Consider the following 45361-nt stretch of genomic DNA (forward strand, 5'->3'; position numbering starts at 1 on the left):
ACATACCAGTAGGTAATGGATTCGCTTACCTAAGCCTGGTTACAGACGCATATTCTCGCAAAATTGTAGGATGGCATCTGCATAAGAGCCTTCATGCTATTGGAAGCATCAAAGCACTTAAAATGGCCTTGGAACAAAAAGGTGAAGCCCTACCCTACCAGCTGATCCACCACTCAGATCGTGGCATCCAGTACTGTTGTAATGATTATATCAAGCTCCTCAATGACAACAAAATTTTAGTTTCTATGACCAATTTCCCTGATCCGCTAGAAAATGCTCTTGCTGAACGTATGCACCGAACACTCAAAGAGGAGTTCAAGTTAGAGCGAGGCTTTCCAACTTTTGATTTAGCGCTACAAGCAGTGGCCAGGACAATCTATGTCTATAACCATAAATATCCGCATGGTAGCTTGGGATATCTAACGCCAAATCAAGTGCATAAAGGTAGAAAACCAGGTAAGAAAAAATGGAGGAAGTACAGTAGAAAGGCTAATCAAGCTCTGATGGATGCCATGGTGGCTTGACTTACAAACTAAGACAGAACAGAGTAAACATTTTTCCCTCAATCCATCACCCTCCACCTGGAAAAAGGGTGTGGGTGAGGGAAAAATGGGCAACAAAAGCAGGTTTTTGAAATAATGTTAAACCAGAAAAGACAAGTTCTCAATAATGTACAATTATTCAATTACCTTTAAATCCCTCCTTTTTGTAGACCTATTTTAGCTCTATTCATTTAACCTGACTAGATTCAAATCAAAATTTCAAAGAGAAAACAGTTATTTTTTTAAGCTAATGAAAAAGTGAGGTCAGGTTGTAAATTTCTCCTATTTCTGCACTAGACAATGCTCTATTGAATATTGCTACCCCCCCAATATGGCCGATAAAATGATTGGTCATTTCGCCACGAACAGAATTGCTGCCTACCGTAAAATCAGCTCCATCTTTACCGCCATCAAAAATACCTTCTGGATAAGGGAACGGATTGCTGTAAGGCGCGCTGTCCAATGTACCATCTAGGTATACTCGGATAAACTGCCCGTCATAGCTCATGGCAATCATATGCCATTGATCATTCGCCACTTCTGTTCCCCCTGAAGCATAGCTGATCCAGGCTTTCTCTCCTGGTGACTTACCGCCCAGGGCAGAGATATGTCCATGCACTCTATTTTTGCAAGGTACACGTTTCATCGTGTGAGATTGGGTCATGCTGTGGGCATTCATAAAGAGATAGTACTGTCTTTTGTGGCGGCTTTCATCCCAAACACCGGCGATAGCCTGCCAGGGCTTTTCACTTTGTCGTTTTACCCAGGCAACTACCGTCACCTGCGCATCAGGTCCAAAAATATCGAGCTTACCCAGTTGTTCCCTAGGCACATGCAGCCAGCCACCTTCTTCTACTTTAAGAAAAGAGGGGCCAAAAATACCTCTTCCCTTTACAAATTTCACCTTTTTATTTCCTGCTATCAGTGTGACAGGCTCGGCTCCATATGCTTCTAAAACTGCCTTATCTTCTTTGGGTTGGAAATCCCAGAAACTAACCAGCCCTTCCTGTTCATAGATCCATCTGCTGGCAGAATCCTGAGTCAGTTGAGCATGACAGGATGTCCATAAGAACAAAAAAAGCCAAACCTCATGCATCAATATCTGAAAAACGAACTTCATTTATTTAAGACCAAGCGCCTGTTTTTTCTCTTCAGGAACTGTACCTTCAGCTACACCAGTGGTATAGGGAATAGGCTTCATCATATCCTGATCCATTTGCTCAGGAAGGATGAAAACATTACCCTCTTGGTCAGAGAAATACAGCACAGATTTAGAAGGCTGTCTACCGTGTCCGTCGGCCCAAATAGCGTAAAAGTCAGGATGCGCATTTACCGGACGGCGGGCATAGGTATGGTTTCTTTCGCTGCTAGAGGTTAATTGTTTGACCATCTTCCAGCTTTTTCCCTGATCAGTACTGGTCCACATGGCAATTTCCCCTCCAGGATTATAAGGCTGAGGGCCAGTTTCGGTAGGAGCAATGATACGCCAGGTTCCATCTTCCTCTAAATAAAGAGAACCCATGTCATAGTTATTGTCTGAAGTGGTGATGTCGTGGATAAGCCACTCATTGTCGTTCCAGTGGGCTATTTTCCAGGTTCGTGGATCATTGGCAGGACCTGCCTCATAGCCTTTACTGGTCAGGTACAGGATGACAGGATTCCCCTTTTCATCGTAGCGGATATCTTTGAGATAAACATTCAGATCTTCATTGTAATAATCATGAATGAGGGCGGGGTTTTCAATTTCTGTGAGTGGTAACTGCAAGGTCTGTCCGTCAACGGTTTGCCAGCTTTTGCCAAAATCCGGTGTTTCTACATAATAAAGATTTGTTCTGTAATTCAGACCGTTTTTTTCTTCCGTATCCGGGTGAAAATTAAAAGCACTACCTGCCACTTTTCCATTGGTAGCGCTGATCTGGTAATGGCCTTTTTTAATGGCTGCGATCCGCTGCCACTCTGACCAGCTTTTGCCGTCTTCGCTGGTCATAAAGCAAAGTGTCCTGTCCGCAGGAAAATTATACTTCGTAAAAAAGTTGATAAACCCCTGCTCGGGAAGATACCAGGCCTGCATGTAGGAGAAGTTGGTCATAGGTATTACCTCCTCCTCTTCTTCCTTTGTAACCTGTATCAGCTCAAATGAGTCAATATTGTATGGTTCCTTGCTACGGCTGATATAGGATGGTCGGGAAGTACCATGTGAGGTAGAAAAGATCCAGATGTAGCCTTCATCATCTATGGAAATTACAGGATTATCGTGGGCATCGGTAGTGTGCTTGTCCAGCAGCAAGGTTGGCTTGGGTACCATGCCAGTCTCATGATCAAAATAGGAGACCATATGGAGCAGAGTAGAATTGGTGCTGTCAGTGCCTCCGTAACAAAAAAAAGTTTTATTGACCTCTGGACGGTACACCGCAAAAGGTTTATGCTTAGCCGGATAGGTACCCAACCCTCCACTGTATTTGTAAACATACTCATTGTCTATTTTCTGGTTGTAGTACCAGATGCCATGATAACCATCTACCTTCTGGTTAATGAGTTCTCCTTCAGCAAATTGATTATCCGGATGTACCTGTTTCACATCTGCCTCTGTGCCCTGCTCGCTGGAAGAAGAGCAGGCCAGGGTTAGCAGAGAACATACAATGAAAATGGAAAAAATTTGTCGTTGCATAAACTTAGTTATTTTGATCCCACCATACTGGAATCGTGAAAATGGTTATATCATTGATGTTACTGGGAGTATTCGGATTTCTGCTCACTTCGTCCAGTGGATAAGGTAGGCGCAGAGCAGTGCCTTCGGGGTGGCGCATTTCCGGAATGCCTGTACGCCTCCAGTCGTTGTATGCCTCCATTGCTTGCAGTAGCCAGAAGGAAATATATTTCTGCTTGATAATGTGCTCCAATGTCAGGTCATCAATTCCTGGAAGTACACTTCCCTGCTCCATGTAGGCAGTTGCTTCAGCTTCAGCAATACCTGTGCGTAACAGAGCCTCTTCTACAGCTTCCTCGTAGGAATTATAGGCTTCTTCTGTGTTACCCTGCCGGAGATTGGCTTCGGCCTCAATGAATTTAAGTTCATCATAAGTTACCAAAGGCAGGGGTGCATCATCTGACAAAATAGTCTCCAGAGAAGGAGATGAATACAGTACGTGGGCTACATCAGACTGATTGTTGCCTACTGGCGCCCCTACAATCTCATCGTTGATCTTGAGCAACCAGTAATCCGCTCGTGGATCTGTAAAACCTTCTTCGGTGAACTCATCCAGTATGTCTACAAAAGTAGTACTGGCAGCATAGATATTTTGTCCTTTTTGAAAGTTAGCATAGGGATTTGCATTGGCTGTACCCGTTTGGTACTGATTGAAAATAAAGCTTTCCTCCGGACCGGTAAATGAATTAGCAATTGCCTGTAGTGCATTCTGAGCAGATTGCTGAGGGTTCACATTACTTAACCTATTGTAGAACCTGGCTTTGAGCGCATAAGCCGCTTTAATCCACTTGTCGGTATCTCCTTGATAAATCAGGTCCAGATTACCAGGATTGGCGATAGCTTCTTTGTTTAAATCAGCAATCGCCTCATCCAATAAATTTTGCAGATCAGTATAGATAGCTTCCTGGCTATCAAAAGCAGGTGTACGGTTAAGGCTTCCCTGTAATGCTTCCGAATGAGGCATGTCCCCATAAAGGTCTGTTGCACTGCCCAACGTGTAGGCGTACAGCACTTTGGCAATACCAACATAAGTGTAGTTTCCTTCCTCATCGCCTCCCTCTGACCCTTTCTGTATAATAATGCTGAGGTCAGAAAGTCCGTCGTAGGTACTGTTCCAATGATTGTTACTCACATTCATAGGCTCAATGGGGTTCAGCCTAACGTTGGTAGCATGCTCTACAAACACTGCAATGGCACGGGCAGCATCTCCACCAGCAATCGCACTTACCGTATTAATTGTAGCCTGCGGTAAAAGAAGGGAAACAGGCACATCGGTAGGTGAATTAGGATTGGTATCTATCTCATCCATAATGTCTTCAGAACAGCTGAACTGCATAAAGATGAGCAGTAGTAAGCTCAGGTTAATTTTGTATAGTTTACGTTTCATCATCATTGAAAATTTAGGGTTAGAACTTGAGTCGGACACCTGCTCCATAGCTTTTGAGCTGAGGGTAAGAGCCGTACTCTTCACCCTGAGAGTTACCTCCTCCATTACCTACACCTGTTTCCGGATCAAAATTGGGGAGGTTGGCCCAGAGCAGAAAGTTACGCCCAGTCAGAAATACGCTGGCGGAAGAAATGAATGTTCCACCTAAGAGGCTTTGCGGTAGATCATAAGTAAGGCTTACCTCCCTGAGTTTGACAAAAGAAGCATCATACACATTGGACTCTACGATGGGGTCTTCATTTCTGCGAAAGAATTCAAACCCTCTTTGAATTACTATATTGTTATCACCTTCTACCACTAGGTTGCCCGCTTCGTCATAAAACCCTTGTTTACCGGGAAAAACGTAATCTTCTTCACGATTTTCAGTGACTGCCAGCACACCGTAAAGTTTTCCCAAACGATTGACACCTGAAGAAATCACACCTCCTTTACGCCAATCAAGCTGTGCCATCAGGCTAAACCCTTTGTATGTAAAGGTGTTGACAAAACCTATTTCAAAATCAGGCTGTACACTTCCTAGCGGTACTTCTTCGGTAGAGCGCAGGGGCATGCCGTATCGTGGGTTTGGGTTTCCATTGGGCAGCAATTCTCTGCCATCTACTACTACCTGACCAGTAGCTGGGTCACGCGCATAGCCTAATGCTGACAGGAATGGATATTCTCTGCCTTCTTCCGCTACTATGTTAGGTCTGAAACCTCCCAATTCCAGCCGCTCTATTCCTTCTGCCAGGCTTACAACTGTATTATTGTAGCTGGTAAAATTAGTGGTAACTTCCCACTGGAAGGCATCTCCATACACTGGTTGTCCTGTCAAGATCAGTTCATGACCTTTAATGCTCATTTCTCCGGCATTACGCAATTCGGTTGCAAAACCAGTAGAGCGGGCTATGGGAACACGATAAATTTGCCCATCGGATCTGGTATCAAAATAGGTGTAGTCAATTCCCAGGCGGGCATTGAAAAACCTCAGGTCAAGGCCTAGTTCTACTGTACGGGTATTCTCCGGTTCCAGAACCTGGCTGTTGAGGTTATTACTGAGAGTAAAAGCATTGATACCATTGAAAGGAAACAGAAAACCTCCTGCACCACCCTGCACATAAACATTTTGGGTTGAGTATATAGGTCCTGCCTGTCCTACTTCCGCAATGCTGGCCCGTACTTTCCCAAAGGTCAGGTAGTTTTCATTATGTGTGATAAGTTCGGTGAATGCCAGGCCCAGCCCCAAAGAAGGATAGAAGAATGAACGATTGCCTCTTGGCATGTTGGAAACAATGTCATTTCTTCCCGTAGCATTCAAAAAGAAGGTGTTATTCCAGGAAGCTGCAACATTTCCATAGAAGCCTACTACTCTTCTGCGGCCTATGTATTCGTCAGTGGTTTGGGTACTGGTGTTTGACACATGATCAAACCCACCGATAATGATGTCATTCCCCTGGTTATTGATTGCCCTTGAACGTACATCATAAATTTCATTACCCAGCAGTATGTCCAGTTGAAAGCTTTCTGCAAAAGTTTTTGAGTACTGTAAATTCAAATTGGAGTTGATCTGCTGGCTAGTATTCAAACGATCGTAGATTCTTCCGCCGCTGGGAGGATCAGTACGGCCGCCGGTGTCGCCAGAGCCGAGGGCAAGAACGGTTTTATTACTTTCCGTATAGGTATCCAGGCCAAGCCTGTAGTTGAGACTTAATCCTTCAGCTATTTTATAGTTGGTATTGATGTTTCCAAAAAAGCGATTGGTTTTGTTATCGGTATAGTTGTTTTGCAGCGACCAGTAAATGTTGTCATGCTGGCCCCGGAAGTTGATCTGACTGTATGGGTTACCAGGTTCGGAAATAGGTTTGGCGGCCAGGTTATAGGATATAGGAGCAAAGAAAGCAGCATAGAACAGGCTGGAGTTCCCTCCACCTTGTACCGCTTCATCTATCCGTAGGTTGGAGTAGTTTAGAGATGTTCCTACCGTAAGCCTTTCTCCCAGTTTGTAGTCACCAGCAAGCTTGAAATTCAGGCGCTGCATTTCTGTACCGGGTACAATGCCCTGCTGATCTGTGAAACCTACTCCAACTGCATAGTTACCCCCTTCAAAGCTATTAGCGATGTTAAAATTACCATTATAAGTACCACCAGTCTTAAAGAACTCTTCCGGTGTGTTATAGGCAGCAGCGGCTTCTTCTTCTCCAAGCTGGTTAATATAGTTACCCATAGTATCTATGCGTGGCCCCCAGGAAAATGATGAAAAGGCATTGAACATTCCATTTTCTCCCTGCATGTAGGTTTGCTGTATGTCAGGCATCACAGAAATTCTGTCAAAGCTGTAGTTGGAGTCAAAGCTAATTTGAGGTTTGCCCCCTGCACCTTTCCCACGCTTGGTAGTGATCACGATCACTCCATTGGAAGCTCTCAGACCATAGAGAGCAGCGGCAGTAGGGCCTTTTAAAACGTTGATAGAAGCAATATCACTGGGATTAATATCTACTGCACGATCGCCACCGTCTATGGGCAATCCATCCACTACATACAAGGGCTCATTGTCCCCCACAAAAGAGCGACTACCACGAATGGTTACCTGAGGCCTGGCTCCCGGAGCCCCGGTAGAAGGGCGAACTATGACTCCGGCAACTTTACCCTGCAAGCTACTGATCATGTTAGGATTACCTACTTTGGCAATAGCCTCTCCATCCACTTCCTGTACCGCATAACTAAGGGCTTTTTTCTCGCGTTCAATACCAAAAGCTGTGACAACCACTTCCTGCAGTGAAGCGATGTCAGGCATCATATCAACGTTAATAATTTCACGTCCGTTGATTTCTACCTCTTCAGAGACAAAGCCGATTGAAGAAAAAACCAGGGTAGTTACATCGTCTTCTACCGTTAACCGATAGTTACCGTCTATGCTAGTTACCGTACCTGTAGTAGTACCTTTGGCCAATACGTTGACCCCAGGCAGAGGGTCTCCGCTCTCCCCATCAGTGACAGTTCCCCTGATAACTTGTTGTAACACTTTTTCAGGAATAATGGCAGTATTCCCTTTGAGGGAATTGATGTTACCTTGAAAGGTATTACTCCCTGTCTGGTTAAATCCTGGCTTGGTTTGCCTGATTTGCTTGGGTAAGTTGTCCCGGAATAGAATAACCTGATCGGCATAGATTCGGTAATGTATATCTTTGCCATTAAATATCTTTTTCAGTACTGCACTTAAAGGTTCCTCTAAAGCAATAAAACTCACCTGCGCTTGTACATCAATCTGGTCATTGCTGAAGACAAATACATAACCAGTCAGGCTTTGTAGGTCTTCCAGTACCTGAGCAATACTTTTGTTATCTACCTGCAGACTGATCTTTTTCTCTGCCTGATCAGGCTGTATGCTGGCCTGTAGCATTTGTCCCATAGCTGCATGCATACTCAACATGATACATACACTTAGCAACATACTACTGTATATTTTGGGATAAAGGAAGTGTGTGAACAATACTTTTGTCCACTTTGCCAAATTTTTCATAAATTGACAGCGTTTACATTAAACATTGATTAAAGTGCCGGTGAGAAAGTGATTGTCCGCCAAGACCTGCTTTCTCTTCCGGCAAAAGTCTAAGACCGGATCATTGATATCCGGTTTTATTTTTAATCTGTCTTTTGACAGCCCTCTCCATACAAAATGACTCTTTTCCCATCCTCTCTAAAACCAAAAGCGTTAGTCATGGCAAGTGTATTAAGAATCTCGCGATAGGAATCCTTGCTAAATGTACCGGTCATGCTACAGACTTGCAGTTGTTCATTTTCAAACTCCACTTCAATATCAAAGTAATGTTCCAGTACTCCGGCAATTTCCTGAAGGGTACTTGCCTGAAAAACAATTTTATTTTCCATCCAGGCTAGGCTTTGTTCTACTTCAGTCGTTTCTTTTGAAATACTCTTGTCTGTTTTAGAATAGGAGAGTTTTTCGTTAGGTTGTATCAATGCAGCCTGTTCCTGCTCACCAGGATACAGAAAGGCTACTTTACCAGTGCTGACTGTTGTCTCCATTTTGCTGTCTTTTGCATAAGCTTTTACATTAAAAGAAGTACCCAGCACCCTGATCTTACCTTCGGGTAGTTCTATAATAAAAGGTTTCAAGGTATCACGTGCTACATCAAAAAAGGCTTCTCCATTCAGGATTACTCTGCGTTCATCACCATTAAATGATTGGGGAAATTTCAGACTACTTTCAGTGTTGAGGTAGATGACGGTTCCATCAGGCAACCTAAGCTGTTGCTGTCCACCTATCTGGGTTTGTACCAGTTGCCACTGCTTACTTTCATTAAAGAATGGTGTATATATCCATAGCAGGTAACCTGACAAAAGGAGAAGAGATATCATGGCTGCTGCTAGATATGCTCTCTTAGACAAAGAGAAAATTGGAGGTTCGCTTATCCGTGCATCTATACGGGCATACACCTGATCTGGCTTAGGCAGACGTTCAACTCCTCCTAAGTCCCAGGCTTGCTTTAGTTCCAGATACTCATGTTGGTTGGCATCAGACGCTCTGATCCATTCTTTTAATTGCTGCTCTTCTTCGGGATCAGTGTGTCCTGACAGATGCCTGATGATGAGTCTTTGATAGTCCATGGTTGTTGTATTTCAGTCTAAAGACAAGCGAAAACAACAAAACCCCTATGCCTACAAATTTTTTTTTACAATGCTGTTAGAGATCTCAAATAAAGGAGAGTAAAAAAGTAAGTGGCAGCAGCTTTACGAGATTTGAAAGGTAAAATTGCATATCAGCGTGTTGCTGATAGTTTTGGATACTTTTTCTCAAAATGAGGGTTGCTTTAAGCAACTGATTCTCAACCGTTTTATTGGATATCTGAAGTAATTCAGCCACCTGTTGATATTTCATGCCATCCAGGCGCACCATCTGAAATATAAGTCTGCAGCGAGGAGGCAATCCATCAATTGTCTTTTCAATGATAGTCTCAAATTCCTGCTGCATATATTGATATTCCGGTTGAGCATCCTGCTTACCTGCTATTTGAGGCAACTCTATGTCATTGTTGAGAATAAAACGTTTATTTCTTTGATTAATCAAGTTAAGCGATTGCCGTTTGGTTGCTATGAAAAGGTAATTATCAAGCTGAATTACCTTGGACATTTGCTTTCTGTTTTTCCAGATTCTGACAAACACTTCAGATACCACTTCTTCTGCTATCTGTTCAGATTTAACGAAGTAGATAGCCCAATGAAATATTTTTTGATAATAGTTATCATAAAAAGTCCGGAAGGCTTTCTTATCATTCCCTTTAGCAACTTTGCTAAGCAATACTTTTATTTCGGCATGGTCCGCCACTGCTCTTTAAGATTAGTCAGTTTGTCACTCATAATTTCAAATCAATATTCAACAATTCAAAATTATTTTCTTGATTAAGTCACAAAAAAGCAAAAATTAGATTTATTATTAGCAAAAATTATGAATTCTTAAATAGAAAATAATTATTATTTTTCTAACAAATTTTTAAACTTTATTTATAATTGTATAATCACTAAGCAACTTCAAAAGGGTGCTTGAAGTTAAATACCTGTTATCTAAAAATTAATTAGGTGATTATTAATGAAGTATTCCGGTTATTTATCTCATCTTTAATTTTATAATCGCTTATATGTAAAGAGGTTTAGAGCAGTCATATTAGTTGGTTTTCCCATGAACATAATGTTATTAGTAGGTGCACAAAACGGTACTTTAATAAAGCCAATATTAATAGAAAATTAGTGTTAATGGGTTCGAGAGCTTGTTACTTCTAGCTCTTCAATGAAATTAAAAATAGTTTTAGCTGAAGTAAAGTAGAAAGATAATGACTCAAAGTACACTAACTTATCATAAGCAATTAGGTAACCTATTCGGTGACCAAGACATTTTTTAATTCTCAAATAATTGACTTTCAATTGTTTATAATTACTGTTTAGGAGCCTAACCCTCTGCGAGGCTCCTGAAACTAAAGGACATTTTAAAGCAAACCCCTTTAAATCATATGGTTTAGAGTTTTTTTTCTTTCTCAGGATACCAAATAGAACCAAACCAATACAAATCATTCGGTGACCTTTTTTGGTTTTTTCATCCTGTAAATTGTACTCCTTTAATACGTTTTGGTATATATCAAAACAGAGCAAATTTAAGCAATTTGATCATCTGATCATGAGGCTGTGTTCTTTGGAATAAGCTTATTTCATTCCATCGCCTATGAAAACTTAATAAAAACCACCTTTTTTTATTCTCAATTTTTTGACTCTCAAATAGAGTATGCTCTGGGGCATCAACTGAAGAACCCTACTCTTTTGAAGACTAAAAGGAATAAAAGTTAAAAGAGGAATTTATACAGTTTATCAAGACAATATCTTAGAACTTTAGGCTTACGAGTATTCAATCAGCTCGAGATGATCCACAGATTGCATGCCCCCTTTAACATAAATTGAAACTCTTACATTGAAGACATGAGTAATCAGTGAAAGAAGTTATACTCACCGAGGAACAGGGCCTGAACTAAGGGCGACTGGCCATATCCAAGTCTTTGACCAGCGCAGAGCCTGCGGGGTGTGGGAAGGGAGGAGACTCCCCGGTCAAAAACTCTATCAGAATATTACGCGTCATGTGTGCAAGCCCCGTGGCGTTGGAATTCGATTCCACCACATCTTGACCCAAGCGCTTCCCCATCTCCACCGGCGTGGGGCGATAAGTGTGCGTAAAGAATGCACCATCCGGCGCTCGCATCTCGTGTAATAAGGCCGTGCAGCGTTCCACAATTCGCAGTCGAAGCTCGTCATCAAACTCCTCCCCGTGCTGATGGATGATATTCAGCAGGTTGGCTGTATTATAGACGATGATCGAGTTGTCATAGTCCTCGTTGAAGAGAATACGCAGGGTAGTTTCTTTCACCTTCTCCGCTTGCGGCAGCTTGATTCCTGCAAGGTGAAGGAATGAAAAAACCTTTAGGGTACCAGACAAACGATACCCCCAGTTCTCTTTTCCTTCGTAACCAAAAAATCCGTCCGGCTGCTGCATTTCGCTGACCAACTGTTCAACAGTCTTGGACAGGACCTTACGCCGTTCTGCGGGAAGCTCCCGAAAGAATGGCCATTGGTGCCGCAAACGCGCCCCTACTTCCCACGTATTGTCTCCCCATGGCAAGGCCCGCATCCAGGCATTCAATGCCTCGGGAGACTCAAGATGAGCAAAAGCCTGTGCCGCCTCTTCATTGTGTTTCATATTATCCATCGGCGGTGGATAGAGCAGCTCACCACCCAAATCGCTAATCGTACTCAGCGCCATAGACGTCACACGCGAAAGCGTAAGATGCGTGTATTGATCACGATGCTGAGGGTCACGAAACAAACCGCTTTCTGAATCTTGCCTACCTTGGAGAAAGCCGATCACGTTCGCCTTAAAATCAGGTGTAGTTGCTTCCAGCAAATCGGCCTGCTGCAAGATCGCTACCAGCTTTGAGGTGGACTCTATGTCCGGTGCGAAACAAGTGTCGGTCGGTGCGGCCTTTTTCGCACTCAGGGAATAGAAGCAGCCACCGCTTTCGGAATCGTAGACCTGCGCCCACCACGCAAAGGACTCATTAAACTCAGCGTCCAGCGAGGCCAAAACTCGGTCTTCAGCCTTTTTGACCTTGACGGAATGCTGCCCAATAAGAGAGGTTGTGACTAGTGTAAATAATAAGATCAAGGATAACTTATTAGAAAAAATTTTTCTCATTTTATATAAAGTTTTGTAGTACACCCCTTTTATTCCGATGGCACTCAAGCCGAATGTACAGCACTACGCGCTAATAATATTACTGATATCTATTTCATACATCTGGCGTTTGCCTCCCTGATGCGTTGAGTCAAAGTAAACTTTGGTGCCCTGTTGGTTGCAGCGTGGGTGAAGGTCGCAGCGCCATTCGCCGCTAAACTTCTCTGGCTCATGAAAGCGCCCCAATATCACTTTCTTTTGGCTGGGCACATGATAGAGGTAGAGATCCTGCTTCCGCTGCTCACCCGGATAGGTATCATTCAGAATCCACTCATGGTTCGTATTGGGAACATAAGTGTTATGGCCGTTACGGGTCATGTACTCTTCGCCAACAATCTGGTACTGCTTACTCTTATCCTGAAAAACATAGAAAGCAGCCTGATCATTATCTTCCGGCTTAGCCCAGGCACAAAGTGCATCATCTCCCTTCCAGATAAAGTGCGAAAAATGTCCTGAATCGTTCAATGCGTATAAATCACTGCCATCAGTATTAACAGTGATAGCCCGGGTGATATATAACTCATCGGGCCCATCCAATGCTTTGCCTGTGGCCTGGCGATATTCTTTAGGAGTTGGGTAGGGACGCGACCGATTCAGAAAAATCATTCTGTTACCCGAGGGGTTTACCAGCAGATGGTTTATCCAGTGGTAGTTATCTGCCACCGAACCCAACGGACGTTCCAGTTTCGCCAGATCGGCATAGGATACAATCAGCTGGTGCTCGCCGCTTTTCAAATCCATACGGTAGATTCCGGTATCTTCCGGTGCCCGCTCGGGTACCGAAGTATCAGTGGTAGCATAGCCGTATCCTGGCCGAAAAAACTGCAGGCGGGCAAAGTCTATCCCAAAACCTGTACGTCCATCCGGACTTAAGGTATAGACTGGCTTGGGTAAAATACGCCTTTGACCAGTTTTGATATTCTGAATGGTGCTCACGAAACTATCCTCTAAACGGGCATTCCAGATCACTTCCTCCGAACTACCAGGCAGCCATTGAAGCATACAGCCTTGCTGCCAGCCCCAGGCACTACTCTGCCCGATGGTAGTCCAGCGGTTGTTATCTTCCAGATCAATCAATCCAATCTGTAAAGTATCGGAGGGCTTAGGGGATCGGAAGAATAGCTCTACCTGGTTGCCCAGAGCGTAACGTCCGCTAGTATCAATCTGCCGCTTATCATAGTAGCCAAACCAATGCTGTTGTGAGCCTTCAGTAATCTGCTTGACGGGCAACTCATCACTCAGGTCAATCACATCAACCACTGACAACTGAGCACCTAAAGATAGTCCGGGAATTAGCGAAAGCCCTAGGCCGCTAATACCTGCTTGCTGAATAAATTGTCTGCGATGTATCATAATCTTTTAAATTTTATGGTTATCAATTTCAGCTTCTCACAAAGCCTGTTAAAACTTTTGTCACTGCCCATCTCATGTAATTACTCCTACCACTGATTCTCAAGAACCATCAGCATCGGGCTATCTTTTACCCATTGCGAGGCCGTACTTGGTTGACGTCCGTAGGGGTCCTGAATCACAAATGAGCCAAGCACAAGATCAGGGGAACCATCCTGATTGATGTCACCCTTATCCATCACATTCCATCTTCCCTGGTCATAGCCAGCCAGTGTAAAGCCTTCAAAAACCAGCGTATCCCCAACGGATTTGTTTTCCAACATCATCAGCGCTTCTCCGGCTGAATCCGGGTAGCCCGGAAAAAAAGAGATCACGGCAATATCCAGGTCGCCATCACCATCATAATCAGCGGGCAAGCCTTCATAAGCCCCATGTACCGGATAGAAGTAAGCCTCCTCAAATGCCAGACTATCCAATCTCTTGAAAATACGGATACCGTGGTAGGGCTTTAGAATAGCTTCATAGTCAGCATTGTCACCGGCCACATGGATAATTTCTTTTTTGCCATCCTGATCAATGTCCAGGTATTCAAAGGTCACACTTCCATAGGTGGGTGGAAATTGCAAAAGCTTCTTTGGACTAAACTTACCCTCACCTTGATTAAGCAGCGCATAGATGCTTTCATCCCCCTGGGTGAACATGGCCAGTATGTCTGTCAGCCCATCATCATTTACATCTTCGGTAAGCACTCGGGAGGGCCCCGCTTTTTGCATCAGTAAATGACGCTCATACTGATCATCGCCGGTATTTTCAAACCACTCCAAACGTCCGGCCCAATTGCCAAACTGGGCAACTACGATATCTTCATCCTGGTCATTCTCAAAATCAGCAAATGCAATATCCACCGGTCGTTGCAAACCTTCAATGACTGTGGTGAGCGAAGTATACTGATCCGAATCACTGTCATTTTCTTTGGAAAACCTCACCACACTCCCGCTTGGAGCATCGGAGGAAGGAAAGGATCCCATGAGAAGGACCCATAAGTCTCCCTCTTTTTCTCTGATACGCGCAGGGGGAGAACGAACACCCAGCGACTGTACTGGCTTGAGGTCTGAGGTAAAAATATTGATCGTGCTGTAATCCTGTTTAACATCTCCGTGATAAATCAAACCTGAACTGGCTTCGTATTGAATCATCGTAGCCATAGGCGGTGAGATACGAGCCTGGGGGGATCTGGCAGTAAAAATATCTTTTACTTCCAGGTCAACAGCTGGGTTAATAAGCTTTTCCGGTGCCTCATGAATAATATAATCCTTAATTTTTTCCCAATCTGCCGTATCAATAAGAGGTTCTTCAGGATATACATTGGCTTCCAATACCAGGCGTCTGCCTTCTCCTTTTTCCAGCAAAGTCTCGCGGCTTTCGTGCTCATAAATACCACTGAATGCACCCATTCTGGGCAGCACTTCGTTTTTCCAGATATGCCTGGGAAGCAATTCAGGAGGAGCGTAGGCATGACAGGACTGGCAATATGCCTGGCTCAATGCTTTACCCTCTGAAAAATAAGCTGTGCTATCAATTCTGGTAGCTTGAGAAGAGTCAGTATGGTTAGTACAAGACAGAAAAAGTACAGTGCTTATTCCCCAAACAAGCATGTATCTAATCGATGACCAACTTCTAAATCCAATCATTTGTCTATCTAAATAAATTGTACTGCTCCTACGATGCTCTCTATCAATCAAAAAGTACTACCTGCCGTATTGCATCCCCCTCTGCCAAACGTTCAAAGCCTTCATTGATATCTTCTAAGCCGATCCGGTGGGTGATTAATTTATCAATCTGTAAGCGATTGGTCCGGTATAAATCCAAATAGTTGGGAATGTCGCGTTGCGCTACACAGCTTCCTAAATAGGAGCCTTTCAGGCTTTTCTCCATACCGACCATTAAAGTTGGCGATATGCTTAATCTGGCATCAGGATGGGGCAAAGCAGCCGTAACTGTCGTACCGCCTCTCCGGGTGGCCTGAAAAGCAAAATCCAGCGCGGGAATTACCCCGGCAAATTCCACGGATATGTCCACTCCACCCTGGGTTAACTCTCTGAGTTTTTCCAGTGCATCAGGAAGAGATGAGTCAATTACGTGATGAGCACCCAGTTCCAAAGCTTTCTGCCTTTTAGCAGAATTGATATCTGCTCCAATGATCTGACGAGCTCCGGCTGCCTGTGCCCCCATAATTGCGGAAAGCCCCACTCCTCCCAGTCCAACCACTAACACCGAATCGCCCATCTTCACCTGTGCTGTATTCACCACCGCTCCGACCCCGGTCATCACCGCACAACCAAACAAGGCAGCAATATCAAAGGGTATATCTTTTTCAATTTTGACCAATGAATTTACCGAGGCCACCACATATTCAGCAAAACCCGATACTCCCAAATGATGATAATAATATTCTTTATCTTTTTTGATGCGTTTGTGACCTCCCAGCAACACCCCTTCTCCATTTGCCTTGGCCCCCGGATCACAAAGCGCAGCTTTGCCGGTGGCACAGTTCAGACAATGCCCGCAGGAAGGCAAGAAAGAAAATACAACATGATCCCCAACCCTTAAACGATCTACTCCTGCTCCCAATTCTACCACTTCTCCACTGGCCTCATGCCCTAACACCATAGGTAAAGGGCGTGGACGGTTTCCGTCAATCACCGAAAGATCGGAATGACACAGTCCTGCTGCCCGAACTTTGATGAGTACTTCATTAAAAGCCGGTGGTTCCAGTTCCACCTCTTCTATTGATAAAGGCTGAGTAGTATGATAGGGCCTATCTATTTCCATTTGGTGAAGAACTGCTGCTTTCGTTTTCATGCTACTTATTTCTTAAAGTGACTAAATTTATTTTGAGCTACGGCTTCATCGGTTCTTTCTCTGGCGGAGTGCTTCAGTATATCTTTTCCGTATATCAAAAATGTTAGCAAAGTACCTCCTACGAAGGCCCAGGCAGCGCCTTTGATAACCAGGATTCCGGCGATGATTCCCGCAATGCCCAAATCCTTCTGATTTCCGGCTTCTAAAATACCGATACGCACACTCACATATCCCTGAATCAGCAAGGTCAGCGCCAGGGCAATGCCAAGAATGGGTTTGACCAGACTAACTACAGGTAGCAATAGCAAGCCTGTATTGGTACCCCAACGAAAGGAACCAGCCCCTCCGAAGATAGAGTTCATCGCCTCCTTCCCCTGCTTGAATCGCTCCACAATTACTACGTGCATGGCTGCCCACAGGGGACCACACATCACCACATCAGGACCGAAAATGCTCATAAATAGATTTCTGCCACCAAATATCTGATGAGCACGATTCGGGTCATAATCAATACGCTCATCGGTCCGTAGTTGATCTGCTTCTTCAAGTATCGCCTGGCTTTGCAGTACATCACCAAAAAGTACGATGTATGCTGCCAAAACGGTAGGCATAGCCGCCAGGAAGAATGAAAAAGAGGGGAATCCAAGTCCGAAAACTGTGTAATTGCTAAATAAGGTAGAAAAATCAGGATTGGTAATGCCCCATTCCAGATCCGGCCAGGGCGTTTCGTTCAGTAATGGTCCAACGATAACGGCCAGCATGATGATCGGAAAAATGCCCAGTTTGCCAATAACTTTCCATACACTTCCCTTTCTCATCAGCTGCCGGAAGTGATCGGAAAAAATCAAATAAAAAGCTATTCCTACGCAGCTTGTTATAGAAACCGGAAACTGATCAAAACGCCCACCTACTTCCATGACCGAAGTCACTGCCGCAATACCTGCTCCCAGAATGATACCGGACTTAATTGCCGCTGGTATGGCCATGACTACTTTGGCAGCCAGTTTGGTAACACCCAGAAAAATAGACAAGACACCCAGCATCATCTGAAAGGCAATCAGGGCATGTACCCGTTCAACGCCTTCGGGATAAGATTCTACGTAAATGATCAACAATGGAATTGCTGGTGTGATCCAACCCGGTACCACCGGGTCACCCAACAAGTGATGTAACAAGTATAACAGCCCATTTAAAATCACGACAGCAATAGCAACCTCAAAGGGCATACCGAGCAACTCCATCATCAGGGGAATGGCCGCCATATCCACTGCGCACATGAGCAGGCCCTGCAAATAGTCGGGCAACTCAAACCGATAATGCACAAAAGGTAACCTTAGTTTGAAATGTCCCAATGGAATATAGGGAGATTCATGATTGAGTGTACGCGTTTGCCATTTTCTCATTCAAAGAGGTGGTTTATTTTCCTGGAGATCGTCATCAAGGATAACTTACATAAATTAATCTTTTTAAACGACTTGGCACCCTTACTTCCCTTCCTGCTGACTTTCATTTTTTTAAGTTTTATGACCACTATTTTTCCACACTGAATGCATAAATGGAACTGGTTTGATATACCTCACCTGGGGCCAAAATAATGGAGGGAAAATGGTCATGATTTGGTGAATCGGGATAATGCTGGGTTTCCAGACAAAATGCCTCTCTATACTGATAAGGCTTTCCCAATTTTCCTGTATCGCTTCCGTCCAGAAAATTGCCTCCGTAAAAAAGCAATACCGGTTCTTCAGTATATACCGTCATTTTTCTACCACTTTCCGGTTCAAGTATAGAGCCGGCAAAACTCATTTCACCAGGGTAGTCCTTATTCAGTACCCAGTTATGATCATACCCTCCGCCATTTTTCAGATGTTGATTTTCAGCCTGCTTTGGTAGGTCTTGACCAACTTTTTTGGGTTTTCTGAAGTCAAGCACTGTTCCTTCAACCTGAGCAATTTCTCCGGTCGGGATCAGCGTTGAATCTACTACAATAAAACGATCGGCATTGATTTCCAGCATGTGATCGTTGATGGTACCGCTACCTTCTCCGCCCAGGTTGAAAAAGGCATGGTTGGTCAGCATCACCGGGGTTTTCTGATCCGTAACGGCTTCGTACGAAATCAAAAGTTCATTTGCCGGACTCAGGTGGTAGGTCACTTCTACGTTCAGATTACCCGGGTAGCCCATCTCTCCATCTTCCGATAGATAACTCATCACAATGGAGGTATCGTTAGCTGCTTTTACCTCCCAAACTACATTGTGGAAACCACCTTCACCACCGTGCAACTGGTTAGTTTCGTTATTGATGGGCAAGGTATACTCTGTACCGTCCAGCGTAAACTTTCCATCAGCAATTCTATTGGCTACCCGGCCGATAGTTGCTCCGTGAAAAGGTTCATTGGCATTCAGGTAATGATCTATACTTTCAAAGCCCAGCACCACATCCGCATAATCACCCTGCCGGTCAGGAATTCGCAGACTTACTATCCGAGCGCCAAAGTTGGTTACACTCATTTCTGTATTCCCATTCTTCAGGGAAAAGAGGTTCGTTTCCTTACCTTTGACTGTCTGCTGGAAGTCTTCCGCTTTCAATGCTGATTCTTTTTTTTGTTCCGAGCTAGAATGACACCCCTGAGCCAGTAGGAACAAACAGAGAAGGCAGATACAACAACTATATTTCATGAAAATTCTTTTAGATTTTTGATATTTGGTCTTAGTGGTTTTGTAAAATTACTTGGTACTGGTATTCACCTGCTCGGTGAGAATGTCTATTTCCATCTGGTTCCACTTGTAATAAGTGCTATGGTTGTTGCCTGCATCCGACCAGATCAAAACCATCTTTTTACCATCCTCGCTAATCCACTTGGGACTGAGCTTGTAACCATACGTTCGGTTGTCTTCACTATCCGGATAAAAGTAGTCGGAGTAATAGAATTGATTCCAGGGACCCCAGGGATTTTCAGCGTACCAGAAACCGATGCTGGCGGGATACTTACAGTCGGAACACCATCCATCCCAGAATTTTTTCCCCGGATCGCTAACGCCATAGCTTACCATCAGGTATAGGTCCAGTCCTTTGTTGTAAACCACGCTCGGAAACCAGGATGCCCACATCCACTCCTGACCTTCTTTAGCCGCCGGGTATTTTAAATTTACTCCTCTTTGCTTCATGTCGCCGGTCCATTCTGCCTCTTTATCATTCCAGCTTTTAAAGTATTCGTATTTCGATTTATCAAGAATATGATCTTTATGAACCCGAATCATACTTAAGTTTCGGGGTTCATGTTGCTCAGGGGAATACATGTACACATAGTCGTCTTTGGCCGCCTGGTTGTTCTGACCGTTCTGGCAGAAAGCAATCCAGTTAAAAGCGTAAGCATCCCGGTCAATGTGATGGCGAGGGTCCTCTTTATAGAAAAAGAATGCACTTGAGTCTGTGTCCCAATACCGGGCCTGGGTTTCCAGTTGACCATTCCAGCGGTAAAAGTATTTTCCCAAATCCTTGGTATATAGCAAACGGTTGGCGACGGGCCGACGGTACCAGGTATCCGATTCACTCTTCCAGAGCCAGACGTAGATGGTGCTGTCAACCGAAACTGTCCCGTAAGCGTAGAAGGGCGATATTCCCTGGTTGAGCGGATAACCGGGCATTTTCCTGACATCCTCTTTTTCAAAATTCTGATCGCCGGAGATTTGAAGAAACATCGCCCCTTCCATATCGGGGTTACCCTTCAGTTTCTCTTCGGTACCCCACCAGCCATTGCCGTCATCCAGCATGGTGTAGACATTACCATCGGCCGCCCAGGTCTGGCACCAGTTGTCACCGAAGTTTCCCTTTCGTACTAGGGTGGTAGTATCAAAGGACACACCCACCGGTATTTCCTGAGCCAAGGTAGGCAGCATGAAGCCTGTCATAAGCAATATACCGAGTGCATATCCTAAACACCGCCAATACTCACGGTTATTGAAGACAAAAACATACTTGCAAATAAAATTTAGTAGTGCTTTCATAAACTAAGTGGCTGTGCTACAAATTATCGTTAGGGGTAGCTGACATTTCAAAAATCAGTTCCCCACCTTGCATGATTTCTTCATAAGAAATTTTGTAGTCGGTAAGTGGCTGTCCGTTTAACTTTACTGACTGAACGTAAATATTATCTTTCCCATAATTTTCGGCTTTGATCGTGAAAGTATTCTCACCCACCTGGATGCTTGCTTCTTCGTAAGATGGTCGGCCAATATCAAACATTCCGGAAACCGGATTTACCGGATAAAACCCCAGCGAGCTTAGAATAAACCAACCACTCATTTGTCCGAAATCATTGTTGCCGCTGTATCCATTAGGGGTAGTATCGTACATGGTGTTCAGAATTTGATCTACCAGCGCCTGCGTTTTATGGGGCTTTCCCACATAGTTGTACAGATAGGGTATATGTTGGCTGGGTTCGTTACCGTGGGCGTACTGTCCGATGAGTCCACTGACGTCCTTCGTATTTCCTGTTCCAATGATAGTGGGTTCCATAACGAGCAGACTGTCCAGCCGATCTTCAAATTCCTCTTTTCCTCCCATGAGTTGGATGAGTCCCTGAACATCGTGTTGCACATGCCAGGTATACTGCCAGGCATTGGCCTCAGTATAATCACCATTAGAAGTTCCGGCATGTTCCAGATTGAGCGGATGGAAGGGTTCTCTCCAATTACCATCGGTGGTTCTGGCCCGCATCAGTTTGTATCCCGGATCAAAGAGGTTTTTGTAAAAATTTGAGCGATGCATAAAGAAGTCATACTCCTCCTGCTTACCTAATTTTTGAGCAAGCTGGGCCGCGGCCCAATCGTCAAAATTAGCTTCCAGCGTCCTGGATACCGATTCGGACATGACTCTATCGGAAGGCAGATATCCATACCCATCGTACAATGCCCATTTATATTTGGGCCAGTGATATTGGGTAAGGGTACTTTTGATAGCTTCAAAAGCTCGCTCACCATCCGTATATAAGCCCTTCATATAAGCATCTACCACCACTGGTACCGCGTGGTTACCGATCATCTGATGCCTGTCTCTTCCCCACAGTACCCAGGTAGGCAAGTAATCCTTTTCATCGTAATGACGAAGAATAGATTTAGTAAATGACTCTATTTTTTCAGGTATCAAAATGGTGTAGAGCGGGTAGGATGCCCGGTAAATATCCCAGAACGCAAATGTAGAATAAAATTCACCCGACTCCATCGTATGAATTTCATCATCAGCTCCCCGGTATTGCCCATCTACGTCGGCGATGTTGTTGGGGTGAATAAACTGATGATATAAATTGGTATAGAAAAGCTTTTTCTGTGCTTCCGAACCGTCAATTATTATACTGGAAAGGATGGAATTCCACTGCTGCTCCGCTTCTTTTTTTACTGTATCAAACGTTTTGCCTTCCGCTTCGGCGGCTAGATTTTGTAAAGCCCCATCCACACTGACGGAGGAAATACCCACTTTCAGCTCAACTTTCTCACCTTTTTCCATTCCGTGGTAATCCAGCACCAGCTCTCTTTTCTTTTTATCCACAAAAGCTTTTTCCCGGTAGGGTTTAGATAGCTCAATCGCAAAGAATACTTTACGGTCAAGCATTTCATAATTATTCCTTAGATAACCACGTACACTACTGCTGTCTATATGCGTAAATGCTGCTTCCACCACTGGCTCCCGTTGTCTACTGTTGTTATACAGTATCTCATCAATATTGATCAACACATGGTAGTCACCCTCTTCCAGAAAGGTATATCGGTGAAACCCAACCCGGTCCGTAGTGCTTAGTTCAACTTTAATGTCATCTTCTTGCAGTGTGGCGGTATAGTAACCCGGCGAAGCTTTCTCAGAAGCTTTGGAAAAAGGAACAAACTCATTGGTCAGCGCTTCTTCATTTTTGAAGGGAAGGATTAATACTTCTCCCAGGAGCGGATTACCTCCACCGCTGGTGTGCGTATGCGCAAATCCTCGTAAGGTACTGTCAGCGTACTGGTACCCGGAGTGGTAGTCCCAGGTAAAGTTCCCCGTATTGGGACCCAGTTGCACCAAGGCCATCGGACAGGTAGCTCCCGGAAAAATATGCCCGGTACCACTGGTACCCACAAAAGGATTTACATATTGCGTGAAATCCATCTTTTTCTGAGATGATTTCGCTGGTTTTTGGCTATGGGCATTGAGCGATAAGAACGTCAACAGAATAAGCGATAAAATATTAAACCATTTCTTCTTCATACATTTATTATTCATATGCCACCAATGCATTTTACGCAACTATTATTTATTCATTAAAATCAAACCATAATATTAATGGAGGATTCCGATCTCCTTCGTGAAAATTTACCTGTCCAAGCTGAGAAGAGGGCCCCAGCTTTTCGGGTGTTTTGAACTTGGTGCCTATGGCCGGTATTTCATAGAGAAAAGACAGGTCACCCTCCGGAAAGGGCGGCACTACTCCACCTCGTTTATACTTAGGTTCGGCTGGTGTAAGTAGTCTGAAATATAAGCCGGGAGTTTCTGTCAGTATTCTGAATGGCTGTTCAGATGTCTGCAATTCAGCCCAGTAAAAAGCTCCGTGATAGCCCTTAAACTCCGGATAGATCAGCGAATCAAAGCTCTGCCCGGTAATGGTGTTGTTATAATCTTTTTGCCATACACCCATTTCGGCTCCTTTCGTCCGGTTTTTCCACACCCGGTAAGGCCCCTGCCCCATCCAACGAACACTCTCCACTTTCTCTTCGGGGTAATTAAACGAGATGCCTACATTGCTCAGACTATCCAGCTTTACTTGGAGGGGGCTCATTTCCAGACGTAACAGTCCAGACCGGCTTAGTTTCCACTGTATCTTTTGAGGATAGCTTTCATTGTTAACTTCCAGGATAAAATTTCCCTCAGCATTCTTCTCCCACGCAACCGTACTACCTTCCTGCCTGACACCTACTAGCATAGGACCACCACTCAGAGATATACTTTCCCCCGCCTTAGTTACTTTTTGAAGAAATCCACTGCTCCTGTCAAACTGAACACTAAGATCACCTACTTCGGCAAGGATATAATTGTCATTTTCAGTGAAATCAACTTCTGCACTTACCGATGCATTCTCTGAAGGAAGTAGTTTATCGGCTATTTCTCTAGGTTGTTTAATTGGCCAGGTCCAGGTATAGATTTCCTTTCCGAAAGGATCTGTAGCGGTTAAGGAAAATAGATCAGCTTCCGCAAAGTTATCGGGCACATCCATCTGTAAAACTCCGCTTAGACCAGGTTCAATATCCGGTGCATTAATCTGGCCCGAGTCCAGCTCCTGCGTTTCTGAGAATCCATTTACTGAACTTGTCTTCCACGAAAAAGAACACTGATTCAGGTTGGTATACAGATAGTCATTTTCCACCAGTACTCGACCATTAAAATCAGAATGAACTACCAGAGGTTTAATCTGTACCGGCGACCATAGTGCTTTGATGGTGTGATAGCTTCCTTCTTTCTCTCTGTATGGTCCTAAAATCCCATCGGGGGCATTGTCTCCGTCACCATCCATTCTTCCACCCTGATCGGTTCTTACCACGGCCTCATCCGAAAAGACCCACAGAAACCCACCGGCTGCTGAAGGGTTTTGCATGTAATTTTTCCAGAAATCTTCCAGCCCGGCTCCGTGTCCTCCGTCGTATAGTCCGTGCAGAAATTCGGTAGGCATAAAGATATCATCACCGTAGGCCAGCCGGTTAATACCATACTGATAGTCCGGATAATGTCGGGTGTCTACTCCGTTACGTAACAACCACGGATAGATGACCGGCCGTTTCTGTATATCATACTCATGAAACCATTTCTCGTTGGCAAAATCCCAACCGCCTTCATTCCCATGATCCCAAATCACTACGCTGGGATGGTTTTCATCTCTCAGTACCAGTTCCCTGATGAGTTTTGGGCCAACAATCGTATCGTAAGCATCCTGCCAACCTGTGAGTTCATCCAGAACAAACAGTCCAAGGGAATCACATAATTCCAGAAAGCGTTCGTCGGGAGGGTAGTGAGACATACGCACAGCATTCATATTCATCTCTTTCATCAAAGAAATATCCATCAGATGGTTTTTCTCGCTGAGCGCCCTTCCGGTTTCTGGCCAGAATGAATGTCGGTTTACACCCTTAAATACAACTTTGGTGTCGTTGATGTATATACCGTCTTTTTCTCTGAGCTCTACAGTTCTAAAGCCAAATCGCTCTTCCTTTTCATAAATGGTTTCTCCATTCTGTAGCAGTTCAACCTGAGCAGTGTAGAGTGAGGGTGACTCCGGATTCCACGAATTAATATCATTAAAACTTCCGGATATGGTCAGGCTGGTATCTCCTTCGGAGAAAGTAGCTTCCAGTGGTTCTCCTACCGGATTTCCATCGGAAGAACGAATGGTTATGCTGACCGAGCTTTGATCAACTGGCTCATTGAGCTGTATTAATGACCTGAATTCCCCCTGATAATCGGCATCAATTGCTGCGCGTGTGATATGCTGAGCGGGAAGCACTTCCAGGAAGACCGGACGAAAGATACCTCCGAATATCCAGAAATCAGCCTGCCTTTCGGCTTTATTCACCGACGCATTGGCTGAATGTTTGGCTACATCCACTTCCAGTAAATTCTCCTCTCCATAATTGAGAAGTGAGCTAATATCATATTTGAAACGATAAAAAGACCCTTGGTGCATAGCTCCGGCAGACTTTCCGTTGATGGATACTTTGGTATCAGTCATAGCACCATCAAAAACAATATGGATTACCTTTCCCTCCCATTCCTCGGGTACATCAAACTGATGCCGATACAGACCATGTTCCTTTCCCACAGCCACATCATCCTTCAGGTAGTCGCGACCATAGTTATAATTACCAAATCCCTGTAACTCCCAATTGGAAGGAACGGGAATAGTATTCCACTTTCCGCTATTTTGACCATCGGTTACTTTGAACTCCCAGTCTACCGTTCGCTCTGCATCCCGACCTGAAAGGTAAACTCTCTGGTATTGATGATTACTTTGCGCGAAAATGAATAACGGAAACAGAAAAGCTGATATAAAAAAAAGTAGTTTTTTATTCACAATAGATAGGATACACCTCATGAAATCATGTTTAATAACAGTACCGCTTTGCGCTGGCTTAAATAATATCAATAAGCTACTTTCCATGCATAAAGCAATGAATAAAGCAGCTTATTGATCATTGAAATTAATTACTCTCCTGAACCCGGATTTTCCAGGGCCGGATTTGCATCTTGTTCAATTAAAGGTATGGGCATTCTGATGTTATCCAGTGTAACTGTAATGGGAACACCCGGCGATGCATCATTCAGACGACCCGGATCCTCTACTACACCCTCAGGTACAGGGGGCTGTTCATAAAGCGCATTAGATTCTACTCGCTCTTTGAATATATCAAAGAAACGATGAGCGTCTGTCATGCCATTCGCTTCAAAATGCGTTTCCCAGCGAAGCTCATTAAAGATCGCCTCTTCCATCTCTTCAAAAGTTGAGGGTGCAGGATTCAGGTCTCCCAGTTTGGAACGGTTTCGCACCTGGTTAAGCAGGTCAATAGACTCCTGGGTGGGCGCACCCGCCTGTCTGAACAGGGCTTCGGACAGATTGAGCAATACCTCAGCATAACGAATGATAATCACATTGTTATTCGCTCCGGTATTATCGTGGTTGGGATCAATCCATTTCTGAAAGGCAGGACCATCATGCTGGTAATTATCTGCCCAGGGACGCTCATGATCAAACATAACGGTACCTTTGTCTTCTGTTTCTAACGTATCAAAGAAAGAAACCTGTAACCTTTCGTCTTCATTTTCAAAGGAAAGGTAAAAAGGCACTTCCGCTACCATATGTCCCCAGCCTGAGCCGAAAGGAGTGTCCTGTGGATTAGGATTAGAGTAAAAAGCCAGTCTACAGCAGGGGTTTACATCTCTCCAGAACTGAAAAATGACTTCGTTGGAATACTTTCTATCGTTGACGGTTTGCAAGCCGAACAGATTTTCAAAATCAGGCTCAAGGGTATACACTTTACCTCCGTCAGCAGCATTAACCACTTGTCGCAGCCAGTTGACAGCATTGTCAATATCATCAGCTTGGGAAACTTCAGCGGGGTCCATCGCTCTTTGCAAATATACATTACCTAAAAGGGCTCTCACTGCTCCCCTGGTTATCCTACCCAAATCATTAGATGGGAATTCGTGAGGCAAGATGGGTTCGGCCTCTGTTAAATCCTGAATGACAGCATCATAAATATCGCTAATAGGAACAAGCGCATTGGCGGCATCTTCCAAGCTCTGTAAGCGATTTAAGATAAGAGGCACTTCGCCAAAAATAATCATCAGGTCATAGTACACATAGGCTCTCAGTGCTTTTGCTTCGGCATTGATTCTGCTAAATACTTCACTATCCGGATTACTGCTGTCAACATTAGCTGTAGCTTCAATGACTACGTTGGCTTGCCGGATCGTCTGATAGGCGCGTTGCCAGGTATCTGATAAGCTTGTATTGGTATTATTAACAACATACTCATCTAGCTGTGAACGATAGTTACCTGGCCCAGCCCAACGCGTATTGGCAAATTCGGTAGCATAGCATATATCCATGTAATAATAACTTCCATAGAGATCACCGGCAAGATTATAGGCCTGATTGACCAGTGCTTCTGCGTCGTCTGCAGTCTGAGGAAAATTTTCAGAGGTATAGGTATCCAGTGCTTCCTCTTGCAAGAAGTCATCACAGCTGACGCAAATAGTCAGTATACAAAAACAAACAAGTAAGTTAATATATGTAGTTTTCATGATTTTCACTTTTAAAAAGTAACGTTAAGACCGATTTGAAAGGATTTTGCCAGAGGATAGGTACTTTGATCAACTCCTATATTTACCGTATTCTGGCCTACCGCATTGACATCCGGATTGAACCCGGGATAATTTGTGATGGTAAACAAATTGGTAGCAGAAGTGTAAATCCGTACACGCTGTAGATTTATTCTTTCCAACAGCGTAGATGGCAACTCATAAGCCAGCACTATATTTCTCAATCTAAAGAAACTGCCATCAAAAATAATTCTATCATCATACTGTCTACTTAAGCCGTCTGAGTTACGGTTGAATTTAGGGTATTCAGCATTAGTATTTTGCGGAGTCCAACGGTTATCAAAGCGTTCCTGTAGTATGCTTGTTGCCCCAATTCCGGAACTGTATAAGCCTACGGCATTGGCCCACAAGATATCATTGCCTTGTACACCCTGGAAAAAAACATCAAGGCTAAAAGCTTTGTATCGCAAGTTTGAGTTTACACCATAAATGAAATCAGGGTTTGGATTTCCTACCACTGTTCTGTCGTCAGCGTTAATTTGATTGTCCCCGTTAACATCCACATATCGGTATTCCCCTGCCTCTTTCAATGTAATACTACCCTCTGTAACATGTGCGTCGGCTTCTTCCTGAGTGGCATATACCCCATCTGTTTTGAAGCCAAAAAACATACCGATAGGGCGGCCTTCTTCAATTAAACTTCCCGGCACATTATTGCCATCTACCGGATCACCAAAAGTTCTGTCTGATAGGATTTCTAACACTTCATTTCTGTTTCTGGAGAAATTCATATTAATGTTCCACTGAAGATCTGCATTTTCTACTGCCAGTATATCTAATGCTAATTCTATTCCTCTGTTTTCAATTTGACCGGCATTGAAGACCGGGGCGCTGAATCCGGTACTTGGTGCTATATTTACTTCCAGTAAGAGATCTGAAGTGGTACGTCGGTAATAATCAAAGGTAAAATTCAGTCTGGCATCCAGAAAACCCGCATCCAAACCAATGTTATATTGCTTGCTTTGCTCCCACTGAAGATTCGGATTGGCAAAGCTGACAGCATCTACGGTATTGGCAACAACACCGCCAAATATAGTACCGTCAGTAGGAACGTAACGTTCGGCTGTTCTTAGTACACCGATTTCCTGATTTCCTGTCACACCATAGCTACCTCTTATCTTTAGTTGGTTAAGTACATCTATGTCACTGAGAAAAGCCTCTTCATGCATTTTCCATCCTAATCCTATTGATGGAAATACTCCCCAGCGATTGTTTTCTCCAAACCTTGAAGAACCATCATAACGTACTGTAGCATTAACCAGATATTTATCCTGATACGCATAGAATGCTCTACCTACCCATGAGGCTAACTGCCATCTATAACGGCTATTGACCACTTCAGGCCCACCAGGCTGCTGGCCTGAACCTATAGCGTCTGCTCCAAGTACGTCACTCGTGAATCCTCGGTTTACGATGCTCGCCGTATTTCGTTCAAAAGTCTGTGCTTCAAAAACTCCAGTGATGGTCAGTCTGTTGCCTGCGGAAAGTTCAGGCTCGTAAGTCAGTGTGTTCGTGCTTACCAGTTGGGTACTATTGACAAAAGCTTGCTGACCGTATCCAGGATTGCTGGTTCCCCCAAATCTTGGTCCGGTGATTCTTTCGTAATAAGATTTCCTTTGACGCTTGTCAACATCTATTCCTAAAGTTGATTTGAATGTAAGGGAGCTTGCAATCTCATATTCTGCAAACAGACTACCCAGCAGCCTATCAGTAACCAGATTATCACTAGCGCCATCCAGCAGGGACTGTAAACTAACTGAATTCAAATTGTCGATGACTGTTTCGTGCAAATAATTACCATTCTGATCAAATTGCGGCTGAATTGGAGAAGTATTGGAGATCAAAGCCAAAGTACTGGTTCTGTTTCCTCCGATGATAATATCAGAATCTGTTCGGCTCACACTAAAGTTTGAGCCTACTCTAATTCTGTTAAAGCCTTTCTCCAGATTGAATCGTAGCGAATTTCTTTCAAAACCACTGTTTTTGATAATTCCGTTTTGTTTGAAGTTATTGGCTGAGATATAATAGTTCAGATCGTTATCAGTAGCTCCTGAAACTGATAGCTGAATATTTCGGATAGAAGCTTCCGTGGGTGTTCTGAAAGCCAAGTCCTGGGGATCAGTAGCATTTCTTACCAATTCATCAACCCTTTCATCTGTTAGAGGAAAAGGCTGATCGGCATTGGCAAACCCTTCTCGTAAGCCTGTCACAAAATCTTCTGGTGACACAAAATCAAGCCTGTTTGTTGGAGATTGTACCCCTACATAGGTATCAAGGTTAATGGAGGGCTTACCAACCTTACCTTTTTTGGTGGTAATCAGTACCACACCATTAGCTCCCCGAGCACCATATATTGAAGTAGCAGAAGCATCCTTAAGCACCTGAATATCCGCGATGTCATTAGGGTTCAAAGTAGATAAAGCATTTTGGCTATTATTTACCGCTCCCTCTCCTCTACTGCCCAGGTTTCCGGGAATAGCAGCATTATTGTCACTTATAATTGGAACTCCATCAATGACATACAGCGGTTCTGTGTTACCAGTAATAGAATTTGCTCCCCTTATTTTGAAAGATATACCACCCCCGGGTGCCCCATTTGATTGGGTTACCTGCACCCCAGGTACTCTTCCTGACAGAGATTGTTCAAAACTGTTAACTGGCATAGACTCTATCTCCTCAGAAGAAATACCGACCGAGGCGCCGGTAAGGTCTCCTTTTCTCTGCGTTCCGTACCCTACCACGACCACCTCACTTAGGCTCTGTATATCTTCTGGCAATATGACGTCAATAGTTGATCTGCCATTTACCGGAACCTCCTGGCTAATATAGCCTATAGAAGAAAATACGAGTACATCATCTTCATTAGGTACATTAAGGGTATAGTTACCATCTACATCGGTAACTGTACCAATGTTACTTCCTTTTACTAATACATTCACGCCCGGCAGGGCAGTACCCTCTGATCCACTTGTTACTTTTCCAGTCACGATAAGGGCTACCTTGACAATCTCAACACCCTTTTCTTTTTCCTCACTCTTTTCCTTATTCTTGACATTGATCACATTGTTAATTTGTCGAAATGACAATTCTGTTTTGGATGAAACGTCTATCAACAAATCATAAACAGACTGCTGAAGATTGTTAATTCTTATCCGTTCAGACAGATCAATCTCATTTTTGTAATAGGAGAAACTAAAGTCAGTTTCAGACTCTACGTAGTCGAGTATTTCTTGTACTGAATAATTGTTTGTCTTTAAGGTTACATAAACTTCTCGCACAGATTTGACTTCCTGAGCGGATATCTCTGAGGCAAGCAACATTCCAGTCAATAGCGTCTGCATAAACACACCTATCAATGCGTACTTTGAAGCCATCATTAGTTGTTGTAGTAGCTTTTTTTTCATTACATTTGAATAGTTTAAATGAACAATTAGACTGCTGATAACCTTAATTCAGTCCCCACTGAAGGTTATCAGGTTTTGCATGACCGGTGATACGCCAATATCACCGGTTTTTTTATGTGATTACATTTATTATTTTATCATTGGCATCAGTTTTGAAACTTGAGTTCAACATATTTATCTTTTATTGAATAGTTAAGATCTTTTCCATAGCACATGCTCTCCAGCACATTCTCAAGGCTTTCATTTTTAAACTTACCGGTAAATTTCCATTCCTCAGCAGGTATACCCTGAACACTAATCTCTACACTGTACCATCTCTCACAGGCAGTGATTACTTCATTTAAATCTGCATCATCAAAATATAGCACACCATCTTTCCAGCCTGCCCATTGCTCTGACAGACCTGTAAACTTCCTTAAGCCCTTATTATTTTTGATGGTGCTGATACCCCAACCCGGCTCCAAAAACTCTATTGACCCATTTTCTATTATTTTCTCAACTTTGACCCGCCCTTCAGTTAAAAATATAGACGCTAAAGAATCAACGGTATAGTATTTTACATTAAATTCTGTTCCTAATGCAGTAGTTTGCAAATACCCTGAGGTCACCACAAATGGACGTATGGTATCTTTAGCTACATCAAAATATGCTTCACCTTCAAGTTCTATATTTCTGATAGTATCATTAAAGAAATAACGGATCTTACTTTCCGAATTCAGCCATACGATTGTACCATCATTAAGTATGATTTTTGATTTTTGTCCCGCTGGATTCTCTTTCACTATCCAGGCAATCTCTTCCTCACCTGCAACAGTTGGGGTATTTCCTGGTAAGAAAAAGAAGGAAAGACCCCCTACAATCAATATGACAGCAGCTATTCCTGCCTTAAGCCATGGTGTATATTCCCTATGTTGCTGGTAATTTTTATCATCATCAACTGGAGATTGATCTCGTTTTACGAGCATTTTTTCATATACCCTATCAGCATTAGAAAACTGATCGCGAATATTTGTCTGATGCCAAACCTGTCTTAAACTTTCATATACAGCCTGATTTTCATCAGATGCTTCTAGCCACTCTTGCAACTGGACGCGTTCCTTTTGAGTGGCTTCTCCAGCCAGTACTCTACCTATAAGAGGATATATGTCTGTGTTATTCATCATTTGCTTTTCAGCAATACTTTTTTAAGCCTTCATAGATAAAGACACCAAAACAGAATAACACCCTATATAGAAATGAAAAAAAATGTTTTTTTTCTATATCAGAAAAATAAAAGCGTGATTAACCAAAGTAATGCTGAGCCAATTGTGGCCTTTAAAGGAAATGCCGGAGGATCTTTTTGAAGAAGTTCCAAGTCCTGGCGAATCTTTTTTAATGCATGGCCTACATGCATTTCTACAGTTTTCTCAGATATATCAAGTAACTGAGCTACCTCTTTATACTTCAAACCTTCTTCCTTTACTAGCTTATACACCATTCTGCATTTCTCAGGTAGATTTTCAACAGACTGACTGATAGCTTTTAACATATCGTCACCAAATAGAATATCTTCTGGCGTACGGGATTCTATAATGATTTGATGCTCCAGGTCATGCACAAATAGAGGAAGAGTCTTTGTATTACGCTGGGCATTAAGGGACTGTCTTTTGACTGCAACAAAAAGGTAAGCTTGTATATTACTGATATCTTTTAGCTGCTTACGCTGATTCCAAACCTTAAGGAACACATCACTGATCACTTCCTCGGCTAAAGCTTGATTTTTGGTGTAATATAAAGCCAACTCAAATAAATGGGCATAATACCGATCAAAGAATAATCGGAAAGACCTTTCACAATCTAAGTTTGATATTTTCTTAACTAAACTAGCTATCTCATTTCGTCCACTCATATCCGTAGGTAAGGCTATTGTAATAATTACAAACTGAAAACTAACTGAATAAATTTAAAACTCCATAAAATACATTATAGTTTTTAGCTTATTTATATGAACAAATCAAATTATTGGTTGATTTATTTAAGATTCTAATAATATTACATATTTCTATTCTAGGGTGAGTTCTATGAGGGTTTGCCAACGTCAAAATTAGGTTTAACATTTAAACGGTATAATAATCGTTTTATGTCAATAGTATGGCAGTGCGATGGATATCTGCTATTTTATAGTTTCCCACTGATATTGGGAAATAGTAAGTTTTCAAAACGATGCTTTAATAAAGTTGTTCTGAATAATCAGCAGTATAAGGTCCGAGAGCTTGTTACCTATGCGAGGGTCCTTAACCTAAAGCGTATTTTACAACAAAAGCCTCCATTTCGTATGATTTTGGGGGCTTTTTCCTTTTTTTAAGCTATCAAATAGAACCAAAGAAACACAAATCACTCGGTGACCTTTTTTGGTTTTTTCATCCTGTAAATTGTACTCCTTTAATACGTTTTGGTATATATCAAAACAGAGCAAATTTAAGCAATTTGATCATCTGATCATGAGGCTGTGTTCTTTGGAATAAGCTTATTTCATTCCATCGCCTATGAAAGCTTAATAAAAACCACCTTTTTTTATTCTCAATTTTTGACTCTCAAATAGAGTATGCTCTGGGGCATCAACTGAAGAACCCTACTCTTTTGAAGACTAAAAGGAATAAAAGTTAAAAGAGGAATTTATACAGTTTATCAAGACAATATCTTAGAACTTTAGGCTTACGAGTATTCAATCAGCTCGAGATGATCCACAGAATGCATACCTCCTTTAACATAAAATGTAATTACATTAAGTATTTTTTGTTATAAATAATAACTTGATCACCTGAAAAGATAAAATTTCAAATCAATAATGAATTACAGCAAGCCGGATCAAGGTAACCCGGCTTGTCAGATAATAATGCATCAATATGCTGTTACATTCGGATTTAAGGAGGTAAAAATGCCATCAGGATTTTCTTTCATTGTCCACAAATGTAATTGCCATTGTGCCAAATCCTGATTGAAATGCCATTCATCCTGACTTCCTGTAAAACCTTCTGGTGGTGTTCCTGGGTTTTCCACATCTTCAACTGTAATGGCATATTCAACCCCTAGAAACTCCATATTACCGTTCTCGTCAGGAGCATAGAGAAGAATCTCAGGCTTTTCCAGCTCAAACTTTGAGTCAACTCTTTCAAGTAATATAAAATGATGTCCCATTTGAGGGACAAATCCTGAAGCATCAAAAAAACCTTCTGAAAGCGCCAGCGCATGATCAGTATACTGATTGGTGGCTTCTTTGATTTGATCTACCTCTATCTCCCAAGCTTCTTTGGTAGGACTTGCTTCTTCATCCTCTTGACAACTACTCATGAATAGGACAAGGATTAAACTAAATGCTATGAACTGAAATCTTTTTTTATAGTAATGCATAGTATTAATATTTTATGATAATTGAGTGTTTGATTAGCGTTGAAATTCAATGTCAAATTGCGCTGAAAGATCAATGACTACTTGGAAGTAGAGAAAACACTCCGCTCCCATCTGACAGGCGCTACTTTTATACAAGGCACCCATGAATACATGCCTATTCCTCAGAGTCAGATTGATCTTAGCAGAGACTTGATGGAACAAAACGATGGGTACTAAGCTTCAGTAAGTGTATCTAACGCGAAGCTTGTTTAGAGCGGTACAATAAATTTGTACCGCTTTTTTATTTTTAAAATAGCCTAACATGGTTAGGCTCTGTTGCAAAAACTAGAGTTGTAATAAAATAGCTTTCAGACATCTGCTTGGCTAAAAAGGATAGGTAACAAATTGCCACTCAATCAGACAGATTCCTCCCTGTAGTCTCACTTTGCGATCTGTTCCATGGGGATGAAATCCATACCATAGCTTGAATTGCCCCTTCCAAAACATCCGCATTACTTCAAAGCCTTTGATCATAGCATACGCGGTCTTCATGGATTTAAAACCTAGAGTTGGTTTGATTAACCGTTTGAGTTTACGATAATCCGCCTCTATTACATTATTCAAGTATTTGCGCTTCCGATGGATGAGCTCCTCGGCACACATAACCTCATCTATCATTTTCCGAATAGCTACCCCGTAGGTGGGATTCTGATCTGTATAGATTTTGGTGGGTTGCTGCCAAGGTTTAAGCCCCTAGAAGGTCTTTTGTAAAAATCGCTGGGATACTTTGGCATTGCGAGTATACGAGAGGTAGAAATCAATCGTTTTTCCCTGGCTATCTACAGCCCGATACAGGTATTTTCATACTCCTTTGAATTTAATGTACGTTTCGTCCACCCTCCAAGAGTGGGTACAAAAGCCTTTCTTGTACAGCAATGAACGCATTTGAGTTGGACAGTTATTTCGCACATAACTAGCGAACAAGCATTCATTGCTCTTCATTTGTTATCATACATTCTTTACCACCACCAAAAATACACTGCCTTACTTTTTCACTACCAATCCTAATAATTATTTCATTCACAAAAAATAATCGTTTCTAAGTCCTGAAAAAGGTTGATTCACTTAAAATGACGTTTCAGGTATCTTCTTTTCCACTTCGTTCAATATGAGCTTTTGTAAGCCTCTATCCTACTCTAATTTTGAAGTGTTAAGCAAATATTTGGAAGTACATACCCCGGCAGATGCAAGGGCTGTCTTTTAATGAAGCTTAAAAAAAGTATAAATCCAAACAAACATTTATCAACCAATACCATGAGAACATTCATCAGACTTGAGATTTTCCTTATCACACTTATGCTCATTTCGTTTTTCTCCTGCCAGGAGGAAGACAATGAGGCAGTATCATCTGGCTCCAAGCACAAGCAATTGGACAAAACCCAGATAGGAGACGGCAATATGTCACTATGGCTGCAGTCCGACAAGCAGGGCAAACCAGAGAAGCTCAGCATCGTTTTCAGCAAAAAAGCTTTTGACAACCTCCCCCATTCGGAAGACCATATGGCCAATGAGTTTGTGCTGAAGCTTGACAAAGCCACCCTCAACCTGCCTTACGATCATGTGGCGGTCAACTGGAATCCACACGGACATCCGCCTGCCAATATCTATGACAGACCTCACTTCGACTTTCATTACTACACCATCAGCGAGCAGGAAAGACATATGATCGCTCCGGGTGATGCTAAATTGAATATACTACCAGGCACAGAGTATCTGCCGGAGGGTTATTTCCCCACGGATGCCGTACCGATGATGGGTATGCACTGGGTAGACCCTACTTCGCCGGAACTGGGAGGTGCTACTTTCACCCATACCTTTATCTATGGCTCGTATAACGGCGGCATTGCCTTTCTGGAACCCATGATCACCCTGGAATACATTCAATCCAAACCCAATCAGAAGTTCAGTATTAAGCAGCCTGCTGCTTTTGAAAAGGAAGGCTACTACCCTACAGAATACGGCATCTTCTACGATGCTCAGAAAGATGAGTATAACATCACGGTAGAAAATTTTATCTACAGAGAAGCAAACTAATTATTGGAAGCCGGGATAAATCCCGGCTTCCTTTGCTCAACTCAAAGTAAATTTAAGACCCTCCACTTTAGTTCTTTTTAGCTGTAAACTTAGAGAAAACTCAAACTTTGAAATATGAACTTTAAAGACATACTTTATTCAGTAACATGTTTAGCATTTACTATAGTCATTGGAGCAGCAGTGTATGAGCATCTTGCGGTTGTTCCCCAATGGAGTGCTGCTCCGCCGAAATCACTATCCATGTTTCAAGGTGAATATGGATTGAAGGCGGTGAAATTTTGGGGACCAATTCATCCTGTTGCAATTGTGTTGTTCATCGCATCCATGATTGTTTCATGGAGAACTCCTAGAAAAATTTACATTCTTATTAGCATGATCGGATACCTGCTAGTTATCATTATTACATTTTCACACTTTGTCCCAGAATTGTTGGCCATCACAATGACTCCATTCTCGGGCGAGGTGAATGTAGATTTAACACAGAGATCGCAGCAATGGGAAATTTTGAGCCTTGTTAGGTTGCTGTTTTTAATGATACTAAGTATCATCCTTTTTTTAGGATTAACAAAAGGAGCATCACTGACTAATAAAGCCAGCAGCTAACAATGCACTGGCACATTACCTGATTTAGAGCGATTCAGAGACTAACAGGTGATTGAATGACTCTACTATTTCATTGGCTTTACAAATACTCATCTTGCATTCGCGTCAGTGCGAAGCAGTTCACCAAAAAAAACGATCAAAAATGAAAACCAAAACATTCGTATTACTCACCGGACTGGCAGCCCTTGCATGGGCACATACAAGATGTGTTGACGCACCCCAAAACGACAATGTAGACACAGCCATTCCCGTCGCGACCCCGTCTCCCTCAGACAGTACGTCACTAATTGCCAGAGGGGAATATCTGGTCACGATCATGGGCTGCGACGACTGCCATTCGCCCAAAAAAATGGGGCCTCATGGACCAGAAATCATTCCTGAGCTCAGGCTTTCCGGTTACCCCGCAGAGCGGCCTGTTGCTGAAGTAGATGCCAACGCCCTCAGGCAGGGAGGCGCATTCATGAACAGCGACCTCACTTCCGCTACCGGACCCTGGGGCACTTCCTTCGCAGGAAATATCAGCAGCGATGCTACTGGTATCGGCCAGTGGACAGAAGCGCAGTTTAAAAAAGCACTCACCCAGGGGAAATACAAAGGACTGGACGGAGGAAGAATACTTTTACCGCCTATGCCCTGGCCTAATTATTCCAGGCTGACGGATGAGGATATTCGGGCCATTTATCTCTTTCTGCAATCCACCAGGCCTGTGAAAAATGTAGTACCTGCTCCACGACCACCGGCTTCCATGGCTACCAGATGAATTTTCCAAGAAAACTATTAGGGAAAGGATACCTGTAGGATTGTACATACCAGAGGCTCATATTCAGAAAGACTTGGTGTGCACACACTTTCAGAAAGGAGTATCTTTTTTTATTTTTCCCAAAAACAAACTCAAACTCTTTACAAAATTAGTCTTTTCTGATTCAATGCTAAGCGTACAAATTGCAAAAAGAATTTACGGTTGATTAATCACTTGTAAACTATGGTGTGGATCATTGCCTTTTTGTTATTTTTATAGTCACAACCCGCTTAAACAGCGCAAAAATATGGGCATCTTCCAACACCTCAGAGGAGTAGATTTATCGGGCATGCGGATGTCGGGACATTCACATCTCAGAGCTTCAGAGGTAAAGATAAATGATAAGCAGATCCGAAAAGTGGTGGTTGTAGTATTCCTGTTATTTTTGATCATTTTACCTATCTCTATCGGGCAAGTGATAGACCGTAGCATGATGCTGCAGGTGCTCCTGCGGATAGGATCGTTTGTGTTGCTCCTGGAAGGGAACAGAAGGATTGTACTGGAAAGTCTCTACCGCTATTCCTTCACCTTTATCAAGCTTAAGCGTTTTCTTTACTTTTTGCCCCTGGGCATACTGTTCAACTCCCTGCTGATGCTGCTGACTTTAGCCCTGGATAACTATATCAGTACAGGGACTTTTGCGCCTACTGTTTCCACTGGTTTTCAGATCTACTTCAACCATCAACCTGTACAAATGAATATCGTAAGCTCGGCAGTCATCAAATCAACATTCATCTTTACCTTCTTCTGGTACGTGTACGAAACGGTCTACAATTACTTTGTCTATCAAAAAACCAAGCAGCAGCAGAATGCTATGGACAAGGAGCGTTTGCAATCACAGCTTGACAGCTTAAAGCAGCAGATCAATCCGCATTTTCTGTTCAACAGCTTAAACTCGCTTTCTTCCCTGATTGCCACCAATCCGGATAAAGCAGAAGAGTTTGTAGAGGAAATGAGCCGGGTGTACCGTTACCTGCTTCAGAGCAACGACAGCGAACTAACCAGTCTGAGCAAGGAACTTGCATTCATCAACTCCTACATATTATTACTTCAGACCCGCTTCGGAGAAGGGATACAAACCCATATTGACATTGATGAACAATTGCTTAATCGCCAGATTCCTCCCATGACTTTGCAGCTTTTGGTTGAGAACGCCGTCAAGCATAACATTACTGATCGGGATAAGCCTTTGACACTGGAGATTTACAACAAGGGAGAAAAGCTTGTCATCTCCAACAACATACAGGCCAAAACCAAGCTGATGCCTTCTACCGGTATTGGCTTAAAAAATATCAGGGAGAAATACCGGCTGCTGAACCAGCCCGAAGTGGAAATCATCCAAACGGATACCTTATTTACTGTCATCATTCCTTTGATATAGAATACTTATCGCCTTTGAAAACACATAATAACCCATATCGCATGCTGAGCCATCATGAAAATACTGATCATTGAAGACGAACAGTTGGGCGTAGAGCGCCTGACCCGTCATTTGCTTGCCATTGATAGCACTATTGAAATTGTAGGCTGTTTAAGGAGCATTGAAGAGTCTGTGAAGTGGCTGCGTACTCAGCCTCATCCCGAACTCATCCTGATGGATATTGAACTCACCGACGGGCAAAGCTTTGAGATTTTCAACCAGGTGAAAGTGCAGAGTGCTGTCATCTTTACGACATCCTATGATGAGTATGCACTCAAGGCTTTTAAGGTTAACAGCATTGACTATCTGCTCAAACCGGTTAAAAAAGACGAACTAGCTGCAAGTCTCAACAAGTACCGTCAGATTCATGGACCCAAAGCGGCTCCTGCTTTTAACATTGAATCTTTGATCCAACAACTGCAGCAGCCACAGTCGCGTACCTACCGTTCCCGCTTTCTGGTCAAGCATCTGCAAAGGCTCCTTTCGGTAGAAGTGAGTGAAATCGCCTACTTCTTTGCTGAAGAACGGATCAGCTTTTTCGTGACCTGGACCAACCGCAAATATGTGGTAGACTATACGCTGGAAGAACTTGCCGATATGCTTGATCCGCAGGATTTTTTCCGGGTCAACCGGGCTTTCATCGTGCATGTAAAATCCGTGACACACATTCAAAACTTTTTCAACGGAAAACTGGCCCTGGATTTAAACCCTCCCACCGACAAGCAGGTGACCGTCAGCAAGGAAAAAGCCTCTGAGTTTAAAGCCTGGATGGGCAAATAAGCCCTTTATCCGGAATAAGCGTGATTTCATGTCACCAAATTTCCGTTTCATACACTTCCACATTGTCGCTGTAGGACAAACTATTGACCTTTGCCTCATCCTATTTTACTGAAAACACATGATCCCATGAAAACCATTTGTAAGACAAACGCCACAAGCGTTTTTACGGCCCTCGGCCTCAGTTTTTTCATCCTGCTGATCAGTTCAGGATTTTATACCATCCCGCAGCATGCGATGGAAAACTCTCTATTTGATCAGTTGGGCATCAGCCAGACTGAGGCTGAACTGAAGATACAAAACTCTATGCTGGGTGGTTACCTGGACCAGCAAGGGGTTACCAAAGCCAAACACATTCTACAGAAAGATCGCGCTGCCGTCACCCTTGACCTGCTCAACTACGCCAAAGCCTATCTGTCGGCTCCGGCATTCACAGAAGCTTATGCCTCCCTGCGCCAACAATCTCAGCCAGAGAAGCAGACACTGCAAACCCCAGAAGCACTGCAGGCAGAAATGATCAGCCGTCTTCAGCAGGCCGTAGCAGACACCGAAACAAGTCTGAAAAATGCAGATGCCTCGCTGAAAGCTGTTTTTGAGTCGGTGCTGGCGGATACCAAGCAAGCCCTTAAGGATGCAGAAGATCCCAACAATGCCCAGATGATGGCCTACCGCCAAAACTATGAGGAGATGCTGAAGATCAACGAGCAGGTATATCAGCAGCAACTGGCAGGCTGGGAAGAACACTACCCTGCCGATCATCATGAGTTCATCAAAAAGCGGCTTCAGCTATTTTTGGAAGAAAGCCAGGACATTGATTTTTCTGCCGAGCTGACAGAGAAAGACAAAAAAATGGTGTTTGTCAATCCGGACTATGAAGCCAAAGGCAAGCGCTGGAAAATGGGTTACCGTGCCGGAAAAGAAGTGGTGCAGACTGCCAGAACGTATGTGGAAGACTGGTTAAAAGAAATATCCTAATCACCTTTTAGCCTCTTTCCCATGGAGTTACCAACAGGATACCATTGCTTCCATTCCAATGCCTTCTTCAATTATCAGCTGAATCGCTGGTATGCACTGGGTTTTGCCAGAAAAGAGGACATGATAAGTATTGGAAGAAAGATCAGGACAGCACAGGATTATGTGCGGGAATTCACCAGCGCATGTGATCGGGCCATAGAGGAAGGGCGTCTGAAAAATGCAGCCACCTACTGCCGGGCCAGCGAGTTTCTGATGGAGCCTGCTGACCCCAAAAAAATAGCCACCTATGATAAGTTTGTGGAATTATTTGACCAGGCATTGGCAGATGAAAAGTATGAAAGACATCAGGTCCCTTATGCGAACTATTATTTATCTGCCATCCGATTTCCTGCTCAGACCGCACAAGCGAAAGGCACACTCATCGGCATCGGGGGTTTTGATTCCTTCATTGAAGATTTTTTGAGCTTCTGGAAGTTCTTTGCCGAAAACGGATACGATGTCATTGCTTTTGAAGGTCCCGGCCAGGGCGGCAGCCTGCGTACCCATCAGCTGGCATTTGACCATGACTGGGAAAAACCTACGGCTGCGGTGCTTGATTATTTCAGGCTTGATCAGGTGACGGCACTGGGCATCTCCATGGGAGGCTATTGGGTGCTGCGGGCAGCTGCTTTTGAAAAAAGAATTCAGCAGCTAATCGCCATGCCTCCTGTCTACGACTGGCTGGAACTGACCCATACATTCAACAAAAAACTGGTGAACGGGCTGCTGAAGAAGAAAAAGATAATGAACTTTCTGATCAAACTAAAAATGCGCAATCTGGTGATCAGGCATACCATCCAAAACACCTTGTTTCTGAGTCAGCAAAAGGAACCTGTGGAAGCGGTAGCGTGGATGCTGGGTATGAACAAAAACCACCTGCACAGCCATCTGGTAGATCAGCATGTACTGCTGCTTGGCGGTGAACAGGATGCTTTTCAGCCTCCGCTGCTGCTGCAAAAGCAGAAAGCAGCTTTGATAAACGCAGCCTCAGTTAGCGTAAGAATTTTCAGCAAATCCGAGCAGGCTGAGCAGCATTGTCAGATTGGCAACATTGGCCTAGCCCTGGAAAGTATGTTGCACTGGATGACTAAAACAATAATTTGACACCAAACTCTATCAATACCTTCTCCTATGAAACTCATATGTATTTTTCTATTGATCCTTTTCCCCCTCTTTTCCTGGGCACAGGACAATGAGGTGAAGAATTCCTTCAGCCTGGGCTGGAGCGGTAGCAGCATAGCCCGGCAGGATCTGATCTTTTCTCCCTTCGTCCACCGGGATTTCTCCACCCTGGGCCTGACGATTGCCTATCAGCGGAAAGGTGACATTATGCATCAGGTGGAAGTACATTTCAACAGCCTTGCCCCTGCTTATCACGAATCCTATTCTTTTTATGAGGATGAAGAACAGTATACCGCTCAAGCCCATCAGTTTACACTGATCAGACTCAATTATCTTATGGGCAAAAGGCTTTTTCAGAACGAAAAAATAAAGTTTTGGACAGGGGGCGCTTTGGTCTCTGACTTGCAGGCACTGAATTATCAGTATGGGCGGATCAGCTATTTCGGGTATTATCTCAGTGCTGGCTTGGGCGTATTTGCCAGATTTGAGTATTTCCTCAATGCCAAACAGGGCTTTTTCGTCCAGCTGAGATTGCCCCTGGTTTCCTGGATGGCGCGCTCTCCCTACGCCATCAACGATGATGAATTTATTGAAAATATCTCCTCCCATCGCACCTTGAAAACACTGGGTGCACTCTGGTCAGACGGTGAGTTAGTCAGCTGGAATAGCTTGCAATACGGAGATATTCGTCTGAACTACTTTTACCATCTATCAGAGAAATGGAAAGTAGAGGCAGGTTATGGCTATTCGTTTATCCACAGCGAGGAACCCCGGCCTATGACCTCCAGACTCCATCAGTTTCAGATCGTCGGAACCCTTAACTTTTAAACTGCCATGAAAACCATATTCCCATTACTATTATTACTACTGTTGTTCTCTGCCTGTGAAACAGATTTTGAGCCTGAACCTCAAAACAATCCGGAGGCTGTGTTTGAAGATCTCTGGCAAAATTTCAATACCTTGTATGCCCCTTTTGAAGAAAGAGGAGTAGACTGGCAGGAGCAGTACCATATTTACCGCCCCCAGGTACATGCACAAACCACAGATGATGCTTTGTTCGCGATTCTATCCAACCTCCTAGCCAGCCTTGACGACGGACATGTGAGCCTGACGGCACCCGGAAGAGAGGTGTTTTTTTCCAATGAGATTCGTCGTCTTCAGCTAGATGATGCCTTGTTTGATCTAGCGGTGATCACCGATCATTACCTGGAAGCGGGTTATCAGAGGGGGACGGACGACAGCTATGTGTATGGCAGGCTCAAAAACACCAATTTGGGCTATATCTTTTTTGATTATGTAGGAGACAATTTCAACGTCATGGACGAATTTCTGGACAAATACAAAGAGGCGGATGGCTATGTCATTGACCTGAGACACAATCAGGGGGGCGACTTCACTTATGCTTTTCCGCAGATCGGCCGCTTTACCGATGAAAAAAGACTGGTCTTTGAGAGTAAAACCAAAAACGGAGCAGGAGAAGACGACTATACCGACTGGCATACCTGGCACCTGGAACCCAGAGGAAATTATGTAGACAAAGCCCTGGTGGTCCTGACAGACCGCTACACCATCAGCGCAGGAGAAAGAGCGGTAATGGCTTTCAAAACACTGCCTCAGGTAACCTTCGTTGGAGACACAACCAGCGGGGCACAGGGAACCATGATCGGCAGGGAACTGGCCAATGGATGGTTTTATTCACTGGTGCCTCAGAAAACGAAGTTATATGACGGGCAATCTTACGAAGGCATTGGCCTGAGTCCTGATTTGTATGTGAAAAATACTTCGGCGGAATTATCATCCGGAACAGATGCCGTACTGGAAGCAGGCATGGAAGTGCTGAAATAAAGTGCAGAGATAGCATAAATTACCACTGATTCGTAACATAATAACCATATAAACATGGAAACACTGAATTTTTCTGCACCTAACCTGGGAATTTTAGTTCTGACATTGCTCTGTATAACAGGCATAGCCCTAGCTACGCATCAAGCAAAAAGCAGGATTCGGGATCGGACTTATTTTAAAAAGGTATATGTTTTTTACGGTATTTTTTTCCTTTCCGTCCTCCTCCTGATTGGCTTAAGTGTATCCGGCTTTTTTTACAATTTTACCGCCCTTCCTCCTCGAAGCGGCGTACTCTTGCTGGTTTTTCTAAGTTTCATCCTATTCCTTTCGTTGCAGAAGATGCAGCGTGGCTTGAAACTTCTGCTGGTACTTCCTGCTCATTGGCTGGTAGTATGTCAGGTGTATCGTCTGGGCGCAGAACTGATTCTGGCGGGCCTGTATGCGGAGAATATCGTCCCCAGAGAACTCACATGGTACGGAAGAAACTTTGATATGTTCGTGGCTTTGTTTGCCATTCCTGTTGCCTTGCTTTTGTGGAAGAAATACAGGCATGCCTATTCCATCGCGCTGCTGTTCAATGGGTTTAGTCTTCTGTCGCTGGCAAATATCCTGTTCATCGCCTTTTTTTCTTTACCCTCACCTTTCCAAAAGTATGAGACCAACTTATTAACTTCTTATTTTCCGGGAATACTGATTCCGGCTTTTCTGGCCCCTCTTGCCGTGTACATCAGTATTGTATCGCTCAAACAATGTCTGTATTTATCAGCAAAAGGAGCAGCTAAGGTTCAAGTAGGGCTGCTTGAGGATTGACTTAAAATTTCTGCGTGTAATATTCGCTTGTAAGTTAATAGGATGGCAGTGCGATGGATATCTGCTATGTTATAGTTTCCCACTGATATTGGGAAATAGTAAGTTTATAAAACGAAGCTTTAATAAAGTTAATCTGAATAATGAGTAGTATAAGGTCCGAGAGCTTATTACCTCTGCATCTTAGATTTATTGACCAACAAAACCCTTCAAATTTTAAGATTTGAAGAGTTTTGTTGCTAAGCCCTTCATTTTATTTACCGATTCTTATAACTTAGGTAACCTATTCGGTGCCCCATTGAAGTATTTTTGAAATGGGGGGGGCACCGAATAATCTAAGAGCATATTGGAAAATTCTGTTTGGCTTTTATGCCATTCTGTTGACAATAATTTGACAGTTCTGCCACAGTACCCAAGCTTCTGCGCTCCGGGTGGTTTTTTCATGGGGGCGGCCCCGCAATGCCGTTTAGTTAAGCGTCACATAGCCCTTCTGTAGTTGTGCCAAGTTTGATATTTACCTCGTCGTTTGTTCCT

32 protein-coding genes and 1 pseudogene are annotated in these 45361 nt (G+C 43.4%); 12 read left to right on the forward strand and 21 right to left on the reverse strand.

Annotated features, from left to right (window positions below; translation table 11 throughout):
* A partial coding sequence (locus WJR50_RS29880) for an integrase core domain-containing protein (protein WP_341297001.1) occupies positions 1 to 524 on the forward strand: 524 nt, incomplete at its 5' end.
* 265 nt (positions 525 to 789) lie between these two features.
* Here WJR50_RS29880 and WJR50_RS29885 read toward each other — a convergent pair.
* The 20 genes from WJR50_RS29885 to WJR50_RS29980 form a co-directional block, all read right to left on the reverse strand.
* Positions 790 to 1662, reverse strand: coding sequence for a LamG domain-containing protein (locus WJR50_RS29885; protein WP_341297002.1), 873 nt, complete (start codon positions 1660 to 1662; stop codon positions 790 to 792).
* Positions 1663 to 3210: a BNR-4 repeat-containing protein gene (locus tag WJR50_RS29890; protein ID WP_341297003.1), complete on the reverse strand. Its 1548-nt coding sequence runs from the start codon at positions 3208 to 3210 to the stop codon at positions 1663 to 1665.
* Between the two features lie 4 nt (positions 3211 to 3214).
* Complete coding sequence (locus tag WJR50_RS29895) at positions 3215 to 4642, reverse strand: SusD/RagB family nutrient-binding outer membrane lipoprotein (protein WP_341297004.1); 1428 nt, start codon at positions 4640 to 4642, stop codon at positions 3215 to 3217.
* Positions 4643 to 4655: 13 nt separating this feature from the next.
* Positions 4656 to 8195: a SusC/RagA family TonB-linked outer membrane protein gene (locus tag WJR50_RS29900; RefSeq protein WP_341297005.1), complete on the reverse strand. Its 3540-nt coding sequence runs from the start codon at positions 8193 to 8195 to the stop codon at positions 4656 to 4658.
* Positions 8196 to 8317: 122 nt separating this feature from the next.
* Entirely contained in the window at positions 8318 to 9301 is a 984-nt protein-coding gene (locus WJR50_RS29905) for a FecR family protein (RefSeq protein WP_341297006.1), read from the reverse strand.
* Between the two features lie 85 nt (positions 9302 to 9386).
* Entirely contained in the window at positions 9387 to 10019 is a 633-nt protein-coding gene (locus WJR50_RS29910) for an RNA polymerase sigma-70 factor (protein ID WP_341297007.1), read from the reverse strand.
* A gap of 1188 nt (positions 10020 to 11207) precedes the next feature.
* Positions 11208 to 12425, reverse strand: coding sequence for a hypothetical protein (locus WJR50_RS29915; protein ID WP_341297008.1), 1218 nt, complete (start codon positions 12423 to 12425; stop codon positions 11208 to 11210).
* Between the two features lie 63 nt (positions 12426 to 12488).
* Entirely contained in the window at positions 12489 to 13817 is a 1329-nt protein-coding gene (locus WJR50_RS29920; protein ID WP_341297009.1) for a hypothetical protein, read from the reverse strand.
* An 86-nt stretch (positions 13818 to 13903) separates the two neighbouring features.
* On the reverse strand, positions 13904 to 15469 hold the full coding sequence (locus WJR50_RS29925; protein ID WP_341297010.1) for an FG-GAP repeat domain-containing protein: 1566 nt from the start codon (positions 15467 to 15469) through the stop codon (positions 13904 to 13906).
* A 79-nt stretch (positions 15470 to 15548) separates the two neighbouring features.
* Positions 15549 to 16676 (reverse strand): zinc-dependent alcohol dehydrogenase family protein, encoded by a 1128-nt coding sequence (locus WJR50_RS29930; RefSeq protein ID WP_341297011.1) that lies wholly within the window; start codon positions 16674 to 16676, stop codon positions 15549 to 15551.
* Between the two features lie 5 nt (positions 16677 to 16681).
* Positions 16682 to 18079, reverse strand: coding sequence for a hypothetical protein (locus WJR50_RS29935; protein ID WP_341297012.1), 1398 nt, complete (start codon positions 18077 to 18079; stop codon positions 16682 to 16684).
* Positions 18080 to 18206: 127 nt separating this feature from the next.
* Positions 18207 to 19262, reverse strand: coding sequence for an aldose epimerase family protein (locus tag WJR50_RS29940; protein WP_341297013.1), 1056 nt, complete (start codon positions 19260 to 19262; stop codon positions 18207 to 18209).
* A gap of 138 nt (positions 19263 to 19400) precedes the next feature.
* Complete coding sequence (locus tag WJR50_RS29945) at positions 19401 to 20681, reverse strand: glycoside hydrolase family 183 protein (protein ID WP_341297014.1); 1281 nt, start codon at positions 20679 to 20681, stop codon at positions 19401 to 19403.
* Positions 20682 to 20697: 16 nt separating this feature from the next.
* Complete coding sequence (locus tag WJR50_RS29950; RefSeq protein WP_341297015.1) at positions 20698 to 22914, reverse strand: GH92 family glycosyl hydrolase; 2217 nt, start codon at positions 22912 to 22914, stop codon at positions 20698 to 20700.
* A gap of 46 nt (positions 22915 to 22960) precedes the next feature.
* Positions 22961 to 25786, reverse strand: a complete 2826-nt coding sequence (locus tag WJR50_RS29955; RefSeq protein ID WP_341297016.1) for a glycoside hydrolase family 2 protein — start codon at positions 25784 to 25786, stop codon at positions 22961 to 22963.
* Positions 25787 to 25896: 110 nt separating this feature from the next.
* The gene (locus tag WJR50_RS29960) at positions 25897 to 27495 is read right to left on the reverse strand and encodes a RagB/SusD family nutrient uptake outer membrane protein (RefSeq protein ID WP_341297017.1); all 1599 of its coding nucleotides are present in this window, start codon (positions 27493 to 27495) and stop codon (positions 25897 to 25899) included.
* Positions 27496 to 27506: 11 nt separating this feature from the next.
* Positions 27507 to 30977: a SusC/RagA family TonB-linked outer membrane protein gene (locus WJR50_RS29965; protein ID WP_341297018.1), complete on the reverse strand. Its 3471-nt coding sequence runs from the start codon at positions 30975 to 30977 to the stop codon at positions 27507 to 27509.
* 146 nt (positions 30978 to 31123) lie between these two features.
* Positions 31124 to 32140 (reverse strand): FecR family protein, encoded by a 1017-nt coding sequence (locus WJR50_RS29970; RefSeq protein ID WP_341297019.1) that lies wholly within the window; start codon positions 32138 to 32140, stop codon positions 31124 to 31126.
* 98 nt (positions 32141 to 32238) lie between these two features.
* On the reverse strand, positions 32239 to 32865 hold the full coding sequence (locus WJR50_RS29975) for an RNA polymerase sigma factor (protein WP_341297020.1): 627 nt from the start codon (positions 32863 to 32865) through the stop codon (positions 32239 to 32241).
* 992 nt (positions 32866 to 33857) lie between these two features.
* Positions 33858 to 34307: a hypothetical protein gene (locus tag WJR50_RS29980; protein WP_341297021.1), complete on the reverse strand. Its 450-nt coding sequence runs from the start codon at positions 34305 to 34307 to the stop codon at positions 33858 to 33860.
* 141 nt (positions 34308 to 34448) lie between these two features.
* Here WJR50_RS29980 and WJR50_RS29985 point away from each other — a divergent pair, with 141 nt between their 5' ends.
* Positions 34449 to 34583 carry a hypothetical protein gene (locus WJR50_RS29985; RefSeq protein ID WP_341297022.1) on the forward strand — a complete coding sequence of 45 codons (135 nt, stop codon included), beginning with the start codon at positions 34449 to 34451 and terminating at the stop codon, positions 34581 to 34583.
* Between the two features lie 255 nt (positions 34584 to 34838).
* Here the strand turns inward: WJR50_RS29985 and WJR50_RS29990 are convergent.
* Positions 34839 to 35252, reverse strand: a pseudogene (locus WJR50_RS29990) (IS6 family transposase); the annotation flags it as partial.
* A 408-nt stretch (positions 35253 to 35660) separates the two neighbouring features.
* Here WJR50_RS29990 and WJR50_RS29995 point away from each other — a divergent pair.
* The 10 genes from WJR50_RS29995 (at position 35661) to WJR50_RS30040 (ending at position 44830) form a co-directional block, all read left to right on the forward strand.
* Positions 35661 to 36440 (forward strand): DUF5602 domain-containing protein, encoded by a 780-nt coding sequence (locus WJR50_RS29995; protein WP_341297023.1) that lies wholly within the window; start codon positions 35661 to 35663, stop codon positions 36438 to 36440.
* A gap of 114 nt (positions 36441 to 36554) precedes the next feature.
* The gene (locus WJR50_RS30000; protein WP_341297024.1) at positions 36555 to 37043 is read left to right on the forward strand and encodes a hypothetical protein; all 489 of its coding nucleotides are present in this window, start codon (positions 36555 to 36557) and stop codon (positions 37041 to 37043) included.
* A gap of 142 nt (positions 37044 to 37185) precedes the next feature.
* A complete protein-coding gene (locus WJR50_RS30005; RefSeq protein ID WP_341297025.1) occupies positions 37186 to 37803 on the forward strand; it encodes a c-type cytochrome in 618 nt (205 codons plus the stop codon).
* A 286-nt stretch (positions 37804 to 38089) separates the two neighbouring features.
* Positions 38090 to 39223, forward strand: coding sequence for a sensor histidine kinase (locus tag WJR50_RS30010; protein WP_341297026.1), 1134 nt, complete (start codon positions 38090 to 38092; stop codon positions 39221 to 39223).
* Positions 39224 to 39277: 54 nt separating this feature from the next.
* Positions 39278 to 40042 (forward strand): LytR/AlgR family response regulator transcription factor, encoded by a 765-nt coding sequence (locus tag WJR50_RS30015; protein ID WP_341297027.1) that lies wholly within the window; start codon positions 39278 to 39280, stop codon positions 40040 to 40042.
* 126 nt (positions 40043 to 40168) lie between these two features.
* The gene (locus tag WJR50_RS30020) at positions 40169 to 41014 is read left to right on the forward strand and encodes a hypothetical protein (RefSeq protein WP_341297028.1); all 846 of its coding nucleotides are present in this window, start codon (positions 40169 to 40171) and stop codon (positions 41012 to 41014) included.
* A 21-nt stretch (positions 41015 to 41035) separates the two neighbouring features.
* On the forward strand, positions 41036 to 42157 hold the full coding sequence (locus tag WJR50_RS30025; RefSeq protein WP_341297029.1) for an alpha/beta hydrolase: 1122 nt from the start codon (positions 41036 to 41038) through the stop codon (positions 42155 to 42157).
* 27 nt (positions 42158 to 42184) lie between these two features.
* Complete coding sequence (locus WJR50_RS30030) at positions 42185 to 43003, forward strand: hypothetical protein (RefSeq protein WP_341297030.1); 819 nt, start codon at positions 42185 to 42187, stop codon at positions 43001 to 43003.
* 6 nt (positions 43004 to 43009) lie between these two features.
* Positions 43010 to 44020, forward strand: coding sequence for a S41 family peptidase (locus WJR50_RS30035; protein ID WP_341297031.1), 1011 nt, complete (start codon positions 43010 to 43012; stop codon positions 44018 to 44020).
* Positions 44021 to 44074: 54 nt separating this feature from the next.
* Positions 44075 to 44830: a hypothetical protein gene (locus WJR50_RS30040; RefSeq protein ID WP_341297032.1), complete on the forward strand. Its 756-nt coding sequence runs from the start codon at positions 44075 to 44077 to the stop codon at positions 44828 to 44830.
* Positions 44831 to 45361: the final 531 nt, after the last annotated feature.

Origin of the sequence: Catalinimonas locisalis (assembly GCF_038039535.1) — a bacterium.
Taxonomy (GTDB): Bacteria; Bacteroidota; Bacteroidia; order Cytophagales; family Cyclobacteriaceae; genus Catalinimonas.

Excerpts from the sequence above, each read along its gene's own strand:
- WJR50_RS29885 (WP_341297002.1), bottom strand. The coding sequence starts at position 1,662 with ATGAAGTTCGTTTTTCAGATATTGATGCATGAGGTTTGGCTTTTTTTG.
- WJR50_RS29890 (WP_341297003.1), bottom strand. The coding sequence starts at position 3,210 with ATGCAACGACAAATTTTTTCCATTTTCATTGTATGTTCTCTGCTAACC.
- WJR50_RS29895 (WP_341297004.1), bottom strand. The coding sequence starts at position 4,642 with ATGATGATGAAACGTAAACTATACAAAATTAACCTGAGCTTACTACTG.
- WJR50_RS29900 (WP_341297005.1), bottom strand. The coding sequence starts at position 8,195 with ATGAAAAATTTGGCAAAGTGGACAAAAGTATTGTTCACACACTTCCTT.
- WJR50_RS29905 (WP_341297006.1), bottom strand. The coding sequence starts at position 9,301 with ATGGACTATCAAAGACTCATCATCAGGCATCTGTCAGGACACACTGAT.
- WJR50_RS29915 (WP_341297008.1), bottom strand. The coding sequence starts at position 12,425 with ATGAGAAAAATTTTTTCTAATAAGTTATCCTTGATCTTATTATTTACA.
- WJR50_RS29920 (WP_341297009.1), bottom strand. The coding sequence starts at position 13,817 with ATGATACATCGCAGACAATTTATTCAGCAAGCAGGTATTAGCGGCCTA.
- WJR50_RS29925 (WP_341297010.1), bottom strand. The coding sequence starts at position 15,469 with ATGCTTGTTTGGGGAATAAGCACTGTACTTTTTCTGTCTTGTACTAAC.
- WJR50_RS29930 (WP_341297011.1), bottom strand. The coding sequence starts at position 16,676 with ATGAAAACGAAAGCAGCAGTTCTTCACCAAATGGAAATAGATAGGCCC.
- WJR50_RS29935 (WP_341297012.1), bottom strand. The coding sequence starts at position 18,079 with ATGAGAAAATGGCAAACGCGTACACTCAATCATGAATCTCCCTATATT.
- WJR50_RS29945 (WP_341297014.1), bottom strand. The coding sequence starts at position 20,681 with ATGAAAGCACTACTAAATTTTATTTGCAAGTATGTTTTTGTCTTCAAT.
- WJR50_RS29950 (WP_341297015.1), bottom strand. The coding sequence starts at position 22,914 with ATGAAGAAGAAATGGTTTAATATTTTATCGCTTATTCTGTTGACGTTC.
- WJR50_RS29955 (WP_341297016.1), bottom strand. The coding sequence starts at position 25,786 with ATGAGGTGTATCCTATCTATTGTGAATAAAAAACTACTTTTTTTTATA.
- WJR50_RS29960 (WP_341297017.1), bottom strand. The coding sequence starts at position 27,495 with ATGAAAACTACATATATTAACTTACTTGTTTGTTTTTGTATACTGACT.
- WJR50_RS29965 (WP_341297018.1), bottom strand. The coding sequence starts at position 30,977 with ATGAAAAAAAAGCTACTACAACAACTAATGATGGCTTCAAAGTACGCA.
- WJR50_RS29970 (WP_341297019.1), bottom strand. The coding sequence starts at position 32,140 with ATGATGAATAACACAGACATATATCCTCTTATAGGTAGAGTACTGGCT.
- WJR50_RS29975 (WP_341297020.1), bottom strand. The coding sequence starts at position 32,865 with ATGAGTGGACGAAATGAGATAGCTAGTTTAGTTAAGAAAATATCAAAC.
- WJR50_RS29980 (WP_341297021.1), bottom strand. The coding sequence starts at position 34,307 with ATGAGTAGTTGTCAAGAGGATGAAGAAGCAAGTCCTACCAAAGAAGCT.
- WJR50_RS29995 (WP_341297023.1), top strand. The coding sequence starts at position 35,661 with ATGAGAACATTCATCAGACTTGAGATTTTCCTTATCACACTTATGCTC.
- WJR50_RS30000 (WP_341297024.1), top strand. The coding sequence starts at position 36,555 with ATGAACTTTAAAGACATACTTTATTCAGTAACATGTTTAGCATTTACT.
- WJR50_RS30005 (WP_341297025.1), top strand. The coding sequence starts at position 37,186 with ATGAAAACCAAAACATTCGTATTACTCACCGGACTGGCAGCCCTTGCA.
- WJR50_RS30010 (WP_341297026.1), top strand. The coding sequence starts at position 38,090 with ATGGGCATCTTCCAACACCTCAGAGGAGTAGATTTATCGGGCATGCGG.
- WJR50_RS30015 (WP_341297027.1), top strand. The coding sequence starts at position 39,278 with ATGAAAATACTGATCATTGAAGACGAACAGTTGGGCGTAGAGCGCCTG.
- WJR50_RS30020 (WP_341297028.1), top strand. The coding sequence starts at position 40,169 with ATGAAAACCATTTGTAAGACAAACGCCACAAGCGTTTTTACGGCCCTC.
- WJR50_RS30025 (WP_341297029.1), top strand. The coding sequence starts at position 41,036 with ATGGAGTTACCAACAGGATACCATTGCTTCCATTCCAATGCCTTCTTC.
- WJR50_RS30030 (WP_341297030.1), top strand. The coding sequence starts at position 42,185 with ATGAAACTCATATGTATTTTTCTATTGATCCTTTTCCCCCTCTTTTCC.
- WJR50_RS30035 (WP_341297031.1), top strand. The coding sequence starts at position 43,010 with ATGAAAACCATATTCCCATTACTATTATTACTACTGTTGTTCTCTGCC.
- WJR50_RS30040 (WP_341297032.1), top strand. The coding sequence starts at position 44,075 with ATGGAAACACTGAATTTTTCTGCACCTAACCTGGGAATTTTAGTTCTG.